Source organism: Streptomyces sp. NPDC047117 (assembly GCF_040643545.1).
GTDB lineage: Bacteria > Actinomycetota > Actinomycetes > Streptomycetales > Streptomycetaceae > Streptomyces.
The window spans coordinates 280,041-337,551 of record NZ_JBEYUN010000001.1; the positions used below are offsets into that span (position 1 = coordinate 280,041).

47 protein-coding genes and 1 pseudogene (2 of these 48 only partly in view) are annotated in these 57,511 nt (G+C 72.1%); 28 read left to right on the forward strand and 20 right to left on the reverse strand.

All coding sequences use genetic code 11. The features are described 5' to 3' along the window. The 3 genes from ABZ840_RS01320 to ABZ840_RS01330 form a co-directional block, all read right to left on the reverse strand. On the reverse strand, positions 1-440 hold the 5' end (the start) of the coding sequence (locus ABZ840_RS01320; RefSeq protein ID WP_361551346.1) for a TauD/TfdA family dioxygenase. Its footprint begins 562 nt before the window's first position; only the first 440 of its 1,002 coding nucleotides appear in the window; it begins with the start codon at positions 438-440; its stop codon lies beyond the left edge, outside the window. Between the two features lie 26 nt (positions 441-466). Further along, a complete protein-coding gene (locus ABZ840_RS01325; protein WP_361551349.1) occupies positions 467-3,718 on the reverse strand; it encodes an amino acid adenylation domain-containing protein in 3,252 nt (1,083 codons plus the stop codon). Between the two features lie 228 nt (positions 3,719-3,946). Next, positions 3,947-6,370 carry a Pls/PosA family non-ribosomal peptide synthetase gene (locus ABZ840_RS01330; protein ID WP_361551352.1) on the reverse strand — a complete coding sequence of 808 codons (2,424 nt, stop codon included), beginning with the start codon at positions 6,368-6,370 and terminating at the stop codon, positions 3,947-3,949. Positions 6,371-8,132: 1,762 nt separating this feature from the next. Between ABZ840_RS01330 and ABZ840_RS01335 the strand changes: the two genes are divergently transcribed. The 6 genes from ABZ840_RS01335 (at position 8,133) to ABZ840_RS01360 (ending at position 17,076) form a co-directional block, all read left to right on the forward strand. After that, a complete protein-coding gene (locus tag ABZ840_RS01335; protein ID WP_361551355.1) occupies positions 8,133-9,530 on the forward strand; it encodes a tetratricopeptide repeat protein in 1,398 nt (465 codons plus the stop codon). A gap of 763 nt (positions 9,531-10,293) precedes the next feature. Next, entirely contained in the window at positions 10,294-11,190 is an 897-nt protein-coding gene (locus ABZ840_RS01340) for a 2-dehydropantoate 2-reductase N-terminal domain-containing protein (protein WP_361551358.1), read from the forward strand. Between the two features lie 77 nt (positions 11,191-11,267). Beyond that, positions 11,268-12,500, forward strand: coding sequence for a glycosyltransferase (locus ABZ840_RS01345; protein WP_361551361.1), 1,233 nt, complete (start codon positions 11,268-11,270; stop codon positions 12,498-12,500). Beyond that, positions 12,497-14,305 carry a right-handed parallel beta-helix repeat-containing protein gene (locus ABZ840_RS01350; protein ID WP_361551364.1) on the forward strand — a complete coding sequence of 603 codons (1,809 nt, stop codon included), beginning with the start codon at positions 12,497-12,499 and terminating at the stop codon, positions 14,303-14,305. Before ABZ840_RS01345 ends, ABZ840_RS01350 begins: the two co-directional genes overlap by 4 nt. Positions 14,306-14,375: 70 nt before the next feature. Then, the gene (locus ABZ840_RS01355) at positions 14,376-16,133 is read left to right on the forward strand and encodes a right-handed parallel beta-helix repeat-containing protein (RefSeq protein ID WP_361551367.1); all 1,758 of its coding nucleotides are present in this window, start codon (positions 14,376-14,378) and stop codon (positions 16,131-16,133) included. Between the two features lie 73 nt (positions 16,134-16,206). After that, the gene (locus tag ABZ840_RS01360; RefSeq protein WP_361551370.1) at positions 16,207-17,076 is read left to right on the forward strand and encodes a polysaccharide lyase; all 870 of its coding nucleotides are present in this window, start codon (positions 16,207-16,209) and stop codon (positions 17,074-17,076) included. A 28-nt stretch (positions 17,077-17,104) separates the two neighbouring features. On the opposite strand, the gene ABZ840_RS01365 is transcribed toward ABZ840_RS01360, so the two are convergent. Beyond that, positions 17,105-18,121, reverse strand: coding sequence for a LacI family DNA-binding transcriptional regulator (locus ABZ840_RS01365; protein WP_361552331.1), 1,017 nt, complete (start codon positions 18,119-18,121; stop codon positions 17,105-17,107). A gap of 264 nt (positions 18,122-18,385) precedes the next feature. Here ABZ840_RS01365 and ABZ840_RS01370 point away from each other — a divergent pair, with 264 nt between their 5' ends. The 5 genes from ABZ840_RS01370 (at position 18,386) to ABZ840_RS01390 (ending at position 25,436) form a co-directional block, all read left to right on the forward strand. After that, positions 18,386-19,675: an extracellular solute-binding protein gene (locus tag ABZ840_RS01370; RefSeq protein WP_361551373.1), complete on the forward strand. Its 1,290-nt coding sequence runs from the start codon at positions 18,386-18,388 to the stop codon at positions 19,673-19,675. Positions 19,676-19,703: 28 nt separating this feature from the next. Then, a complete protein-coding gene (locus ABZ840_RS01375) occupies positions 19,704-20,675 on the forward strand; it encodes a sugar ABC transporter permease (protein ID WP_361552334.1) in 972 nt (323 codons plus the stop codon). Then, positions 20,672-21,604, forward strand: a complete 933-nt coding sequence (locus ABZ840_RS01380; protein WP_361551376.1) for a carbohydrate ABC transporter permease — start codon at positions 20,672-20,674, stop codon at positions 21,602-21,604. Before ABZ840_RS01375 ends, ABZ840_RS01380 begins: the two co-directional genes overlap by 4 nt. 59 nt (positions 21,605-21,663) lie before the next feature. After that, complete coding sequence (locus ABZ840_RS01385; protein ID WP_361551379.1) at positions 21,664-23,124, forward strand: GH1 family beta-glucosidase; 1,461 nt, start codon at positions 21,664-21,666, stop codon at positions 23,122-23,124. 206 nt (positions 23,125-23,330) lie between these two features. Further along, a complete protein-coding gene (locus tag ABZ840_RS01390; protein WP_361551382.1) occupies positions 23,331-25,436 on the forward strand; it encodes a hypothetical protein in 2,106 nt (701 codons plus the stop codon). On the opposite strand, the gene ABZ840_RS01395 is transcribed toward ABZ840_RS01390, so the two are convergent. From ABZ840_RS01395 to ABZ840_RS01410, 4 genes are all read right to left on the reverse strand, one after another. Further along, positions 25,378-25,611 (reverse strand): hypothetical protein, encoded by a 234-nt coding sequence (locus ABZ840_RS01395; protein ID WP_361551385.1) that lies wholly within the window; start codon positions 25,609-25,611, stop codon positions 25,378-25,380. The genes ABZ840_RS01390 and ABZ840_RS01395 overlap by 59 nt on opposite strands. Before the next feature lie 26 nt (positions 25,612-25,637). Next, positions 25,638-26,318, reverse strand: a complete 681-nt coding sequence (locus ABZ840_RS01400) for a TNT domain-containing protein (RefSeq protein WP_361551388.1) — start codon at positions 26,316-26,318, stop codon at positions 25,638-25,640. Between the two features lie 275 nt (positions 26,319-26,593). Further along, positions 26,594-26,938, reverse strand: a complete 345-nt coding sequence (locus ABZ840_RS01405; protein WP_361551391.1) for a hypothetical protein — start codon at positions 26,936-26,938, stop codon at positions 26,594-26,596. Positions 26,939-27,415: 477 nt separating this feature from the next. Next, complete coding sequence (locus ABZ840_RS01410; RefSeq protein WP_361551394.1) at positions 27,416-27,823, reverse strand: DUF3224 domain-containing protein; 408 nt, start codon at positions 27,821-27,823, stop codon at positions 27,416-27,418. Between the two features lie 103 nt (positions 27,824-27,926). Between ABZ840_RS01410 and ABZ840_RS01415 the strand changes: the two genes are divergently transcribed. Further along, positions 27,927-28,901: a WYL domain-containing protein gene (locus ABZ840_RS01415; protein WP_361551397.1), complete on the forward strand. Its 975-nt coding sequence runs from the start codon at positions 27,927-27,929 to the stop codon at positions 28,899-28,901. A gap of 20 nt (positions 28,902-28,921) precedes the next feature. Here ABZ840_RS01415 and ABZ840_RS01420 read toward each other — a convergent pair whose 3' ends face one another. Beyond that, the gene (locus ABZ840_RS01420) at positions 28,922-29,491 is read right to left on the reverse strand and encodes a helix-turn-helix domain-containing protein (RefSeq protein WP_361551400.1); all 570 of its coding nucleotides are present in this window, start codon (positions 29,489-29,491) and stop codon (positions 28,922-28,924) included. 92 nt (positions 29,492-29,583) lie between these two features. Here ABZ840_RS01420 and ABZ840_RS01425 point away from each other — a divergent pair, with 92 nt between their 5' ends. Continuing rightward, a complete protein-coding gene (locus tag ABZ840_RS01425) occupies positions 29,584-30,801 on the forward strand; it encodes an FAD-dependent monooxygenase (RefSeq protein ID WP_361551403.1) in 1,218 nt (405 codons plus the stop codon). Positions 30,802-30,914: 113 nt separating this feature from the next. Here ABZ840_RS01425 and ABZ840_RS01430 read toward each other — a convergent pair whose 3' ends face one another. Together ABZ840_RS01430 and ABZ840_RS01435 are read right to left on the reverse strand one after the other, a co-directional pair. Beyond that, on the reverse strand, positions 30,915-31,136 hold the full coding sequence (locus tag ABZ840_RS01430) for a hypothetical protein (RefSeq protein ID WP_361551406.1): 222 nt from the start codon (positions 31,134-31,136) through the stop codon (positions 30,915-30,917). A 113-nt stretch (positions 31,137-31,249) separates the two neighbouring features. Then, positions 31,250-32,152, reverse strand: a complete 903-nt coding sequence (locus ABZ840_RS01435) for an AraC family transcriptional regulator (RefSeq protein ID WP_361551409.1) — start codon at positions 32,150-32,152, stop codon at positions 31,250-31,252. A gap of 99 nt (positions 32,153-32,251) precedes the next feature. Between ABZ840_RS01435 and ABZ840_RS01440 the strand changes: the two genes are divergently transcribed. The 3 genes from ABZ840_RS01440 (at position 32,252) to ABZ840_RS01450 (ending at position 34,606) form a co-directional block, all read left to right on the forward strand. Further along, a complete protein-coding gene (locus ABZ840_RS01440) occupies positions 32,252-32,830 on the forward strand; it encodes a non-oxidative hydroxyarylic acid decarboxylases subunit B (protein WP_030607277.1) in 579 nt (192 codons plus the stop codon). 43 nt (positions 32,831-32,873) lie between these two features. Further along, positions 32,874-34,298 (forward strand): non-oxidative hydroxyarylic acid decarboxylases subunit C, encoded by a 1,425-nt coding sequence (locus ABZ840_RS01445; RefSeq protein WP_361551413.1) that lies wholly within the window; start codon positions 32,874-32,876, stop codon positions 34,296-34,298. 80 nt (positions 34,299-34,378) lie between these two features. Beyond that, positions 34,379-34,606 (forward strand): non-oxidative hydroxyarylic acid decarboxylases subunit D, encoded by a 228-nt coding sequence (locus tag ABZ840_RS01450; RefSeq protein ID WP_361551416.1) that lies wholly within the window; start codon positions 34,379-34,381, stop codon positions 34,604-34,606. 70 nt (positions 34,607-34,676) lie between these two features. Here ABZ840_RS01450 and ABZ840_RS01455 read toward each other — a convergent pair whose 3' ends face one another. Both ABZ840_RS01455 and ABZ840_RS01460 read right to left on the reverse strand, forming a co-directional pair. Continuing rightward, the gene (locus ABZ840_RS01455; protein ID WP_361551419.1) at positions 34,677-34,922 is read right to left on the reverse strand and encodes a hypothetical protein; all 246 of its coding nucleotides are present in this window, start codon (positions 34,920-34,922) and stop codon (positions 34,677-34,679) included. 134 nt (positions 34,923-35,056) lie between these two features. Continuing rightward, a complete protein-coding gene (locus ABZ840_RS01460) occupies positions 35,057-35,449 on the reverse strand; it encodes a hypothetical protein (RefSeq protein ID WP_361551422.1) in 393 nt (130 codons plus the stop codon). A 276-nt stretch (positions 35,450-35,725) separates the two neighbouring features. On the opposite strand from ABZ840_RS01460, the gene ABZ840_RS01465 reads away from it, so the two are divergent. The 5 genes and pseudogenes from ABZ840_RS01465 to ABZ840_RS01485 form a co-directional block, all read left to right on the forward strand. Then, positions 35,726-36,541 carry an SDR family NAD(P)-dependent oxidoreductase gene (locus ABZ840_RS01465; protein WP_361551425.1) on the forward strand — a complete coding sequence of 272 codons (816 nt, stop codon included), beginning with the start codon at positions 35,726-35,728 and terminating at the stop codon, positions 36,539-36,541. A gap of 143 nt (positions 36,542-36,684) precedes the next feature. Next, on the forward strand, positions 36,685-37,089 hold the full coding sequence (locus ABZ840_RS01470) for a nitroreductase family deazaflavin-dependent oxidoreductase (protein ID WP_361551428.1): 405 nt from the start codon (positions 36,685-36,687) through the stop codon (positions 37,087-37,089). A gap of 127 nt (positions 37,090-37,216) precedes the next feature. Next, positions 37,217-37,549, forward strand: coding sequence for a DUF3140 domain-containing protein (locus ABZ840_RS01475; RefSeq protein WP_361551431.1), 333 nt, complete (start codon positions 37,217-37,219; stop codon positions 37,547-37,549). Between the two features lie 178 nt (positions 37,550-37,727). Next, positions 37,728-38,981, forward strand: coding sequence for an alginate lyase family protein (locus tag ABZ840_RS01480; protein ID WP_361551434.1), 1,254 nt, complete (start codon positions 37,728-37,730; stop codon positions 38,979-38,981). Positions 38,982-38,998: 17 nt separating this feature from the next. Then, positions 38,999-39,307 (forward strand): annotated as a pseudogene (locus ABZ840_RS01485) (chitinase); the annotation flags it as partial. Positions 39,308-39,382: 75 nt separating this feature from the next. Here ABZ840_RS01485 and ABZ840_RS01490 read toward each other — a convergent pair. Further along, positions 39,383-40,327 (reverse strand): LysR family transcriptional regulator, encoded by a 945-nt coding sequence (locus ABZ840_RS01490; RefSeq protein ID WP_361551437.1) that lies wholly within the window; start codon positions 40,325-40,327, stop codon positions 39,383-39,385. Between the two features lie 149 nt (positions 40,328-40,476). On the opposite strand from ABZ840_RS01490, the gene ABZ840_RS01495 reads away from it, so the two are divergent. From ABZ840_RS01495 to ABZ840_RS01510, 4 genes are all read left to right on the forward strand, one after another. Beyond that, entirely contained in the window at positions 40,477-41,193 is a 717-nt protein-coding gene (locus ABZ840_RS01495) for a CatB-related O-acetyltransferase (protein WP_361551440.1), read from the forward strand. 303 nt (positions 41,194-41,496) lie between these two features. Next, positions 41,497-42,990: an amino acid permease gene (locus ABZ840_RS01500; RefSeq protein ID WP_361551443.1), complete on the forward strand. Its 1,494-nt coding sequence runs from the start codon at positions 41,497-41,499 to the stop codon at positions 42,988-42,990. Positions 42,991-43,038: 48 nt separating this feature from the next. Continuing rightward, a complete protein-coding gene (locus tag ABZ840_RS01505) occupies positions 43,039-44,751 on the forward strand; it encodes a DUF885 domain-containing protein (RefSeq protein WP_361551446.1) in 1,713 nt (570 codons plus the stop codon). Positions 44,752-44,858: 107 nt separating this feature from the next. Continuing rightward, entirely contained in the window at positions 44,859-46,073 is a 1,215-nt protein-coding gene (locus ABZ840_RS01510; protein ID WP_361551449.1) for a GNAT family N-acetyltransferase, read from the forward strand. On the opposite strand, the gene ABZ840_RS01515 is transcribed toward ABZ840_RS01510, so the two are convergent. After that, on the reverse strand, positions 46,045-46,914 hold the full coding sequence (locus ABZ840_RS01515) for an SDR family oxidoreductase (protein ID WP_361551452.1): 870 nt from the start codon (positions 46,912-46,914) through the stop codon (positions 46,045-46,047). The two genes, ABZ840_RS01510 and ABZ840_RS01515, sit on opposite strands and share 29 nt — an antisense overlap. Before the next feature lie 108 nt (positions 46,915-47,022). Here ABZ840_RS01515 and ABZ840_RS01520 point away from each other — a divergent pair, with 108 nt between their 5' ends. Next, positions 47,023-47,679: a CatB-related O-acetyltransferase gene (locus tag ABZ840_RS01520; RefSeq protein WP_361551455.1), complete on the forward strand. Its 657-nt coding sequence runs from the start codon at positions 47,023-47,025 to the stop codon at positions 47,677-47,679. Positions 47,680-47,738: 59 nt separating this feature from the next. After that, entirely contained in the window at positions 47,739-48,194 is a 456-nt protein-coding gene (locus tag ABZ840_RS01525) for an Lrp/AsnC family transcriptional regulator (protein ID WP_361551458.1), read from the forward strand. Positions 48,195-48,218: 24 nt separating this feature from the next. On the opposite strand, the gene ABZ840_RS01530 is transcribed toward ABZ840_RS01525, so the two are convergent. From ABZ840_RS01530 to ABZ840_RS01545, 4 genes are all read right to left on the reverse strand, one after another. Then, positions 48,219-51,314, reverse strand: a complete 3,096-nt coding sequence (locus tag ABZ840_RS01530) for an SMC family ATPase (protein WP_361551461.1) — start codon at positions 51,312-51,314, stop codon at positions 48,219-48,221. Then, entirely contained in the window at positions 51,311-52,474 is a 1,164-nt protein-coding gene (locus ABZ840_RS01535) for an exonuclease SbcCD subunit D (RefSeq protein ID WP_361551463.1), read from the reverse strand. The genes ABZ840_RS01530 and ABZ840_RS01535 overlap by 4 nt, the downstream gene beginning before the upstream one ends. Before the next feature lie 166 nt (positions 52,475-52,640). Further along, on the reverse strand, positions 52,641-54,014 hold the full coding sequence (locus tag ABZ840_RS01540) for a protein kinase (protein WP_361551466.1): 1,374 nt from the start codon (positions 54,012-54,014) through the stop codon (positions 52,641-52,643). A 162-nt stretch (positions 54,015-54,176) separates the two neighbouring features. After that, positions 54,177-55,571 carry an FAD-linked oxidase C-terminal domain-containing protein gene (locus ABZ840_RS01545; RefSeq protein WP_361551469.1) on the reverse strand — a complete coding sequence of 465 codons (1,395 nt, stop codon included), beginning with the start codon at positions 55,569-55,571 and terminating at the stop codon, positions 54,177-54,179. A 169-nt stretch (positions 55,572-55,740) separates the two neighbouring features. Here ABZ840_RS01545 and ABZ840_RS01550 point away from each other — a divergent pair, with 169 nt between their 5' ends. Beyond that, entirely contained in the window at positions 55,741-55,968 is a 228-nt protein-coding gene (locus ABZ840_RS01550) for a hypothetical protein (protein WP_361551472.1), read from the forward strand. A 78-nt stretch (positions 55,969-56,046) separates the two neighbouring features. Here the strand turns inward: ABZ840_RS01550 and ABZ840_RS01555 are convergent, their stop codons facing one another. Then, positions 56,047-57,511: the 3' portion of a hypothetical protein gene (locus tag ABZ840_RS01555; RefSeq protein ID WP_361551475.1), read on the reverse strand. 710 nt of this gene lie beyond the right edge of the window; the window shows 1,465 of its 2,175 coding nt (coding positions 711-2,175); its start codon lies off the right edge, out of view; it ends in the stop codon at positions 56,047-56,049.

The following is a 57,511-nucleotide window of genomic DNA, read 5'->3' on the forward strand; positions in this document are numbered from 1 at the left end:
CGGGGCAGCGCCTTGAGCACGGCGGCCGCGTCGGCCACGCCGGTTGCCCCGCCCTTCTCGGGCGCGGTGAGGCAGGCGAACATCATCAGGCCGGGGAAGGTGAGGGTGTAACTGAGCTCGTGGTGCATGCACATCTGCTGGTGCGGCGGCCATTTGGTGGAGGAGTACACCCCGTCGGCGTACTTCCGCCGCGGCGCGAACGCCTCCCGCTCGCTCAGCAGGCCGTCGGCCAGCCGGTGAAAGACGGCTCCGGCCCCGGGGGCATCCCGTAAGCCCAGACCGCGGACGAGCAGGGAGCCGTGCTGGGCAACGGCGGCGCGCAGCGCCTCGCGGTGCTCGGCCACCCAGTTGGTCGCGTCACCTTTGGTCTCGGCCCACAGCATCGGGGGCCCTCCTGGCTGCCGCTCCACGTCGAGCAGGGACGCCGGGAATGACGACATTTCAGGTTTTCCCTTCGTTACGGTTCTCAAGAAGAAGCCAACAAAGCGGCGGCGGCCTGTACGGCCTCTGCCGCCCGGTCCGGGCGGGTGCGCAGGAAATAGTGGCCCCCCTCGGTCAGTTCGTGCAGCTGGACGTCGTCGGCCAGCAGCTGCCAGTCGAGGTGGCGGTCCCGGGCGTCGGCCGTGACCGGGTCGTCGGCGGCCACCACCACGGTGACCGGTGCGGCCAGCTTCTCCGCGGGCGGTTCGGTCAGCAGGCCGGCGAAGTACCGGTGCGCGGCGAGGCAGTCGTGCCGGTAGGCGGCGCCGACGTGTTCGGCGCGCCGTTCGTCCAGCTCCTCCAGTTCGGTGTAGCCGCCCTCCGCGCTCAGCCGTGCGGCGATCTCCGCATCGCCGAGCGCCGTCAGTTCGGCCATGGCGGCCTGCCGGACGGCGGCGTCGCCGGGCAGCTGCGCCGCGAGGAAGAGCCGCTGTACGGTCACTCCGCGCCGCTCCAGCCGACGCGCCGTCTCGGCGGCGAAGGCGGTGCCCGAGGAGTGGCCCCACAGCAGTACGTCGCTCAGGCCGCGCCGGACGATCTCGCCGACGGTCTGCTCGACCACCTCTTCCAGCGGTACGAACGGCTCGGTGGTCGCGGTCAGGTCGTGTCCGGGCAGCTCCACGGCGTACACCGCGCGTCCGCTGTCCCGCAGCGCGCGGGCCAGCGGCTGGAAGTTCACCGCGTTGCCGCCGGCGTACGGGAAGCAGACCAGCGCCCCGGCCGTACCGTCGCCCGGCTGGGCGAGGGCGTGCAGCAGTCCGTCGCGGCGTACGGAGCGGCCGTCGACCACGTCGGCCAGGTCGGCCAGGACGGGGTGCCGGGTGACGTCCTTCAGGGAGACGGCGCGCTTGAGGGTGACCGCCAGCTTCACCGCCGACAGGCTGGTGCCGCCCCGGTCGAAGAAGTGGTCGCGGCGGCCGATCCGGTCCTGCGGGATGCCCAGGACCGCCGACCAGGCGGCAGCCAGCTTGTGTTCGGTCGCGGTGCGCGGCGCGTGGTACTCCTCCTCGACCGCGCCCAGCCGACCGGCCAGCGCGGTGAGCGCCTTCCGGTCGATCTTGCTGTTGGCGGTCAGCGGAAGGGTCTCCAGCCAGTGGAACGCTGCGGGCACCATGTAGCCGGGCAGCGACTCCCCCAGCGCCCGGCGCAGCGTCGTGACCGCCAGCTCGCGCCCGGAGTAGAACGCGACCAGGTGCTTGCTGCGATCGGCCCGCTCGGCGACCACCACGGCTCCGTCGCGTACGCCGTCCGTGCGCAGCAGGGTGTTCTCGATCTCGCCGATCTCGATGCGGAAGCCGCGGATCTTCACCTGGGTGTCCCGGCGGCCGAGGAACTCCAGCTTGCCCTCGGCCTGCCAGCGGCCCCGGTCGCCGCTGCGGTAGAGCCGTTCGCCGGCGCGGTGCGGGTCGGGCAGGAACGCCTTGCGGGTCCGTTCCGGGTCGTTGATGTAGCCGCGGCCGACGCAGACGCCGGAGAAGACGATCTCGCCGGGGGCGCCGAGCGGCACCGGGGCGAGGTGGTCATCGACGACGTACACGTGGACGTTGTGCACGGCCGGGCCGAGCGGCACCCGGTCGCCCTCGGGCGCCTCGACCATCACCTCGTGGTTGGTGTCGTCGGAGGTCTCGGTGAGGCCGTAGGCGTTGACCAGCTTGATTCCGGGCTGGGCGGTGAACCAGCGCTGGGCCAGCTCCTTCTTCAGCGCCTCGCCGGTGACCGACACGCACCGCAGGTCCGGCAGGTCGCGGGGCGCCGCCTCCAACGCGGAGAGCACCACTTCGAGGTAGGACGGGACGACCTGGAGAACGCCCACCCGGCCCTCGACGACGGTCTCCACGAACCGCTGGACGTCCAGCACCGCGTCCTGCCCGATCAGCAGGGTGCGGCCGCCGACCAGCAGCGCGGAGACCAGCTGCCACAGTGAGATGTCGAAGCACTGGGGCGCGGTCTGGGCGACCACCTGGCCTTCTTCGACGCCCAGGTCATGGATCTTGGCGTAGAGGTGGTTGAGCATGCCGGCGTGCTCGCACATCGCGCCCTTGGGCTCGCCGGTGGAACCCGAGGTGAAGTAGATGTACGCGAGCTGATCGGGCGTCACGGCGATGCCGAGATCGTCCTCGGCGTGGCCCTCCTCGTACGCGGCGGCGATGAAGACCTTGCGGGCGCCGGGTACGGAGGTCAGGGCCTCGTCGAGGGTGCCGGTGCTGGCCTGCTCGGTCAGCACCAGGCCGCACTCGGCGCGGGTGAGTGTGGTGGCGATGCGGTCCGCCGGGAAGTGCGGCTCGATGGGCAGGTAGACGCCGCCGGCCTTGAAGACCGCCAGGACGGCGGCCATCCAGTCCAGGTTGCGTTCGGTGACCACCGCGACGACGTCCTCGCGGCGCAGCCCGCGGGCCAGCAGTGCGCGGCCGAGCCGGTTGGCGTGGGCGTTCAGCTCGCGGTACGTCCACTGCCGGGTGCCCTGTACGGCGGCGACGGCGTCCGGGTGGGCGCGCACTCGCTGCTCGAACAGCTCGTGGAAGCGGGCGTCGGGCAGCTCGCGGTGCGGGCCGGCGAGCCCTTCGAGCTGGTGGCGGAGTTCGTCGGCCGACAGCAGGCTCTGCCGCTCGTGCTCGGCGTCGGGCCCTGCGGCCAGCAGCGCCAGCGCGCGGCGGTGGTAGCCGGCGATCCGCGCGGCGCACTCCGCGTCCAGCGCCTCGGTGCGGTACCGCAGCCGCAGTACCAGTTGCTCGCCGCGGGCCTCGGCGCCCAGCCGCAGCACGGTGTTCCCGGCCGGCTCGCCGTCCCCGCCGGTAGGGTCCCACACCGTCTCGTACTCCGGGCCCACCACGTCCAGTTCGCGCCGGAGGCCCTCGACCGGGAACTCACGGTGCGTCAGGACGGCGGCGGCGACGCGGTCAGTGTCGTGCACGACGGCCCGCCAGGTGGCGGCGTCGGTCGTCAGCGGGCAGGGCAACGGTTGGCCACCCCGTTCGGTGACCAGACCGGTCACCACCTCCCGCTCTCCCGCCAGTGCCGCGAGGGCCTTGGCGTGCGCGGTCAGCAGCAGGGTGTCGAACGGCACCGCCAGCTCCTCCGCCAGCCGGCGCAACGCCGTGACCACCTCGGCCGGAACGCTCGCCACGTGCTCGGCGACGCCCGGTACCGGTCGCCGGGTCCACCGCGGGACTGCGGTGACGCCACCTCCCGCGAGCACTCCCCGCCAGAAGTCACGACCGGTCTCTGCTGGCTGTGTCATGGAAACTTCCCCCTCCGTTCACCGTTGCCACGGTGCTGCGCGCCACTGTCCGGCGCGGCGCGGTAGTAGTTCTCGATGTGGTGGCCGCTGTTCCGGCCGGCCGTGGTGACCGGGCCGTGCCGGGTGCCGGCGGCGGCCCTGCCGCCCTCTCCGCGTCCAAGGGCCGCTTCCCGGTCCCGTGCGGTGTGTGGCGTTGCGGGGCGTACGGCATGCTCGGTGACCCCCGCGTCACGCGCTCCGGTGCGGTACGGCGCGCATCTCGGTGGCCGGGTTGCCGGCCCACCGGACCCGTTGCGGGACCTCCTCCCCCTTCATGAGGAAGGAGTCGGCTCCGATCACCGCCCCGTCGCCCACGGTCACGCCGTAATGGACCATGGCACCGACGCCCAGCGTGCTCCCGGCGCCGATCGTGCTGTGGTCGGATTTGAAGGTGCCGTCCTCCTGCGAGTGGCACTGGACCTTGCTGCCGGTGTTGAGCGTGGCGTCGTCGCCGATCGTGGTGAGCGTCCGTTCCGTGAGGTAGCAGCCGTCGTCGAAGACCCGCTTGCCGAGCCGGACGCCCATCAGGCGCCAGAGCAGGTTCTTGAACGGCGTGCCGTTGTACACCATGAAGTGGGTGTCGGGCACCTTCCACAGGCGCTCGTGCCACCAGAAGTACGGCTCGTAGATGGAGCACAGCTGCGGCCGCAGCGGCCGGAACCGCAGGATGACCCGTTCCACCAGGGCGAAGTAGACGCCGGTGAAGGCGATGCTGAGGCCCATGTAGGCGGCGACGAGCAACTGCTCCGCCACGCCGTACAGTTCGATGCCCGCGACGGCCAGCACGGTGAGTACGTAGACGTGGACCCACCGCAGGAAGAGGAAGATGCCCATCGTCGTGATGTTGTGCCGGTTCTTCGCGGCGAGGCGCCGGCGGAACTCGCGTCCGGTGCGGAAGTGGTCGAAGCGGGTGTCGCGCTCCACCGTGCGGGGGATCTCGAAGCTCGGCGAGCCGAGCAGACCCACGTTCTCGCGGAGCTTTCCGTCCAGCGGGACCATCACCTTGGTCGCGAGGAGGCAGTTCTCCCCGGTCCGGCCGCCGGCCGGGTAGGCGATGAAGTTGCCGAGGAAGTTCTGCGCGCCGATCTCGGTCCGGGAGACCCGGAAGGAGGTGCTGGAGAAGTCGGCGTTGATCATCGACAGCCCGTCGGCGACCATCGTTCCGCTGCCGACCTTGCTCAGGAACGGGGTCTCGTGGTTGATGCCCGTGCCGAAGTTGGAGCCGGTCTGCTCGACCTTGGACAGGTCGTACCCGAGGCAGCGCAGGTAGTGGACGATGTAGGAGCTGTCACCGAAGAGCCACTTGAAGAACTTGATGTTGGTCATCCGCGCGATCGCCCGGTGCACGGAGTAGTGGAAGCCGTACAGCGGATAGACCCGGTCCGGCCGGATCAGCAGGTTCAGCAGGCGCGGGACGGTGAACAGCCAGACCATGCCCAGCAGGGTGAAGCCGAAGAACACCACGACGGAGATGAGCAGCGCGTCGGTGTACAGCTCCGCCGAGGTGAGCCCTTCGGTACCCGGGCCCAGCCATTTGCCGAGCGCGGGGATCTCGGTCAGCACCATGTACACGACGCCGACGGCCAGCGGCAGCGCGATCAGGAACAACTGCAACAGCGTGAGGAAGCCGTAGCCGAAGCGCCGCAGGGCGCCGCAGTCGGTCGGCGCGACACGTACGTAGTTCAGCTCGGTGCGCTCGGCGGGCGAGCCGTGCCAGCGCTGCCCGGCGGGCACGGCCTCGCCGGTCTGCAGCGCCGACGCGTGGCCGAGCTGGGCGCCGTCCCCCATCGACGTCTTGATGTCCAGCACGGTGCGCTCGCCGATGAAGACGTCCCGGCCGAGGGTGACGGGGCCCGTCTGGATCCGCCCGGCGTGCGCCCGGTAGCAGAGGAAGAACGCCTCCTTGCGGATCACCGTGCCGGCGCCGATCGTGAGGAGGTCGGTGCAGACGGGCACGGCGTGCGAAAGGATGGTGACGTTCTTTCCGATGCGCGCGCCGAGCGCCCGCAGGTACAGCACGTACAGCGGGTTGCCGATGAAGAGCCGCATCGGATTGGCGTTGATCAGTACCCGGACCGTCCAGAAGCGCAGATAGCCCAGGCTCCACACGGGGAATTCCGTGGCCCGCCACCGGCCGACGAGAATCCACTTCGCCGCCACCGGGAAGAGGCACATGGCGACGAATCCGGCGCTGCCGAAGAAAGCCGACCGCAGGTAGACATCGACCAGGCCGGAGCCGGCGGAGACCCAGGTGTAGCCCCGGATCATGACCATTCCGGCGAGGTAGGAGTAACCGAGGAAGATCAGCAGTTGCAGCGCTCCGCACAGGATGTACCGCGGTGTGCTGCCGACGGGCGCGCCTTCCTCGGGGACGGCCGGCACCTGCGATCCGACGGCGGCGGTCGGCGCGGCCGGCAGGGCCGTCGCCAGGCCGCGGACGGTGGGGTGCCGGTAGACGTCCTTCATGGAGACCGACGGCAGGTCGTCGCGCTTCCTGACCCGCGCGCAGAACTGGGCCATGAGCAGGGAATTGGCGCCGAGGTCGTCAAAGAAATGGCTGTCGGCCGAGACCCGGTCGGTGTTCAGCACACCGGCCAGTACCTCGGCGAACATCCGCTCGGTGGTGCGTGCCGGTACGGTGCCCCCATTTTGAACAGTTGAAGATTCAACCAGATCCGCTGTCGAAACCTCGACAGGTTTTCCCACCACGTGAGCTCCTAGTAAGTCAATGTCGATAGCCGTGCGCGAATTCAACGCATGCGTTCCGCGCGGTGGGGGGACTGGTGCGACGCCCGCTGCGGCCGCCTCCCGGGGCAGGGAAAGGCAGCATCGCGCGGCACGAGAAGAAAGGGCTCACGACAGGCACACACTGCGCCGCCCGCCGCGAAGGCGGGCACGCTGCGCGGCCCGGTGCACTCGTGGTGATCGCTTTCGCCGTCGTCCTCGGCGTGACCCGGGTCCTCTGTGGGGTGACCCGGCTCCTCGGTGCGGTGGTTCAGAGCCGGAGCGCCGTCCGGGGTCTGAGGTGCGTCCGGATCCGCCGCCCGGCCGGTGAGTCCGGCCCTGAGCGCTGCCCGGTCGAGATATCCGCACGTCCGGAGGGATCTGCTGCGCACCGGCGCGGGCCCGCGGGCACACCGGCCCGCCGCACCCGTACGCCCGGCGGGCGCGAGGGCGCAGGTCCGTCGGTACCGGACACGATTCGGCGGCGCGATCGTCGTGCACGCCCCCGCGGCGCGCACGGCCGGGGCCGGCCGTTCTTGTGCCGAGTGATGGAGGAACACCCCCCGTTCCCTGTGTGCGCCCGGGCCCCCCGACCCTGACGCTTCCCCCCTACCGACCAGCTTGTCGTAACCCTGCATCGACGTCATGAGCACGGCTCCCCCTCGAGACGCGCATAGGTGGTGACAGCAGGTTAAGCACGCCCCGACTCGGGAACCATCCGGTGGCCGAACTCGGCGAGAACGGGTTCACCCACAGGTGTTCGTGCAGGTAGCAGGACGAAACAACGGAACCGCGAGACACCGCGCGCCACGGTCCGAAGAGGGCGGACGGGCACTTCTGGAGTACACACCCGCGTGCGCCGCTCGCTGTCAACCCCGGAGTGCGCCCTACCGCCCGCCGTCAGGAGTGCCGTACGGGGTGGGGGGCATGTCCCGGTGCTGGATCCCTCTGAGTGCCGGCTTCGGACGGTGTGTGATTTAGCCGACTCCCCGCCCCGTGGAACCGGTCCGGCCCAGCAGGACTCGGTTCGCCCCGGCCGGAGCCCGCCGGCCCCGGTGCGGTTCCGGCCGTCTTCCGCGCCGGTACCGGCCCGCACCACGTGCCGAAGTTTCCGTGGCCGATGCAGGTGTTCCTCGTCGTGGGCGCGGGTTGTGCCGCGCAGAAGGTTGTACTGCCGCACGCACTCGGCCGGATCCTGCCGAGTGCTTACCCTTTCCCGCCGATTCCCACGCACTTCGGAGATGCGGCAGCGTGGGACATCGCCTGCCCCGGAGCACAAAACAGCTGGTCACATCAGATGTCATGCAGTGTTGCGGTGTGGCGGGTTACGCACTCCGCGCACGGCTCCATCCGGCCGTAGCGTGCGTGGCCAGGTCCGCGCGGGGCCACGCATTCAGGCCCCTGCCCGGCTGGCCGGATCGACTGTTGCGGGCCGCTGCCGGGTTGCCGCCGCCCGCCGTGCGACCTCCGGCGGCGGTGCCACCCCGGCGTCGCGGCGGCGGTCCGGCGATGACTGGATCGTGTCCCGCCGGGGCATGCATCGTTGGCCTGGTACGGGTGGTGGCACTCCGGGGACCGGATTCCGCTCCCGGCGGCCGCCGGTCGTCCACCATCGCTGAGGGCAGGCGGACCGGCTACACAGGAGGGACCTATGACAGCGGACCGGCACGGGTACCGGATGAGCCACACCGGCGCCGATGCCCTCGTCCACTACGAACAGGCCCTGGATCACCTGCTGTTCTTCCGGCCGGACGTGGCCGGCTCGGCCCGCGCCGCGCTCGACGCGGCACCGCAGTCGGTGATGGCGCAGGTGCTGGCCGCGTACCTCGGCGTCCTGGGCACCGAGGAGAAGGACGCGGCCGCGGCCCGCGACGCCTTCCTCCGCTTCCGCGCCGGCCTGGACGAGGCGGACCTGACCTCCCGCGAGCGGATGCACCTGGCCGCCGCCGAGGCCTGGCTGGGCGGGGAGATCCACCGCGCGGGGCGCCTGCTCGGCGACCTCACCGTCGCCCATCCCCGCGATGTGCTGGCGCTGTTCGCAGGGCACCAGCACGACTTCCTCACCGGGGACGCCCAGCGCCTGCGCGACCGCGTCGGCGGGGCGCTGGGCGCCTGGGAGCCGGACGACCCGCACCGCGGGCCGCTGCTGGGCATGTACGCCTTCGGCCTGGAGGAGTCGGGGCACTACGAGCGCGCGGAGGAGGTGGGCCGCGAAGCCCTCGCCCGCCATCCGCGCGACGTGTGGGCGATCCACGGCGTGGTGCACACGTACGAGATGCGCGGCCGCTTCACCGACGGCCTCCGCTTCCTCGACGCCCGCACCGACGACTGGTCGGACGGCACCCTGCTCACGGTGCACAACTGGTGGCACTACGGGCTCTACGCCATGGAGCTGGGCGACTCGGCGCGCGTACTGGAGATCTACGACGCGGCGCTGCACCACGAAGAGTCGGCGGGCGTCGCGATGCAACTGCTGGACGCCGCGGCGATGTTGTGGCGGCTGTACCTGACCGGTGCGGACCAGGGCACGCGGTGGGCGCGGCTCGCCGACGCCTGGGAGCGCCGCGACGACGGTGCGCACTACGCCTTCAACGACGCGCACGCGGTGATGGCGTATGTGGGCGCGGGCCGCATCGCGCTGGCCGAGCGGCTGGTGGCGGACCGGGAGCGCTGGCTGGCGGGGGCGGCGCCGGCGGTGTCCAACCGGGCGATGACCGCCGACATCGGCCTGCCGGTGTGCCGGGCGCTGATCGCCTACGGGCGGCAGGAGTACGACCGGGCCGCCGACCTGTTGCTGCCGGTCAGGCACCGGCTGCACGAGTTCGGCGGCAGCCACGCCCAGCGGGACGCCGTCCAGCGCACCCTCGTGGAGGCGGCGCTGCGGGCGGAACGGACGGACCTGGCCCGCACCCTGCTGAGCGAGCGCATTCAGCTGCGCCCGGTCTGCCCGTACAACTGGTCGGCGCAGGCCCGGCTGGAGGAGCAGCTCGGCGATCCGGCGCGGGCCGCGGCGGCGCGCGAAAAGGCCGCCGCGCAGGCCGGGTTGTGATCGACGGCCGACGGCGAGGGTTCCGGCCAGTGGCGGAGACCCGGCAGTAGCCCGCCGGCGCCGGGCAGGGTTGATCCCCGGCCCTGGTCAGCGCGGCGGAGCCGGCCTCCGCAGCGCGCTGCCGAGGAGTCGGCAGAGACGGGCGTGACAAGGGACTCCGGCCGGTACTCCGGAATACATATTTCCACGCGTCTCATTACTGATCCCGGCGCGCGCGCCGGCGCTTGCATATTCAGGACAACCTGCTGAATTCACTGGCCGGGACCCGTTGGCGGCGAAAACGCTTGTCATGCCTTGGCGCCGGGTCCGGCGCCGCGGTGTGCGCCCGGCTCGCGTACCGGAGTTCCGGCCTGCCGGTTTTCCGCTCCGAGCAGCGCTTTTCCGCAGGACAATGACGCTCTCCGGCCCGGAGCGGAACCGGGCATGCGGAATTCAGGGCTCACGGCAATTTCCTGCCCTCTCAGTAAGTCGGCTTCTGTACTGTCCGTCCCGATGAGTGCAGAGTGCGACAGGGCACTCACATCGTCACGCGGTCGTACCGGGGCAGTTCCGGCGGAGGATGCATAGATGCTGATCAGGCAGGGGGGCCTGACACACCCGGGAACACCGCCCCGTACGGGCGTACCGGAATGCGCGGGCCCGACCCGAGCGCCATCGCTCCGACGGCCGTGACAGCGGACCGGTTCCCTCCGGCCCGCAATCTCTTCGTTACTACTTTTCGCGTCGCGCAGCGCACGCACATCCACCAGGAGGGGACAGCACCATGGCACGTATTTTCATCGTGGGTTCCGGTGTCGTCGGCACAGCCACCGGTAAGGGCTTTTTACACGCGGGGCACGAGGTGACCTTCGTCGACATCTCGCCCCAGCGGATCGAATACCTGCGTTCGCAGGGCCTGGATGCGCGCGACGTGCTCGACCTGCGTAATGAACCGGACGGTTTCATTTTCCTGACGCTGCCCACGCCCAACGTCGGGCACCGCTACGATCTGTCCGCTTTCGAGGACGGTACCGCGTCGGTGGGCGCGGCCCTGGCCGAGGCCACCGGGGACCACACCGTGGTCGTCCGGTCCACCGTGCCGCCGGGCACCACCGAGGGGCTCGTCCTGACGCTGCTGGAGAAGCACTCGGGGAAGTGCGTCGGCGAGGGCTTCTCGCTCGCGGGCAACCCCGAGTTCCTGCGCGCGGCCACCGCGCTGGAGGACTTCCGGCACCCGTGGATGACGGTGATCGCCTCGCGCAGCCAGCGCACGGTGGAGCGGCTGACCGAGTTGCTGGCACCGTTCGGCGGGGAGCTGCGTACCTTCTCCAACCCGGCGGCGGCCGAGCTGGTGAAGTGCGCGCACAACATCTACAACGCGACGAAGATCAGCTTCTGGAACGAGATGTGGCTGGTCAGCCAGACCCTCGGGCTGGACCTCGACCCCGTCGCGCAGACCGTGGCGCGCTCCGCCGAGGGTTCGTACAACCCGCTCTACGGCATTCGCGGCGGCGCGCCGTACGGCGGTGTGTGCCTGCCCAAGGACACTCAGGGCTTCCTGGGCCTCGCCAACACGCTGGGCCTGGACATGCCGCTGCTCAAGGCCGTGGTCCAGGTCAACGACACGCTGATCGAGCGGGCCGACCGCGAAGCGGACGAGCTGGCCGCCGAACTCGCCTGACCCACCGCGGACACCCCCCTCCGAGCCCCACTCCCCCCTTGCCCGGCCTCGGCACACCCGTGAACGAGAACGGAACCATGAGTGCCCTACTAGACACCACGCTCTATGACTTCCGGTATTACCTGGTCTACCTGCCTCTGGGCATCCTGGGTCTGGTGCGCTGGAGCTGCTGGCTCGTGCGCCGCGCGCCGGCCGCCCTGTACCGCCCGGTGCGGAACGACTTCCGGCTGCCGATGAGCATCGTCGTCCCGGTGTACCAGGAAGACCCCGAGATCTTCGCGCACGCGATCGAGTCCTGGCTGGCCAACGACGTCGAGGAGGTCGTCCTCGTCATCGACGTCACCGACCACGCCTGCCAGGAGGTCGCGGCCCGCTATCCGGTGACCGTCGTCATCACCGACGTACCCGGCAAGCGCGACGCGCTGCGGCGCGGTTGGGAGGTGTGCAGCACGGACCTGGTCGCGCTGGTGGACTCCGACACCATCTGGGCGGAGGACGTGGCGGCCGAGGTGTGCAAGCCGTTCGCCGACCCGAAGGTCGGCGGGGTCGGCACCCGGCAGAACGTCTACAACCCGCGCGGCTTCCTCCAGCGGGTGAACGACATGTACCTGGACTACCGGTACTTCGACGAGAACGCGGCCCAGACCGCGGTGGGCCGGGCGGTCTCCTGTCTGTCCGGCCGGACGGCGGTCTACCGGCGTGAGCTGCTGCTGGAGATATCCGACGACTTCATGCACGAGACGTTCATGGGCGTGCCCTGCATGTCCGGTGACGACAAGCGGCTGACCACGCTGGTCCTGGCGCGCGGCCACCGCACGTACATGCAGCGCTCGGCCCGCGTGTGGTCGACGTTCCCCGGCACCTGGCGGATCTTCCTCAAGCAGCGGCTGCGCTGGTCCCGCAACACCTGGAGATCAGATCTCAGAGCGCTGTCGTCCCGCTGGATCCGGCGGCACCCGTTCCTGGCCTTCACCATGGCCGACAAGGCGGTGAGCAGCTTCACCCTGCTGGTCGCACCGTTCTTCATGACGTACGCGATCATCCGCCAGGACTGGTTCTTCGTGGCGTGCCTGGCCGCCTGGTGGTGGGTCAGCCGGGCGATGAAGATGCTCCCGCACCTGGTGCGCAGGCCGTCGTCGTTCTTCCTCGTGCCCGGCTTCGTGCTGGTGTCGTTCGTGATGGCCGGCGTGAAGATCTGCGCTCTGCTGACCATCCGCAGGCAGCGCTGGCTGACCCGGCAGGTGTCCGTCGTCAACGGTGTCGCGGTGCGGACCTCGCCGCAGGCCGCCGGTTCGGAGGCAGGAGCATGAAAACCGCATACCGCTTCGGGGCGGCCACGGCCGCCCTCTCGGCCGTCCTGGGGCTCGGCATCGCATCCGCGCCGCCTGCCGCGGCCGTCGGCGCTCCGGAGGACGTGGCCGCCTGGGAGCGCACCGGGCGGCCCGACCGGCTGATGGTGCTGCGGCCGCGCAGCATCAGCCTGATGAACGGCGGCACGCTGGTGCGCCGGCTGTACCCGGGGACGCCGTCCGTCTCGCTGAGCTGGCTGGCCGCCAACGCGGGCCGGGAGTGGATATCCCAGGAGCCCGGTGCGGCGTCCACGGTGCGGGTGCGTACGGCGATCCTGCTCGCCCCCGGCACCATTCTGCGTATCGACGACCGCACCAAGAAGGTGCTGCTGAGCGCGGGGCGCGACGCCCGGTCGGGGACGTGGATCACCGGCAGCCGGGCCTCGCTCGACGTCGACAGCACCACACTGGCGTCGGTGGGAGCGGAGGGCTCCGGCCCCGCGCCCGCCGACGCACCGGGCCGGCCGTACGTGTCGATGGGCGCGGGCGGCCGGATGGACTTCCGCAACGCCACCGTCAGCGGGCTCGGCCGCATCGGTGACACCACCACGGCCGATCAGTCGGGGGTCACCTGGGCGCGGGGCAGCACCGGTTCGGCCACCGGCTCGACGTTCGAGGGGAACTACACCGGGCTGCGGCTGGCCGGTTCCCAGGACGTCACGCTGAAGAACGTCACGGCGTCCGGGGCCACCGAGGACGGCATCGTGCTGAAGGGGGACCGCGGCACCAAGGCCTCCGGGCTGGCCGCCGACTCCAACGGCCGTACCGGCATCGCGCTCGGCGGTACCGACGACCGTACGCTGGCCGGCCTGACCACACGTGACAACGACGGTGCCGGGATCAAGGCGACCCTCCAGCACGGCCTGACGCTGAACTCGCCCAACTCACACTTCGATCAGGGCGGCGGCATCGACCTGACCTCCTGCCGGCAGTGCGTCGTACGCAAGGCCACGGTGGAGAGTTCGTCGCGGGCCGCGGTACGCGTCTCCGGCGGCGACAGCACGGTCTCCGTGGTGGACTCCGAGCTGACCGGGCACAACGGCAGCGAGCCGGGGATCCTGCTGGGCGAGGGCATCGAGAGCGCCACGGTCTCCGGCGGTACGGTCGGCGGCTTCGACCGCGGCATCGGCATCACCGGCTCCCGGGTCCGCGTCGAACACACCTCGCTGTCCGGGAACCGCACCGGCATCGCCATCGGCGGCGAAGCCGACCGTGTAGCGCTGCGCGACGTGCGCGTGGACGGCGGCGAGACCGGCGTGCTGGCCTCCCCCACGACCAGCCACATCACGCTCGACGACGTCCGGGTCACCGAGGCCAGCCGCAAGGGACTGGCCTCCAGCTCGCCCGGCCTGCGGGTCACCGGCGGTTCGCTGTCCGGCGGGACGACCGCCGTCGACCTCGGCGCCCCGGCCCACCTGGAGAAGGTGGCGGTCGGCAGCTCCCACCGCGGCATGCACCTGGCCCACAACGTCCGCGCCTCCGGCAGGTCCGTGGACGTGCTGGCCGAACGGCAGGGTGTCGTGGCCGACGCCGGGTCCCGGCTGGACCTCACCGATTCCCGTGTCCGGGCACCGGTCGCGCTCGACGGGGACGGCGAGGTCAAGCGGCACGGCAAGACGGAGATCACGATGCCGCCGTTCCCGTGGCTGGGCTTCGCTGCGCTGGTGGCGCTCGCCCTGGCCGTCGTCCTGCAGACCCTCCATCACGTCCGGCACCGAGGCACCCCACGGCCGAAGGTCGCCGGGCACGTCGAGAACACGGCCTGACCCCACATCAGCCGTTCCACCGATACCGGCCGCCGCCCCTCGGGGCGGCGGCCGGAGAAGGAGTGCACACATGACCCACCGTTCAACCGGCGCCGGTCGCCGGCCCGAACCCCCGGCCGGCGGCGAACCGGTCTCGCCCGGCGGACGCGCGGTACGCGGCTCCGCCAGAGCCCTGCGTGCCGGCACCGTCCTGCTGTCGGCGGGAGCGCTGGTCACCGGCCTGACCGGCGTGTTCGCCCCGCCCGCGCAGGCCGCCGCGTGCAGCGGCCAGGTGCGGTACGCGTCCAGCACCAACACGGTCTACCTGACGTCCGGTACGGCCACGCTCCCCGACCTCGCCCGGCTGTGCACCAGCGCACCGCTGTACGAGGTCGACGGCTCGCCCGGTACCTGGCAGCTGGACGCCAACCTGGTGGTCCAGAACGGCGCCACCCTGAACGTGCACGGCAGCGACGCGGGCGGTGCCGTGGACACCCTGCGGCTGAACAGCCCGGCGAGCAACAAGCCCACCGAGGTCGTCTCCGTCACCGCGCAGTACGGCAAGCTCGACATCGACGACGTGGACATCACCTCCTGGGACGCGGAGAAGAACGGCCCGGACACCGACACCTCGGCCGGCACCGGGGAGCGTGGCCGGGCCTTCATCCGGGTGCTGTCCTACCTCGACACCGACGGCACGCCCCGCCAGTCCACGATGAACATCTACAACAGCGACATCGGCTACCTCGGCTACTACGCGGCCGAGAGCTACGGCGTGGCGTACAAGGCCCGGGGCTGCGACATCGACCACCAGGACGTCTGCGACAAGCTGGACGTGCTCGGCGACCAGATCGGCAGCCGCTTCCACCACAACTACATGGGCACCTACACCTTCGGTGCCTACGGGATGACGTTCGACCGCAACGAGTACGACAACAACATCACGTACGGGCTCGACCCGCACGACGACTCCGACCACCTGACGATCACCAACAACCACGCGCACCACAACGGCAATCACGGGATCATCTGCTCCCAGCGGTGCGACAACCTGGAGATCGTCGGCAACGAGAGCGACCACAACGGCATACCGCCGTACGTACCGCCGGGCGACGACGACCCCTCGGACAACCAGGTGCACGGCATCATGCTGCACCGCGGCGTCACCGACTCCGTCGTACGCGAGAACAACGTCCACGACCAGCCCAACGGCGCCGGCATCGCGGTCTTCGACAGCAGCGACGACGTCATCGAGAACAACACCATCACGCGCGCGAAGTACGGGCTGCGCTACAGCGTCGGTTCCCAGGACATCAAGGCCTCGGGCAACACCGTCACCGACAGCGGGCTGTACGCCGTCTTCACGTACCAGGGCTCGGACAAGCCCATGTACACCAACGACACCGGCCGGCCCGCCCGGCTGGAGTTCACCGGCAACACCTTCGACGGCTCCGCGGGCAATGTCGCCAAGCTCAACCAGAGCGACGACCTGAGCTTCTCGGAGAACACCTTCACGGGCGCCCTCGCGTCCGGTGTGCTCACCCAGTCGACCGCCGGAACGGTCTTCGCGAAGAACACCGCGCCGGCCGACCTGACGCACTCCGTCAAGAGTGACGCCGGGACCTCCGGGACGATCGCCTTCCGCGACCAGAACCCCGTCAAGGTGCAGCTGGACCCGGCCAGTTCAGCGGCGTTCACCGCGAATGGCCTGAAAGCGGGCGCTTCGTACAAACTCGTCGCCGACGGCCGTACTGTGGCCACCGGCAAGGCGGACGCCCAGGGCAGTGTGACCCTGCACGCCAGGCCGACCAGCACCGCGGCAATGACGTACCGCATCAGCGCCGCCTGATCCAGACCGCCCCGCCGCAGGCCTCGCGGCGGGGCGGCCGACGCCCCCGGGCGCAGGAGAGGAGCAACGGCTCATGGACCGGAGGAAATTCGTTGCCGCGGGAGCGGCCGCCCTCGCCGCACTCCTCGCCTCGTGCTCCGGATCGGACGACAAGCCACCGCCCCCGCACCACACGGACGAGCCCTCCTCCCCCGGCTCCACCCTGGACTGGGACACCGCCGCCGTGGCCCGCTTCTTCGGCTCCGGGCTGCGGCCGCGCGAGGAAGGCTCCTTCGGCCTGGACCGCACCGTGCTGCGGCACCACCCGGTGTACGGCCCCGTGCTGCGGGTCCGCTATCCGGCCCGGTCCGCCAGCCCCACCGTCGCCCGCCGCTTCGGCCGCCCGGAAGGCGGCGCGCAGCTGTACCTGCCGCTGCGCTCGGGACCCACCGACACCCTCCATCTGCGCTACTACCTGCGGTTTCCGCACGGCTTCGACTTCGTCAAGGGCGGCAAGCTGCCCGGTCTGTACGGCGGTTCGGTCACCGGCGGCCGGCACATTCCCGACGGCAAGAACGGCCTGTCCACCCGGTACATGTGGCGGAGCAAGGGCCGCGGCGAGGTCTATGCGTACCTGCCGACCTCCGTGGAGCACGGCACCTCGCTCGGGCGCGGCAAGTGGAAGTGGCCGGTCGGCCGCTGGACCTGCGTGGAGCAGTCCGTACGGCTCAACACCCCGGGGGAGGACGACGGTTCGGTGGAGGTGTTCCTCGACGGCCGCCGAGTGCTGCGCGAGGACGACCTGGAGTTCCGCACCTCGAAGAAGCTGCGGATCGAGGGGGTGTTCTTCTCGACCTTCTTCGGCGGCTCCGACCCGAGCTGGGCCACGCCCGAGTCGGACTACGCGGACTTCGCGGCGTTCGCGGTCTCACGCGAACGCATCGGGCCCCTCCGCCGCGACTGAGCACCGCTCCGGGGCCGCGTACCGGTGGTCAGGAGGACTCGCGCACGACCAGCTCCGTCGGCAGGGTGATCCGCTGCCGCGGCGCGTCGGGATCGACGATCTCGCCCAGCAGGACGCGGGCGATGGTGGTGCCCAGCTCCTCGACGGGCTGGCGTACGGTCGTCAGCGGCGGGCTGGTGTGCCGGGCGATGAAGGAGTCGTCGAAGCCGACCACCGCCACGTCCTCCGGGATCCGCCGCCCGTGCGCCCGCAGCTCGGCCAGCGCGCCCACCGCCATCACGTCGGAGGCCACGAAGAGGGCGTCCAGCTCCGGGGCCCGCTCCAGGAGCGACCGCACGGCGGTCCGGCCGCCCTCCTCCGTGAAATCCGAGCGGGCGATCAGCCGTTCGTCGGGCCGCGCGCCGGCCTCGCGCAGGGCCTCCTGATAGCCCTGGAGCCGGCCGCGGCCGACGTCCATGTCCATCGGCCCGGTGACCGTGGCGATGGCCGTGCGGCCCCGTTCCAGCAGGTGCCGCACGGCCGCGCGGGCGCCTCCGACATTGTCGGCGTGGGCATGGCTCAGCGACTCCTCGGGCGAGCGGCGCCCGGCGAGGACGGTGGGCAGGCCCATGCCCTCCAGCAGCGCCGGCAGCGGATCGTGTTCGTGCACCGAGGCCACGAGCACGCCGTCCACCCGCCGCTCCGCCACCGATTCGGTGAGCCGGTCGCGTTCGCCCTGGTCACGGACGAGGATCAGCTGAAGCTGGGTACGGGTGTCGGCGAGTCCGGTGCTGACGCCGCGGATGACGGCGGCGAAGTACGGCTCGGCACCCAGCCGGGACTCCGATTCCGGGATCACCAGGGCGATGGAGTTGGTCCTGCTGGTGACCAGGCCGCGGGCGACGGAGTTCGGGACGTACTTCAGCTCGTCGATCGCGGCGAGGACGGCGGCCCTGGCCTCGTCACTGACGAGCGTCGAACCATTGATGACACGGGAGACCGTGGTGCGGCCGACTCCGGCGCGCGCCGCCACGGTCTTTATGGTCGGCCGCTGTCCGCCCGCCATCGCGCCTCCCCCGCCGTTGCCCGTCCCCGCGCCCGTCACCAGCGCATTGTGCCAGACCCTACGGGATGCCCGGACGAACTTCGGGCTTCCCGCGAGCGGAGGGCCAACTGCCGTATGCGTTCAAGTCATTGACACGGGCCTCGACTGCGGCCACTCTTCCGGAACACCGGTGGGTACGTTCCCAGTCACTGGTTGCCGCGAGTGGGAACGTACCCACCTCCATATGAACCCGGGAGGGGACGGACAGTGAGCGTTCGGAAAGCGATGACAAGGAGATCCCTGGCCGCGGTCGCGGCCACCGCCGCGCTCGGCCTGGTGGCGGGCTGCGGGAGCAGTGACGGGGGCACCGGCGGCGGCGTGAAGGACGGCAAGGTCACCATCACCATGGGCCTGTACGGCGTCATGGGCTTCAAGGAGACCGGCCTGCTGGAGCGCTACGAGCAGGAGCACCCGAACGTCACCATCAAGGCCGAGATAGCCGGCGACGAGCAGACGTACTACACCGCCCTGCAGACCCACCTCGCCGCGGGCAGCGGCCTCAAGGACATCCAGGGCGTCGAGGTCCTGCGCGCCAAGGAGATCGTGGACACCCGGGCGGACAAGTTCGCCGACCTCTCCAAGGTGCCCGGAACCGGCCATTTCCTGCCGTGGAAGCAGAACCAGGTCACCGCCGCGGACAAGAAGGTCATCGGCCTGGGCACCGACATCGGCCCGATGGCCGTCTGCTACCGCAAGGACATGTTCGCCAAGGCGGGGCTGCCCACCGACCGCGAGAAGGTCGCCGCGCTGTGGGCGGGCGACTGGTCGAAGTATGTCGATGTCGGACGGAAGTTCAAGTCCGGCTACAAGGGCGGCAAGGTGGCCTTCACCGACAGCTCCAGCGGTCTGTTCAACGCCATGATCTACGGCAGCTCCCAGCAGTTCTACGACACCAAGGGCAAGCTGATTTACCAGGACAACCCGGTCGTCACCGACGCCTGGAAGCTGGCCTCCGAAGCCGGCTCCTCGGGGCTGACCGCCAAGCTCCGGCAGTTCCAGCCGGGCTGGGACCCGGGCCTGGCCAACAGCACCTTCGCCACCACGGTGTGCCCGGCCTGGATGCTGGCCCACATCAGCGAGAAGGCCGGCCCGCAGAACAAGGGCAAGTGGGACGTGGCCAAGGCCCCCAAGGGCGCCAACTGGGGCGGTTCCTTCCTCGGCGTCATGGAGCAGAGCCCGGTGAAGGAGGAGGCGAAGAAGCTGGTCGCCTGGCTCACTGCCCCGGAGCAGCAGGCGCGCGTCTTCGAGAAGCTCGGCAATTTCCCGTCGTCGGAGAAGGCCCTGAAGGCGCCCGAGGTGGCCGACGCGAAGTCGGAGTACTTCAGCGGCGCGCCCATCGGCCAGATCTTCGGTGACGCGGCCCGGGAGATCCCCGACGAGCAGGTGCTGGGCCGCAAGGACGGCACGATCAAGGACATCTTCTCGCAGGGCCTGTCGCTCATCGAGGGCCAGGGCAAGAGCCCGGACGCGGCCTGGAAGGACACCGAAGAGCGCATCAAGAAGGCCACCGGCTGACCGCCGGGCACCCGACCGACACAGGAGGATCCCGGTGGCCCTGCAGACCTTCCGGCGGAGTACGTTCTGGCACCGGCTGGACGTGCGCGGCGCTCCGTACGCCTTCGTCGCCCCGTTCTTCGTCGTCTTCGCCGCCTTCAGCTTCTATCCCCTGCTCTACACCGCGTGGATCTCGCTGCACCGGGTGGAGCTGTCCTCCATGGACCTCATGGAGTGGGTGGGGTTCGACAACTACGTGGCGCTGTGGGAGGACGACCGCTTCTGGAACGCGCTCGCCAACACCTTCACGCTCGGCGTGGTCTCCACCGTCCCGCAGCTGCTGATGGCGCTGGGGCTGGCGCATCTGCTCCACTACCGGCTGCGCGGCTCGGTCTTCTTCCGGGTCGCGGCGCTGACGCCGTACGCGACGTCGGTGGGCGCCGCGGCGCTGGTCTTCACCATGCTCTTCGAGCGCGACTTCGGGATGATCAACTGGCTGCTGGGGCTGGTCAGTCTCGACCCGGTCAACTGGGAGAACGACAAGTGGGCAGCGCAGCTCGCGATCTCCGCGATCGTCATCTGGCGGTGGACGGGATACAACGCGCTGCTGTACCTGGCGGCGATGCAGGCCGTACCGGGAGAACGGTACGAGGCGGCAGCCCTGGACGGCGCCTCGCGCTGGCAGCAGTTCCGTATGGTCACGATCCCCGGCATCCGGTCCACCGTCGTCTTCACCATCGTGCTGTCCACGATCGGCGCGACGCAGCTGTTCGGTGAACCGCTGATCTTCGGCCAGGGGCCGAACGGCATCACGGGCGGCGCCGACAACCAGTACCAGACCCTGGGGCTGCTGCTGTACGAGGAGGGCTGGAAGAACTACCAGATGGGGCGCGCCGCGACCATCGCCTGGGCGATGTTCCTGCTGCTGATCCTGATCTTCGTCGTCCAGCGCGTCGTCCGGCGCCTCACCCAACGCCCGGCCGGTGCCCGGCGCGTCCTGCCCAGGAGCGGCCAGTCATGACCACCGACAGTCTCCAGGTCCCGGCGGCGGACCGGCGTCCGGCCGCACCATCGGACCGTACGCGTCGTCCGTCCGCCCGCCGCCGGCTGTCCCTGCGGCCGGGCGCCGGGCGCCAGCACCACGCCGGGCCCGTCGCCTACGTACTGCTCGGCCTGGCCACCGTGGCGTCGCTGTTCCCGCTGTACTGGACGATGGTGGCGGCGTCCAGCGACAACAGCCGGGTCTCCCGTACCCCGCCGCCGTTCCTGCCGGGCCCGCACCTCTTCGAGAACCTGGGCAAGGCGTGGCAGGACGCGGCGCTGGGCAAGGCCATGACGAACAGTCTGATCGTGGCGGGTGTCATCGCGCTGTCGACCGTGCTGTTCGCGACCCTCGCCGGCTTCGCGTTCGCCAAGCTCCGCTTCCGGGGCCGCAACATCCTGCTCATGCTCGTCATCGGCACGATGATGGTGCCGCCGCAGCTGGGCGTGGTGCCGCTGTTCATGATGATGAGCGAGCTGGGCTGGGGACAGCGGCTTCCCGCGGTCATCTTCCCCACCCTGGTCAGCGCGGTCGGCGTGTTCTTCATGCGGCAGTACCTGGCCGAGGCGCTGCCCGACGAACTGGTCGAGGCGGGCCGGGTGGACGGCGCGCACTCGCTCCGCATCTTCTGGAGCGTCGTACTGCCGATCGCCCGCCCCGCCATGGCGGTCCTCTTCATGATCACTTTCGTGCACGCGTGGAACGACTTCTTCTGGCCGTTCATCGCGCTGGACATGACCAACCCGACGGTCCCGGTCGCCCTGACCCAGCTGAGCGCGGGTTACGTCCGCGACCAGTCGCTGATCATGGCGGGCGCGCTGCTCGGGACGCTGCCCCTGCTGGCCATGTTCGTCGTCTTCGGCCGCCAGATCGTGGGCGGCATCATGCAGGGCGCGGTGAAGGGATGACCGCCGGCCCGCTCACCACTTCCCGCGCCTCCTCCGCTCCGTCTCCGGAAAGGACTCCCTTGACCACCGCATCGCACACCGTGGCCACCGCCCCGCAGCCCACTGCCGCCCGCACGTTCCCGCCCGGCTTCCTCTGGGGCACGGCCACCGCCGCGTACCAGATCGAAGGGGCGGCGGCCGAGGACGGCCGGACGCCCTCCATCTGGGACACCTTCGCGCGCACCCCGGGCAAGGTGCGCAACGGTGACACCGGTGACATCGCCACGGACCACTACCACCGCTGGCGCGAGGACGTCGCCCTCATGGCCGACCTGGGCGTGGGCGCGTACCGCTTCTCGCTGGCCTGGCCCCGCGTCCAGCCCACCGGGCGCGGCCCGGCCGTGCAGAAGGGCCTGGACTTCTACCGCCGGCTGACCGACGAGCTGCTGGAGAAGGGCATCCAGCCGGTCGCCACGCTGTACCACTGGGACCTGCCGCAGGAGCTGGAGGACGCGGGCGGCTGGCCGGAGCGGGCCACCACCGACCGGTTCGCGGAGTACGCGGCGCTGGCCGTCGAGGCGCTCGGCGACCGGGTCCGCACCTGGACCACGCTCAACGAGCCGTGGTGCAGCGCCTTCCTCGGCCACGCCTCCGGGGTGCACGCGCCCGGCCGTACCGACCCCGTGGCCGCGCTGCGCGCCGCGCACCACCTCAACCTCGCGCACGGCAAGGCGGTCCAAGCGCTGCGCGCGGGGCTGCCGACCGAGGCGGACGTCTCGATCACGCTCAACATCCACCAGGTACGGGCCCGCACCGACAGCCCGGGGGACGTGGACGCGGCGCGCCGCATCGACGCCCTCGCCAACCGGGTGTTCATGGGCCCGCTGCTGACCGGCGCCTACCCCGCCGACCTGCTGGACGACACGGCGCGGCTCACCGACTGGTCCTTCGTGCGGGACGGCGACACCGCGACGATCCGCCGGCCGCTGGACTTCCTGGGCGTCAACTACTACACACCGACGCTGGTGTCCGCGGCGGACGCCGAGGCTCCCGACCACTCCTTCGACGGCCACGGCGCCAGCGGGCACAGCCCGTGGCCGGCCGCCGACGACGTGGTCTTCCACCGGCCGCCGGGGCGTACGACGCCGATGGGCTGGGCCGTCGATCCCAGCGGCCTGTACGACCTGCTGCTGCGGCTGAAGGCGGACGTGCCGGACCTGCCGCTGATGATCACCGAGAACGGCACGGCGGGCGACGACTACCTCGACCCCAGCGGCGCGGTGCACGACCCGGACCGGATCGCGTACCTGCACGGCCACCTGTCGGCCGTGCACCGCGCGATCGCGGACGGCGTGGACGTCCGCGGCTACTTCCTGTGGTCGCTGCTGGACAACTTCGAGTGGGGCTACGGCTACAGCAAGCGCTTCGGCGCGGTGTACGTGGACTACCCGACCGGGCGGCGCATCCCGAAGGCCAGCGCACACTGGTACGCGGACGTGGCCCGCACCAACGCCCTGCCGGAGCCCGACCCCCAGCCGTAGCCCGCACCCCCGGAAAGGCCGTAGCCCGGCACCCCGGAAAGAGAGTGGAGCGCAGACCATCCTTCCACGTCGGAGCGGCGGGCCGCGGCCGAAGTGACCAAACTCCCCGTAGGTGACACGGTGTGCTGCTAACACCGAGTCACCTATGGGCGGGGGACGCGGCAGGACCTGGAAGGGGATGGCCGAAAGTGAGGGAAGAGCGGCGGGTGGGGAACCTGCCTGCGGAGCGGGACCGGCTGGTCGGCCGACGGGCGGAGCTGGCCCGGCTGGGACGGTGGATCGGGCGGTCGCGGCTGGTGACCGTGACAGGGGTGGGCGGGGTCGGCAAGACCCGGCTGGCGCGGCGGGCCGCGGGTGAGGTGCAGCTGCGCTTCCCGGACGGGGCGTGGTGGGTGGAGCTGTCCCCGCTCAGCGAGGGCCGGCGCCTGCCGTACGCGATCGCCGAGTCGCTGCCGCTGGTCGATCAGTCCACCCGCCCGATGCTGGACGTGGTCGCCGAGTACCTGGCCGGCCGGGAGACCCTGCTGGTGTGGGACACCTGTGAACACCTCGTCGAGGAGTGCCGGGACGCGGCGGCGACGCTGCTGACCGTCGCGCCGGGCCTGCGGATCCTGACGACCGGCCGCCGCCCGCTCGGCCTGCCCGCCGAGGAGGTGCTCACCCTCGATCCGCTGCCGGTCCCGGGGGACGACGACGAGGCGGCGGACGCGGTCGTCCTGCTGGCCGACCGGGCCGCCGAGGCGGTACCGGGCTTCACCGTCAGCGACGCCAACCGGTCCGGGCTCGCGGCGTTGTGCCGCCGCCTGGAGGGACTGCCCCTCGCCCTGGAACTGGCCGCCGCCCGCCTGCGCGAGATGCCACTGGCCGAACTGAACCAGCGGCTGGACGACCGCTACGCACTCCTCGGCGACACCGAGGGCGCGACGCACCCGGCGACTCCCCCGTGGCACCAGGCGCTGCGCACCGCGATCGGCTGGAGCCACCAGCTGTGCACCCCGGCCGAGCGGCTGGCGTGGGCGCGGCTGTCGGTGTTCGCGGGGACCTTCGACGCCGAGGCGGCGGCCCGGGTGCTGGCCGACGAGCGGCTGTCGGCCAAGGAGGTTCCCCGCCTCCTCGCGGCGCTGGTGGAGGGCTCGATCGTGGAGTGGGTCCCCACCGGGGACGGGGAGCGGTACCGGATGCTGGACACGATCCGCGAGTTCGGTGCCCACTGGCTGCACGAGCTCGGCGAGGAGCGGACGGTGCGCCGCCGCCACCGCGACCACTTCCTGGACCTGAGCCGGGCCGCCGACGCCGGCTGGATCGGGCCCGACCAGCTCGTCTGGCGCGACCGGGCGGTCACCGAGCACACCAACCTGCGCGCCGCCCTCGACTTCTGCCTCGCCGAACGGGACGCGGAGGGCGCGCTGGAGCTCGGCGGGGCGCTGTGGTTCCTCTGGTCGGCCTGCGGGTTCGCCAAGGAGGGACGGCACTATCTGGACCGGGCGCTGGCCCTGAGCACCTCCCCCGGACCGGTGCGGGCCAAGGCCCTGTGGTCCTGCGGCCGCGCGGCGATCATCCTGGGCGAGGCGGAGACCGGCCTCCGGCTCGCCGAGGCCTTCCGCGAGGCCGTGGCCGGGGACCCCGACGAGACGCATGTGTTCGCCGCCGCCTTCCTGGAGGGCGGCAGCCTCACAATGCTGGGCAGGCAGCGGCAGGCCGCCGAGGTGCTGGACGCGGTGCCGCGTGCCCGGCCCGGCACCGGGCAGTACGACGCGGAGTGGTTCGCGGTGCGGATCGCCCGGGCTTTCGTCCATGTGCACGACGGGCAGTTCGCCGAGGCGATGGCGGTCGCCGAGGAGATGGGCGCCGAGTGCGTCCGATGCGGCGACACCTGGGCGCTGGCGTACGCCGACTACGTGCGTGCCCTGGCCGCGCTGGGGCTGGGGCGGCCGGAGGAGGCCGCGGCACACGCGCGTACCGCCCTCGACGGCAAGCGGCGGCTCCGGGACAGCCTCGGCATCGCGCTGATCGTCGACGTGCTCGCCGGTGCGGCCGTCGCTTCCGGGCTCGCGGAGACCGCCGCCCGGTTCCTCGGCATCGCCGAGCAGGTCTGGCACTCGCTCGGCAGCCCCCGGATGGGTTCGCCCGAGCTCGTCGCCGCTCGCGAGGCGTGCGAGGACCGCGCCCGCAGCCTCCTCGGGGACGACGCCTACCGGGCGGCCTTCCACTCCGGCCACGACAGCGACCTGGACACCGGCATCACCTACGCCCTCACGTCAGGAGGGCCAGCAGGTGGGCACAGGCGGCCGCTTCGTCCGGGTGGCGGGTGAGGGGCTCGTACGTGCCCCGCTCGTAGCCGCCGGTCTCCCACGCCCCGTCCGGCGTCCTGCGCAGGTACAGGAAATCGGGGGGCGTGGGGGCCGGCTCGTGGACGCCCTCGATGCGGTAGTGGCCGTCGGCGACGCCGGCCGCGCGCAGCGCGGACCGCAGCTCCTGCCGGTCCATGGCGTCCTCCTTGCCGTCCGCGCAGGTCAGGCGTCGGCGCGCGTGAGGTACTTGTGGTCCACCAGCCACTTCACGTTGAGCCGCTGGCCCTCACCCGGGTTCAGGAACACCGCGTCCAGCTTGATCTGCTGGCCGCCGCCCGGCTGCTCGAACCAGGGTGCGATGCTGCCCTGCCACACCCAGAACGGCTTGATCACCTTGTACGTGTGGTAGTCGCACGGCGAGGCCGGCTCGCGGGTGTTGAGGTTCTGCGGGGGCAGCGCACGCTCGGCGTAGGCATCGCCGGCCGGTGCCAGGTAGCCGCCGAACTCCGATCCGAAGCGGTCCAGCCGCTGGCCGGTGCGCAGCTTCGCGGGTTCCTTGTCCACCTCACCGTTGACCTCGGCGAACCCGTCGTTGGGCGGGTACTTCCAGCTGCCCGAGTCCGCCGGGCCCTCCCAGTACTTCTTCAGGAAGGCACTGGGCGAGAGGGAGCCGGTCCGCTGGTAGCCCTTCAGCAGCGGGCCGACCGGCGCCAGCCGCTTGTTCGGCAGCCACTGGGGGCCGAGCCGCGCATCCCCCTGGAACTTCCCGGTGCAGGGCTGTGGCCGGGCGGCAGCGGCCGCGGGACGCTCCTCCTGCTGCTGCGGAGCGGCGCTCGCGGCAGGGGCCGCCGCCAGCCCGGCGGCCAGGCCGAGTGCGGCGAGCACGGTACGAAGACGGTTCACTGCGGGCTCTCCTTGTGCGGACCTCGTGCGTACTGAGGGCATGCCGCGCCGCCGGTGTGCCGGGTCGCACACCGCCGTACGCAGCTGATATGCCATCAGCTCTGGGCGTTCCGCACGGTAACCGGTCACTCACACAGGGCGGTAGCGGGCCGCACCGATTTCCGGCCACCGCAGGTGGGCACAGGTGTGCGGCAGGGGGCCGCCGTCCGGTCGGCCCCCTGCCGCGGGTGTTCTTCAGTTCGTACGGGCGTTCCCCGGCCGGAGCCGGAGGGCCGTCAGAGACCCAGCAGGCCCAGACCCAGGAGGCCGCCCTTGCCGCCGCCTCCGAGGAGACCGCCCTTCTGCGGCGTCTCGCCCTTGGCCGCGCCACCCTGCGGCGGCTGGCCCGGCTGGAGGCCCGGCTCCGCGGGCTGCTCCTCGCCCGGGAAGGCACCCTGTGGCTGGGGCTGCGGGTCACCCGGAACGCTCGCCGGGCCGTTGACGGGGTCCTCGTCTCCGGGGTCGGCGGCCTGGACGGCGCCGGCGGCGGACGCCGGCGCGTAGGCGGCGGCCACGGGGGCGCCGAAGAGGACGATCATGGAGGCGGCGGCTGCCGCACCTGCCGCGAGTCGGGTACGCACGGTGCTCTCTCCCTCGCATCATGGATGTGACGTGACCGTCCTTCCGCGCGACGGCCCGGTGCTAACGGAGCTTCACCCGACTACCGGGGCAGGGTCACTGAATCGCACGGTGTCCGAGGTGACGGCCGGTCGTTGAGCCACGCGGGTGCGTGAGGTGGCTCACGGGAAAGAGGGTGCGTCGCGCGAGCGGGGCTGGGTACGAGGCCCCGAGATCGCCGAGCGGGATACCGGTATGAAAGGGTGGAATCTCGGCGAAAGCAACGCGAGAAAGGAGCCGTCATGTCGTCCAAGCGCCGCCGCAAGAAGAAGGCACGTCGCAAGAACGGTGCCAACCACGGCAGCCGTCCCCAGTCCTGAAGGACCGGACGTCTACAGGAAGGCCGGCGGTGCCCATGGCCCGCCGGCCTCCTGCCCCCTCAGAGCTTCGAGCTTCCCCTCAGGCCACACTCACACGAGTGAATTCCGTGGCTGCCGGTGTCAGTCCAGCTCGTAGTCGAAGGTGTACGGAACGGCCGGCTCGCCGCGCACGGCGGTGAAGGCCCCGGTCCCCCGCAGCCCGGCCAGCTCACCGGTGCCGGTGTCCGGCACCACCTCGAACGTGCAGTGCACGGTCCCGTCGGCACCGAAGAATCCGCGCTCCTCCACAACGAAGGTACCCGCGCGACCGTCGAGACTTCCCGTCAGCAGTTCCATGCCGGTGAACGTCCCGGTCTTCTCCGTTCCGTAGACGATGGTGTATTCGCAGGTCGTCCCGGCCGCTTCGATGCCGCCGGTGAAGGAGTTGGCGACGGAGGCGTGCGCGAGTTTCGGGTGGGCCTCGCCCGGACCGACGGTGCGCTCCGTCCAGTCGGCGTAGGTGAAGTGGCCGGAGGTCTGTACGGGCATGGCCGCCCTCTCGATCGGTCGCACGGCTCGTCCCGCGCGGTGTGCGATCAGCCTGGCGGCAGTACCTGACATCTTCTGTCAGGTACGTACGACAATGAGGTCCATGCGTGCCGACCGCCTGCTCTCGCTGCTCCTGCTGCTCCAGAACCGCGGGCGGATGACGGCGCCCGAGCTCGCCGCCGAGCTGGAGGTCTCCGTCCGTACCGTCTACCGGGACATCGAGGCGCTCGGCGCGTCGGGCGTCCCGGTGTGCGCCGAGCGCGGACCGGCCGGGGGCTACCGCCTGGTGGACGGTTACCGCACGCGGCTGACCGGGCTCACCGACGCCGAGGCCGACTCGCTCTTCCTCGCCGGGGCGCCCGGCCCCGCACGCGAGCTGGGGCTCGGCGCCGTGCTGGCCACCGCCCAGCTGAAGCTGCGGGCGGCCCTGCCGGCCGGCCCCGCCGATCGCGCGCGGCGCGTCCAGGAGCGGTTCCATCTCGACGCGCCCGCCTGGTTCCGGGACGCCGACCCCGTCCCGCACCTGACCGAGGTGGCACGCGCGGTGTGGGAACAGCGGGTGCTGCGCGTGCACTACCGGCGGTGGGGCGGCGAGGACCGCCGGGTGGTGCTGCACCCGCTGGGCCTCGTACTCAAGAGCGGGATCTGGTACTTGGTGGCACTGGCGGACGGCACGCCGCGGACCTACCGGATCGCGCGGCTCCTCGCGGCGGACGTCACCGACGAGCCCTTCGAGCGGCCCGACGGGTTCGACCTGGCCGCCCACTGGGCGGAGTCCTCCCGCCGGCTGGAGAGTGCGCTGCACAAGGGCACCGCCCGGCTGCGGATCTCGCCCCGCGCCCAGCGGCTGCTTCCCATGCAGTTCGGCGCGGCGGGCACCCGCGCGCTGGAGACGGCAGGGCCGCCCGACGCCGCGGGGTGGGTGCGGGTGGAGATGCCGGTCGAGACGGAGGCCGTCGCGGTCGCCGACCTGTTGCGGCTCGGCACGGAGGCGGAGGTGCTCGGCCCGCCCGAACTGCGCGCCGCCGTCGCCCGCACCGTCACCGAACTGGCGCGGCGGTACGCGGCCACACCCTGACCTCGGCCCCGCCGACGGGGTCAGCGGGGCGGACTCGTGGCGTCCTCGATGAGACGGTGCGCCGCGGCGTCGATACGGGCGGTGTCGCCGGTGACCAGGCGGTCCTGGCACAGGCCGCGCAGGCCGGAGACCAGGAGGGTGGCCCGGACCCTGGCGTCCCGCTCGTCGTAACCGAGCCGGGCGTACGCGGCGGCGATCGGGCCGACCATGACCTCGACGGCGTCGGCGGCCAGCGCGCCGTACGGCTCCGGCTGCGTGGTGGCCAGGCTGAGCAGCTGGAGCAGCATGCGGACCAGCCCGCGCTGCCTGCCGACCGTGATGGCTTCCCACAGCTCGCGGGCGGCGGTGTGCAGCCCGGCCGCGTCGTGGACCGGGCCGAACATGGCCTCGGCGTCGGGCCGGCTGGCCGCGAGGGCCTGCGCGAGGAGGTTCTCGCGGCTGCCGAAGTAGTAGAGCAGCATGCGTTTGCTGGTGCCCACCGCCTCGGCGAGCGGGCTCAGGGAGAGGCCCGCCAGCCCATGGTGTTCGAGGTGGCGGACCACCTTGTCCAGCAGTTCGGTCCGTTTTCCGGGATCAGTCGCACGAGGCACCCCTTGACCGTACCGATCGGTACATCTAAGGTCCAACGCATTCCGTTGATGTACCGATCGGTACATCAAAAAGGCGAGACGAGGAGGCAGGGATGGGCGCAAGCGGCCCGAACATCGCGATCGTGGGTGCCGGAATCGGCGGGCTCACCCTGGCTCTCGCCCTGCGGGCCCGCGGCATCGACGCCGAAATCCATGAGCAGGCAACGGAGTTGCGGGAAGTGGGCGCGGCGGTGGCACTCTCGGCCAACGCCACCCGGCTGCTCGCCCGGCTCGGCCTGGACGCGCAGTTGACCGCGGCGGGGGCCGAGCCGACCGAGCTGATCCACCGGCACTGGAAGGACGGCCGCCGTATCGCCGCGCACCCGGTCGGCGCCGCGTACCGCGACCGGTTCGGCGGGCCCTACCTGGGCGTGCACCGCGCGGCGTTCCAGCGCGTCCTGGGCGACGCCTGGGGCAGCGACCGGCTGCACCTCGGCACTGCGGTCAGCGGCGTGACCGAGGACCCCGAAGGCGGGGACGGGGTACGCCTGGAGTTCGCCGACGGCCGCAGCACCCGGGCCGACCTGGTCGTCGGCGCGGACGGCGTGCACTCCGCCGTGCGGCGCCGGGTCACGGACGAGGACGTGACCGCGTACTCCGGCACCAGCGGCTTCCGTGGCCTCGTACCGGCCGGGGCGATGCCGTCGCTGCCCGACCCCGGCGCCATCCAGTTCTGGATGGGTCCCGGCGCGCACGTGCTGCACTACCCCATCGACAGCGCGGGCACGGTCAACTTCCTCGCGGTGGTGGAAGGTCCGGACCGGTGGACCGAGGACACCTGGCGGGCCGAGGCCGCGCCCGGAGAGCTGCTGGCCGTGTTCGAGGGCTGGCACCCGGGGATCATCGAGATGCTGTCGGGCGCGCCGCAGAGCGCCCGGTGGGGGCTGTTCGGGCAGACGCCGCTGCGGCGGTGGAGCCGCGGGCGGGCGGTGCTGCTCGGGGACGCGGCGCACGCGATGCTGCCGCACCACGGACAGGGCGCCAACCAGACCATCGAGGACGCGGTGACGCTGGCGGACTGCCTGGCCGACGCGCGGACGGCCGGCGGGCCCGACGCGTACGACGCGGCGCTGCGGCGGTACGAGCGGCTCCGCCGGGTGCGCACCCGGCAGGTGCAGCGCAGCTCCTGGGTCACCTCCGGCCTTTTGCACCTGAACGACGGGCCCGCGGCCGAGCGGCGGGACCGGAAGCTGGCCACGGTCCCGGCGGACTTCGGGTGGATCCATGCCCATGACGCCCAGCGGGCGGCGGCGGACGCCGCGGCGTCCTGACGCACTGTCACCACACGGGCCGAGGGGCCCTGAACGCACAAGCGGCGGTGCCGCACCCGCGTCGGTGCGGCACCGCCACCGGTCGGCGACGGCTCAGCCGTCGCGCGGGCCGGTCAGTGCATGGACAGGGCGTGGTCCATCCAGTAGGCGGCGGCCTCGGAGTTGCCCACAGTGGTGACGCCGTCGTGTCCACCGACGTTGGTGTAGCTGCCCGCGGAACCGCTCATCATGCCGCCGCCGTCACCGTTGTGCGCGGAGGCGACGCCGCTCATCGGAACGATGGCGGCCGAGGCGATGGCGAGGGCCGCGGCGGTGCGAGCGAAGGTCTTGCGCATGTCATACCTCTTCAGGTAGGTGGGTTGATCGCCCCCATGGTTCACCTCCGGCCCGCCTCAGGAAGGACGACGCTCGGACGATTGCCCCTGATGGCCGACGGAGGTCCATCAGGTCACCGAGTCGTCGGATTTTCACCCGATACCACCGACGGGGTCGTACCGCGTGCCACTGCCCGGAAGTGCTGCGGCGTGCGGCCGTCCCGCTTGCGGAAGAACTTGGAGAAATCGCCGGGCTCCCGGAAGCCCAGCCGACGGGAGATGTCGGCCCCCGAGGCGTCGGAGTGCACCAGCAGGCGCTTGGCCTCCAGGAGGATCCGCGCGTCGAGGTACTGCTTGGCGGTCAGCCCGGTGGCGGCCAGCGTGGCGCGGGTCAGGGTGCGGGTGTTGTAGCCCAGCGCGTCGGCGTAGTCGGCCACGCGGTGGGTGTCGGCGAAGTCGCGCTCCACGGCGGCGTGGAAGTGCGCGAAGGTGCCGCCGGGCCGGTGGCTGGCGGGGGGCTCCGGGCGGGCGTGGGCGAGCCGCAGCAGCAGCACCGTCAGCAGGAGGCGCAGCGCCTCGATGTGCGCCGGCAGGGGGATGGACGCCAGGTCGGCGTACTCGTGGGTGAGATGGCGCAGGGCGAGCTGGGTGGCGCGGACGTGCGGCCCTTCCGGGACGAACGGCGCCTGCTCGAAGGGGGCCTCGGCGTCGGCGAAGCCGGGCTGCCAGATGACGATGGTGCCGCGCGCCGCCACCAGGTCCTCGGCGACATACTGGTGGACCTGGCCCGGCCGGATCCACAGCCAGCTGCCGGGACCCAGCGCGTACTCCGAGAAGTCCACGGTGTGCCGCAGGGTGCCGGAGCCGACGTGGATCAGGTGGTGGAAGCCGGGTCGCTGGGGCGTCGCGAGATCGATGCCGCGACGGTTGCCGCGCGCCCGCAGTTCGGCGAAGTCGAGGACGTCCATACCCAGAGGAGCACCGAGAGAGGGCCGGTAGGCGACGTCCGTGATCGAGAGCTGTCCGTTTTTCCCCATACCGAGTCCGTAGCGTGCCGCTGCTTTCCGTTTACCTCCTCCTACGGTCGCAGAAGAGGCAGCGATGAGCCGGAAGCTGCCGGAGAGCAGAGGTGTGACGTGCGGCTGATCGTCGGAATGACGGGTGCGACCGGGGCGGTCTTCGGGATCCGGGTGCTGGAGCACCTGGCCGAGCTGCCGGAGGTGGAGACCCATCTCGTACTGAGCCGCTGGGCCCGGTCCACGATCGAGCTGGAGACCGGGCGGAGCGCCCGGGAGGTCGCCGGGCTGGCCGATGTGGTGCACAGCCCCGAGGACCAGGGCGCGTCGATCTCCTCCGGTTCGTTCCGGACCGACGGCATGATCATCGTGCCCTGCTCGATGAAGACGCTCGCCGGGATCCGGGCCGGTTACGCCGACGGGCTGGTCGGCCGCGCCGCGGACGTCGTGCTCAAGGAGCGCCGCAAGCTGGTGGTCGTCCCGCGGGAGACGCCGCTCAGCGAGATCCATCTGGAGAACATGCTGGCGCTGGCCCGGATGGGCGTGCAGATCGTGCCGCCGATGCCCGCCTTCTACAACCACCCCGCCTCGGTCGACGACATCGTCGACCACATCACGGCCCGTGTGATCGACCAGTTCGACCTGCCGGCGCCGGCCGCGAAGCGGTGGGAGGGCATGCGCGCAGCCCGCGCCGCCTGACACCCACGCCCCGCCCTCGCCCCCCTCATCCACAGGAGTACCCATGCCCTACGACGACCTGCGCAGTTTCCTGACGACCCTCGACAAGGAGGGCCAGCTGCTGCACATCACCGACGAGGTGCTGCCCGAGCCGGATCTGGCCGCTGCCGCGAACGCGGCGGGCCGCATCGGCGAAGGCGCGCCCGCCCTGTACTTCGACAACGTCACGGGCTTCACCGACGCCCGCATCGCCCTGAACGTGCACGGTTCCTGGCGCAACCACGCCCTCGCGCTCGGCCTGCCCGCCGCCACCTCGGTCAAGGACCAGGTCGAGGAGTTCGCGCGCCGCTGGGACGCGTTCCCCGTACCCCCCGAGCGCCGCGAGGACGCCCCCTGGCGCGAGAACACGCGGGAGGGCGCGGACGTCGACCTCTTCGAGGTGCTGCCGCTCTTCCGCCTCAACGACGGGGACGGCGGCTTCTACCTCGACAAGGCCGCGGTCGTCTCGCGCGACCCCGACGACCCGGACCACTTCGGCAAGCAGAACGTCGGCACGTACCGCCTGGAGGTCATCGGCCGCGACCGGCTCGCCATCCAGCCGGTGCCGGTGCACGACGTGGCGCTGCACCTCAAGGCCGCGGAGAGTCGCGACGAGGACCTGCCCATCGCGATCACGCTGGGGAACGACCCGGTGACGACCATCGTGGCCGGCATGCCGATGGGGTACGACCGTTCCGAGTACGAGATGGCCGGCGCGCTGCGCGGCGCGCCCGCGCCCATCGCCACCGCGCCGCTCACCGGCTTCGACGTCCCCTGGGGCTCGGAGGTCGTCATCGAGGGCGTGATCGAGGGCCGCAAGCGGCAGATCGAGGGGCCGTTCGGCGAGTTCACCGGCCACTACTCCGGCGGCCGCCGGATGCCCGTGGTCCGCATCGACCGCATCTCGTACCGTACGAACCCGGTCTTCGAGTCGCTGTACCTGGGCATGCCGTGGACCGAGGTGGACTACCTCGTCGGGCCCAACACCTGCGTACCGCTGCTGAAGCAGCTGCGCGCGGAGTTCCCGGAGGTGCAGGCGGTCAACGCCATGTACACGCACGGCCTTGCCGTGATCATCTCCACGAAGAAGCGGTACGGCGGCTTCGCCAAGGCGGTCGGCATGCGGGCGATGACGACGCCGCACGGCCTCGGCTACGTCGCCCAGGTCATCCTCGTCGACGAGGACGTGGACCCCTTCAACCTCCCGCAGGTGATGTGGGCGATGTCGGCCAAGGTGAACCCCAAGGACGACGTCGTCGTCATCCCGAACCTGTCCGTCCTGGAGCTGGCCCCGGCCGCCACCCCGGCCGGCATCACCAGCAAGATGATCATTGACGCGACGACGCCGGTCTCCCCCGACAACCGCGGCAACTTCAGCACCCCGGTCCGCGACCTGCCGGAGACCAAGGAGTGGATCGGCCGGCTGACCTCGATGCTGGCGAAGCGCTGACGCGCGGCGCGCCCCTCACCGACGTCGCTTCATCGACTTACCCACTCATTGCCATAGAGATCTACAGACCTGGAATCCGCATGATCTGCCCCCGCTGTGCGCACGACGCGCTCGACACCCTCGCCCACTCCCCCGTCCCCGGTGTCTGGGACGTGCTCCAGTGCACCCGCTGCCTCTACACCTGGCGCACCACCGAACCCGACCGTCGCACCCGGCGCGAGTCCTATCCGGCGCAGTTCCGCCTCACCCAGGAGGACATCGACAACGCCATCGAGGTCCCGGCGGTGCCGCCGCTGAACGCCGGCTGAGCCTCACCGGCACGCGTCCGGGCCCCGCTCTCCTCGTGAGGAGCGGGGCCCGGTCCGCGGCGGCGCCCGGTCAGTCGCCGTCGAAGGCGAGGTCCTCGCCCATGCCGGTCTCGATGTAGATCGAGTGCGTCCACTCGTGGCTGGCGTGCGACCCGTGGTGCCCGGAGCCGCTCTTGTCGTGGTGCGTCTTCGTGACGATGATCCTGCTCTTCAGGAAGTCGTTGTCATCGTGCGCGGACGCGGCGCCGCCGGCGACCAGGACCAGCGCCGTTGCGGGGACTGCGACCGCTGCCAGGCGCAGCGCGGTGCGGATCATCCATACCTCCATCGGTTGCCACGGAAAGAGGCGGTGTGTTCCCACCACCCCACGGGTCGATCAGTAGCCGAGTCGCCGGAGCGACACACGTGCTGCCACCCGAACGGCAGGCCCCCGCCCGTGGCTCCGCGGTGCTACGGCCGTACCTGGATCTCGCCGATGCCGGTGCCGATGCGGCCGCAGTGGGCCGTCGACCGGCCGGACCGCCCGGGGTCGAGGGTGACGTGCTCGCCGTCCACGTCGGGCGCCCAGCCGCAGACCAGGTGCACCCAGAAGGTCTGCCGCGCGCTGCCGTTGTTCCGGCAGAGGGCGTAACCGGGGTACGCGTCGTTGGCGTGCTTGCCGGTGTCGCAGGACAGGCCGGGCGGGACCGCGGCGGCCGGTGCGGCGGCACGGGCAGGTGCGGGCTGCGAGGCGGACGCGTACGCGATGGCGGACCGGGAAGCGGTGGCGGCCGGGACGGCGAGCGCGGCCACCATGACGGCGGCGGCCGCCGTGGTCTTCATCCCTGTGGGCGTCAGCTTCATGGTCTCTCCTGGACGTTCTCGGGCCGGCCCCCGGATGCCCGGAGCGGTGCGGGGTGCCGGTCGCATGCCGGCTATGACTCCCACCCGGCCGCCGGCCGAAAACCAGGGAGACCGTGACGCTGCGTGAGTGACGGCGGGGCGCGCGCACCGTGGTGACGGGCCACGGACAGGCCGCGGAGTAGTGTGTTCCGGTTGCTCGCCGGGCGCCGCCCTGAGCGCACGTCAGCACACCGGGCGGGCGCCGGGCCGGATGCCGATCAGTGAAGGAGTGCCGAGATGGGGACGACCGGAGCAGGCAGCGCGGCGCCGGGAACGGCGGTGGTGACCGGGGCCTCCTCGGGTATCGGCACCCGGTACGCCGAGCGGCTGGCCGAGGCCGGCCGGGACCTGGTGCTCGTGGCGCGGCGGGCGGAGCGGCTGGACGAGATCGCCGGCCGGCTGCGGGAGTCGGCCGGGGTCGCCGTCGAGACGTTCGTCGCCGACCTGGCGGAACCGGAGGACCTGGCGCGGACGGCCGAGCGGGTCGCGCGGGAGGACGTGGCGCTACTGGTGAACAACGCGGGCATCAACGGCTACGGGTACTTCACCGAGGTCGACCCGGCGCTGCTGACGCGGGTGCTGAGCGTCAATGTCACGGCGCTGACGGTGCTCGCCAGGGCGGCCGTGCCCGGCATGCTGGCGCGCGGCCGGGGCGCGGTGGTCAACGTCGCCTCCCGGCTGGCCTTCGCCGGTTCGCTGCCGCCGGACCCGCTCCCCCGGCGCGCCGTCTACGGCGGCACGAAGGGGTATGTCGTCACCTTCACCCGCACCCTCGCGGCCGAGCTGGCGGACTCGCCGCTGCGCATTCAGGTGCTGTGTCCCGGACTCACCGCCACCGAGTTCCACCTGACGACGGGTGAGGAGTCGGTCGGGGGCCTTGCGCAGCAGGTTCACGCGGAGGGCGGAATGCCCGTGGACGAGGTGGTGACCGCCTCGCTGTCCGCACTGGAGCGCGGCGACGTGGTGTGCGTACCGGGTCTGGAGGACTCCGACGAGGCGCTGGAACGGCTGGTCGCCGCGGAGGTGGGGATGCGCGGCATCCCCCGGCGCTGAACCGCCCCCGCCCGGACCCGGCCGCCCGGTGCGGGCGGGGGGACGGGATGCCGGCCCGGCGCGCCGCCCGACGGAGGTGTGCCGCGGGCCCGGCGATGGCAGGTTTGCCCTGTCCCTTTTCGTCCGTACGAAGGAGCCGGCCGATGCTGTTCGGCAAGGAGCACGTGAAGCGGTACGTCGAGACCGATGGCGCGGAAGGACACGACTGGCAGGGCACCACGACGCTGATCCTCACCACCACCGGGCGGCGGAGCGGTGAGCGGCGCAGCACGCCGCTGATCTACCAGCGGTTCGGTGACGATCTGCTGGTGGTCGCGTCCAAGGGCGGCGCGGACACACCACCCCTGTGGTACCTGAACCTCCAGGCGGACCCCGAGGTCGGGGTGCAGGTGAAGGGCGACCGCTTCACCGCCCGCGCCCGCACGGCGACGGCGGAGGAGAAGCCGGGGATGTGGCGGACGATGGCGGCGGCCTGGCCGCAGTACAACGAGTACCAGCAGAAGACCGACCGGGAGATCCCGGTGGTGGTCCTGGAACGCACCTCCTGAGCGGCTGCCTCCAAGGCGGCACGCCGTCCGGGTGCAGCGGGTTTGCCCCGATCCGTCGTGGGATACCTGTGCGCGGACGTTCCGGGCGATCGTGCGCCCGGCGACCGGGAATCCGAGGAGGCATGTCGTGACAGCACAGGTCAGCAACGAGTTGTGGGACACGTTCCACTCCGTCGTCAACATGACGTCGCGTGAGCTGCACGAGTGGCTGAGCGTCCAGGCCGCGGGGCAGGACGCCGAGGTGGTCCCCGACCAGGCCGGTGCGCCCATCGGCAGGCACGTGGCGGAGATCCTCGGCAAGCGCCGCACCGACCTCACGGAGAAGGACGCGCAGGTCATGCGGCGGGTGTGCGAGATCGTGGAGAGCCAGCGCGCCGACCACCGCGACCCGCAGGCAGGCGGCTCCGACTGGCGGCACGGGCTGATGAACATCGGGCACGATCCGCTCAAGCCCGCCTGAGACCGGTGCCCGGGCCGGCGTTCGGCCGGCCCGGGCACCGGCTGCGCGTGGGGCGCGGCGTGTGCGGGCGGTTCCGGTTCCCAGTGTTGACATGCATGGTTCAGACCTTTAGGTTCACCGACCATCGCGCCTGTCCATAGAGGCGACCACCGTTCACATACAAGGACGGAACCCCCACATGCCTGTGCAGAGACGCCCCCGCCACGCGGCACGTACCACCGGTACCGCGCTCCTCGCCGCCACCGCACTGGCGGCCACCCTCGCCACCGCCCTGGCCGCCGGCCCCGCCGCCGGCGCGCCCCGGCCCGTGTCCGCCGACCGCGCCGAGGCCGCCGCGCCGGCCGCCTTCACGCACCCCGGCGTCCTGGTCTCCAGCGGCCAGCTCGACTTCGTACGGGAGAAGGTCAACGCCGGGGCCCAGCCCTGGAAGAGCGCCTACGACCAAATGAAGGCGAGCAAGTACGCCTCGCTGGACCGCACGCCCAAGCCCCGCGCCATCGTGGAGTGCGGCTCCTACTCCGATCCCAACTACGGCTGCACCGACGAGCGCGAGGACGCGCTCGCCGCGTACACCGACGCGCTGATCTGGTACATCAGCCGGGACGAGCGGTACGCCAAGAAGGCGATCGAGCTCATGGACGCCTGGTCCGGCACCATCAAGGACCACACCAACTCCAACGCCCCGCTGCAGACGGGGTGGGCGGGCTCCTCTTGGCCGCGGGCCGCCGAGATCATCCGGTACAGCTACCGGGGCTGGGCGCAGGACAGGGTCGACCGCTTCAGGACCATGCTGCGCGACGTCTACCTGCCGAAGGTCATCAAGGGCTCGAACTCCAACGGCAACTGGGAACTGAGCATGATGGAGGCAGCCGTCGGCATCTCCGTCTTCCTCGACGACAAGGCCTCGTACGACAAGGCGATGGCGAAGTTCCGCGGGCGGGTTCCGGCGTATGTGTACCTCAGCAGCGACGGCGATCTGCCGAAGGCCGCGCCCGGCAGCGGGCTCGACACCCGGGACAAGATCATCAAGTACTGGCAGGGCCAGTCCACGTTCGTGAACGGCCTCACCCAGGAGACCTGCCGCGACTTCACCCACACCGGGTACGGCATCTCCGCGATCTCGCACATCGCCGAGACCAGCCGCATCCAGGGCCAGGACCTCTACGGCACGGACGTCGGCGAACGGCTGCGGTACGCGCTGGGCTTCCAGGCCAAGTACGAGCTGGGCGAGGCGCCGCCGAGCCGGCTGTGCGGCGGCAGCATCAAGCGCGGCATGGGCCCGGTCACCGAAGTCGGCTTCAACGCGCTGCACGGCCGGCTCGGCCAGGCCATGAGCAACACGCAGAAGCTCACCGAGCAGGGACGCCCGGCCGGCTCCAACAACCTCTTCGTCGCCTGGGAGACCCTCACGCACGCGGAGAACCCCCGATGAGGCGGGAGCCGCGGGTCGCGGCCGGGCGCAGCGTGGACAGCCGGACCATCATGCCGTTCGACTTCGGCGGCACGGGCCAGAACATGGGCGGCCTCACCGTACGCGCCGCCGACAGCCTGAACGGCATCACCGACGACAAGGAGACCGTCACCCCCGACGGCTTCCGCACCGTCCTGGGCCACGCCCGGCAGCACCACCTGGCCCGGCTGACGTTCTGGTCGGTCAACCGGGACCGCCCGTGCACCGGCGGCGGCGCCGGCTCCTGCTCCTGCGTCTCCCAGCAGCCGTGGGAGTTCACGAAGGTCTTCGCGCAGTACGAGGGCTGAGCCGCACGGGCGGCGACGGGGCCGCCGGCCGGCGTGACCGGCCGGCGGTTCCCATTGCGCTCGGCGCGTGCCGCGCTATGCGCCGCGGCCCAGGACCGTGCGCACCGCGCGGCGCAGTGCGGCCACTATCGGCCGGTCACGGTCCCGGGCCCGCCAGGCGAGCGCGGCGTGGCACGGCGCGAGATCCGTGACTTCGGTGTACGCGACGCCGTGCCGCTGGTAGAGCCAGCGGGCCGGCTCCGGCGGGAGCTGAATGCCCTCGCCGAGCGCGATGGCCGTGAGCGCGGGCTCGAACTCGCCGACCTGGTGGGCGGTGTAGCGGGCCGGTGTGCCGTCGGGCCGCGGATCGACCGACCAGAAGTCCCGCCAGACCTTGGGGATCTCCGGTGACCACCCGATGTGCCGGTGCCCGTCCAGCTGCTTGAGCATGAGCGGGCCCGCGTCCGCCAGCGGGTCGGAGGCGGCCAGGCACGCCACGCGGGGCATCTCGGCGAGCCGGTGGAGCTGGATGCCGGGCGGCACCGGCGGGAAGAGGAACGCCGCGTCCACCCCGCCCGAGAGGACGGCGGCCGCGGAGTCGGCGAAGCTCGTCCGCGCGATCTCGACCTCAATGCCGGGGTGCCGCGCCTTCAGCTCCTCCAGCACGTCCGGGATGGGGTGGATGGAGGTGATGGCCTCGAAGGACCCGATGACCACCCGGCCCGAGAGCGTACGGACGCGCTCTCCGGCGACCCGCCGCAGCCGGTCGGCGGCGGCCACCATCGCCCGGATCTCCGGGAGCAGTTCGAGTCCGGAGGGGGTCAGGCCCGCGGTGCGCGTGGTGCGGTCCACCAGGGTCAGGCCGAGGCGGCGTTCCAGCGAGCGGATCTGCTGCGAGAAGGCGGGCTGGGTCATGAAGACACGCTTCGCCGCGCGTCCGAAGTGCATCTCCTCGGCCAGCATCAGGAAGAGTCTCAGCTGATGTGTGCTCGGATCCGTCGGTGCACTGCCCTGGGCCCGCGGGCCGGTGTCCCCCGCCATGGCGGGATCGTAACAATGCGCATCGCACTGACTACTGAGTAACGCCGAGGCCCGGAGCACCGGGTGCAAAAACCCCACACTCCGTCCACCCCCACCCCACAACAAAATTCGAAAGCTCCGGTGCGGCCGCGCTGTTAGCGTCCGCGACCATGACCGACATCTTCGAAGACTTCACCCAAGTACAGCGCATCGACACCGATCCCGGCGTGGCGGCACACCCGCTCATCGCACTGGAGGACGGCCGGCACAGCTGGTACAGCGGCTACCACCACGGGGACGGCTTCGCCGGACGGCTGCGCTACGCGTTCGACGACCGTACGGAGTACGGCGCGAGCGGCGTTCCCCTCGACCGGCTGCGGATCGGGAACTTCTGCCAGTTCGCCTCCGGCACCGCCTTCCTGCTGGGCGGCAATCACGGGCACGACACCCACCCCGACGCGGTCACCCCGTACGGCTTCAACTTCTTCCCGCACGAGCACGACGCCTGGGCGCCGGCCGGTGACACCGTCATCGGGCACGAGGTGTGGACCGGTTACGAGGCGGTCGTCCTGCCCGGCGTACGCATCGGGACCGGCGCGATCATCGGAGCGCGCGCCACCGTCTCCAAGGACGTCGCCCCCTACTCCGTCGTGGTGGGCGACAACAGGGTCGTGCGGCACCGCTTCGACCCGCTGCGCCGCAAGCTGCTGTGGCGGACCGGCTGGTGGAACTGGAGCGACGAGCGGATCGCGGAAGCGCTCCCACTGACCCAGGGACGGGACGTCGAGGCCCTCGCCCGATACGCCGGAATCGCCCCGGAGGATGTCGCCGAGGACGCCGATCCGGCCGCCCCGACCGGCGAGGAGATCCGTTCACACCGCCTCTGACCTGCACGTTTGTGCACGTGTCAAAACGGCCGGCGCGGATGGTGTGACATCTGTACATGGTGAGCGGGGCGAATTCTTCCTAGCGTCTGCGTAACGCAAGATCGAACCCTCGTGGCCACCGGGTGACCCCCGGTGGTCCGGGGCCATCCCGGACGGCGGGCCCCGCACGCCGGGCGTCCGTCCGCAGCGCGCCGCCGGCTCTCCGCCTCCCCACGCGACGCACCCTCATCGCGAACCGCCGCACCCGCGGCGTTGCGCCCTGCCCCGCGCAGGGATGGAATCCCACCGAATGCCGAGGACCGTATGAGCACGCAACCGACGACCGACGTGGCTCCGCCGCCCCCCGCCCCCGGTGACGGCGGACGACCTTCGGACGGCCTGCAGGCCGGGCTCAAGAACCGCCATCTGTCCATGATCGCGATCGGCGGAGTGATCGGCGCCGGTCTCTTCGTCGGCTCCGGCTCCGGCATCGCCGCCGCGGGCCCCGCCATCCTCCTGTCGTACGCGCTGGTCGGCGCGCTCGTGGTGTGCGTGATGCGGATGCTGGGCGAGATGGCCGCCGCCTATCCCAGCTCCGGCTCGTTCTCCGCGTACGCGGACCGGGCGCTCGGCCGCTGGGCCGGCTTCTCGATCGGCTGGCTCTACTGGTTCTTCTGGGTCGTGGTGCTGGCCGTCGAGGCGACGGCCGGCGCCAAGATCCTGGAGGGCTGGATACCGGCCGTGCCGCAGTGGGGCTGGGCCCTGATCGTGATGGTGGTGCTCACCGCGACGAACCTGGCGTCGGTCGCCTCGTACGGTGAGTTCGAGTTCTGGTTCGCCGGGATCAAGGTCGTCGCCATCGGTGCCTTCGTCGTGATCGGCATGCTGGCCGTCTTCGGCGTGCTGCCCGGCGCGCACAGCGAGACCGCGGGCATCGCGAACCTCACCGAACACGGCGGATTCCTGCCGAACGGGCCGGGCTCGATCCTCACCGGCGTCCTGATGGTGGTCTTCTCCTTCATGGGCAGCGAGATCGTCACCCTGGCCGCCGGCGAATCGGAGAACCCGCAGCGCGCGGTCACCAAGGCGACCAACAGCGTCATCTGGCGCATCGGTGTCTTCTACCTCGGCTCGATCTTCGTCGTGGTCAGCCTGCTGCCGTGGAACGACCCCTCGATCACCAAGGACGGCAGCTACGTCGCCGCCCTGAACTCGATCGGCATCCCGCACGCCGGTGAGGTCATGAACGTCATCGTGCTGACGGCGGTGCTCTCCTGTCTCAACTCCGGTCTCTACACCGCCTCCCGCATGGCCTTCTCGCTCGGCCGGCGGGGTGACGCGCCGAAGGCGTTCGCGCGGACCAGCGCCCGCGGCGTGCCGCGTGCCGCGATCCTCTCCTCCGTCCTCTTCGGCTTCGTCGCGGTGTTCTTCAACTACGAGTGGCCGGACACCGTCTTCGCCTTCCTGCTGAACTCCTCCGGCGCCGTCGCGCTCTTCGTGTGGCTCGTCATCTGCTTCGCGCAGCTCCGGATGCGCGGGATGATCCTGCGGGACGACCCGTCGAAGCTGGTCGTACGGATGTGGCTGTTCCCGTACCTGACCTGGGCGACGATCGGGATGATCTCCTTCGTGCTGGTCTACATGCTGACCGACCCGGACGGCCGGCAGCAGGTCACCCTGTCGCTGCTGGCCGCCGCCGTGGTGGTGGGCATCGCCCTGGTGCGGGACCGACTGCGGGCGCGCAACGCGGACGCACTGCCCGCCGACGGGGTGCGCGATTCAGCGGAGGGCGAAGAAAGCCTTCCGACAGGCTCGTAACCAATATTGCTGGTGACGCGGTGGGCCCATCCGTACCAGGATGGGCCCATGTCCGAACCCAACGCTTCCACCGGTCGGGCCGGCTCCGAAGCCGAGCCGCTGCCCCGCCGGGTCGCCGACGAGTACGTCGACGCCCTCATCGCCCTCGACCCCATCACCGGCACGTTCCTCGGCGTACCGGAGAGCTCCGGCAAGCTGCCCGACTTCTCCCCCACCGGGCAGGAGGCGCTGGCCCAGCTGGCCCGCACCACGCTCGACCGGCTGGCCGCCGCCGAGGCCCGGCCGGGCGCCGACAGCGACAACGAGCGGCGCTGCGCCCGGCTGCTGCGCGAGCGGCTGACCGCCGAGCTGGCCGTCCACGACGCCGGCGAGGGCCTGCGAGCCGTCAGCAACCTCAGCTCGCCGCTGCACTCCGTGCGCCAGGTCTTCACCATCATGCCGACCGAGACGGACGAGGACTGGGCGGCCGTCGAGCAGCGGCTGCGCGCCGTCCCCGCCGCCCTGGAGGGGTACCGGGCCGCGCTCGGCGAGGGTCTGCGGCGCGGGCTGCCGGCCGGGCCGCGGCAGGTGCGGACGGTGCTCGGGCAGCTCGCCGAGTGGATCGGTGAGGACGGTGGCTGGTTCGCGGACTTCGCCGCCGCCGGGCCGGAGAGCCTGCGCAAGGAGCTGGACGAGGCCGCCCGGTTCGCCACCGCCGCGCTGAGCGAGCTGCGCGACTGGCTGCGCGACACCTACGCGCCGGCCGTCGAGGGCTCCCCCGACGTGGTGGGCCGCGAACGGTACGCCCGCCTCGCCCGCTACTACAACGGCAGCGACCTCGACCTCGACGAGGCGTACGCGTACGGCTGGTCCGAGTTCCACCGGCTGCTCGCCGAGATGGAGAAGGAGGCCGCGAAGGTCCTGCCGGGCGCGAAGACCCCCTGGGAGGCGCTGGCCTGGCTCGACGAGCACGGCGAGAAGATCGAGGGCGTCGACGAGGTCCAGCGGTGGCTGCAGTCCCTGATGGACGAGGCCATCGAGACGCTGGACGGCACCCACTTCGAACTGGCCGAGCGGGTCAAGCGTGTCGAGTCGCGGATCGCGCCCGCGGGCTCCGCCGCCGCGCCGTACTACACCAGCCCCTCGCTGGACTTCTCCCGCCCGGGCCGCACCTGGCTGCCGACCATGGGCGATACCAGCTTCCCGGTGTACGACCTGGTCTCCACCTGGTACCACGAGGGCGTGCCGGGCCACCACCTCCAGCTCGCGCAGTGGGCGCACGTCGCCGACCAGCTCTCCCGCTACCAGACCACGGTCGGCATGGTCAGCGCCAACGCCGAGGGCTGGGCGCTGTATGCCGAGCGGCTGATGGACGAGCTGGGCTACCTCAGCAACGCGGAACGCCGGCTCGGGTACCTCGACGCGCAGATGATGCGCGCGGTCCGCGTGATCATCGACATCGGCATGCACCTGGAGCTGGAGATCCCGGAGGACTCGCCGTTCCACCCGGGCGAGCGCTGGACACCGGAGCTGGCGCAGGAGTTCATGGACGCGCACTGCGGCCGGCCGTCCGACTTCGTGGAGAGCGAGATCATCCGGTACCAGGGCATGGCAGGGCAGGCGATCGGCTACAAGCTGGGCGAGCGCGCCTGGCTGAACGGCCGCGCGGCCGCCCGCCGCCGCCACGGCGACGCCTTCGACCCCAAGAAGTGGCACATGGCAGCCCTCTCCCAGGGCTCCCTCGGCCTCGACGACCTCGAAAGCGAGCTGTCGGCGCTGTAGACCGCACGTGGACAGAGGGGCGGCGGCCCGGCCGGGGCGCCGCCCCTCTGCCGCTGCCGGAGTAAATCCGTGGCGGCCGGGGCCGGTGGTCCGTAGGGTCCGTGCTCATGACCCTCCTCTTCCTGCTTCCCGGCGATCCGTCGCGGCCCGGCCTTCCGGCTCCGGAATCCGACCGGGAGGCGCGAGCCGCCCGCGCGGCGGGGGCGCAGGTCGCCGTCACCGACGACGAAGCGCTGCGGGCGGGCGACGCGGCGCGGGCGGTCGCCGATGTGCCCGCCGGGCCCGGGCCCGTCTGGTACCGCGGCCGGCCGCTGACCGGCGCGTCGTACACCGCGCTGGCGGCGGCGCTCGCGGACCGGGACCGCACGCTGCTCACCGGCCCGGAGCAGTACCTCGCCGCCCCTGAAGGCCCGGCGGACGGCACCCCGTCGGCCGCCGCTGCGGTACGGGTGTGGTGGGTGGACGGCGTGCCGGTGCTGACGACCGCGCACCCGGACGCGACGTCCGACGCGACGCCCCTCCCCACCGCTCTGCCGGCCGAAGTGACCACTCCGGTAAGCCACTTGGGGAGCCGCTTCGTCACGACCGACCTCGCGCCCGACACTGCCGGGGCGTGGCGGACGCTCGCCGTGGGCGACGGGCAGACCACCGGTCTCGGCCCGGCCACGGACGGAGAGACGGCACGGCTGTTCGAGGCACTGACCGCCGCCGGGTCCGGCTTCCCGCTCGCGCTCACGGCCGGCCGGCTGACGCTGCGGGCGCTGCCGCCGACCGAGTGCGCCCGGCTCGCCGACGGCGGCACGGCCGGGCTGCGCTGGGTGGACGGCGCGCCGCCGGAGGGCACGGTGGAGGGTGCCGGCATCATGGTGCAGCTCGCGGCGGCCGGGCTCTACCGGCCCGGCTGGGGCACGTACGCCATCACCCGCACCGGGGACGGCGTGGCCCTGGGCGGCATCGGCTTCCACGGTCCGCCCGACGAGACCGGCACGGCCGAGCTGGGGTACGACCTGTCCCCCTCGGCCCGCGGCGCAGGCTGGGCGACGGACGCGGTGCGGCTGCTCGCCTCGTGGGCGTGGTCCCGCCCCGAGGTCCGCACGCTGCGGGCCGCCACGGAGCCGGCCAACCTGCCCTCGCAGCGCGTGCTGGAGCGGTCCGGCTTCGTGCGCACGGGCGAGGAGGCGGAGATGCACGTCTTTGAGTACGGGGGGAACGGGAACGGTGCTGCGGCCGGTACGGCGGAAGCGGTCGGGGCGGGGGAACGGGCCGATGACGGCCGGGCGCAGGCGCGACCGCTCAGTGCCGGAAACCGCCCTCCGAGTTGATGACCTGGCCCGTGATCCAGCCCGCCTCGTCCGTGGCGAGCCAGGCGATGAGCCGGGCCGGATCGTCGGGCGCGCCCCACGCGCCGCCGGGGAAGCGCCCGGCGACCCACTCGCGCAGCTCCCCGACGGCGTAACCGGTGTCGACCGGGCCGGGATTGACGGTGTTCACCGTGACGCCGAGCGGCGCGAAGGCGGTGGCGAGCGTCCGGGTCGCCGAGGCCAGTGCGCCCTTGGCCAGGCCGTAGGCCACCTCCCCCGGCATGCCGCCGCCCTGGTCCTGGCCGGACGTCATCATCACGAGACGGCCGCCGGGCTGTTCGGGGGTGCGGTGCCGGGCGAACGCCTGCGCCAGCAGGACCACCGACCGCACATCGGTCGCCCAGTGCGCGTCCAGCAGGGCCGCGTCGATGGTGTCGAGGGTGCCGTCGCTGCCGTTGAGCGCGTGGTTGGCGACGAGGATGTCCAGGCGGCCGCCGAGCGCGCCCGCGGCTGTGCCGAGGAGGCGGGCCGACGCATCGGGATCGGCGAGGTCGGCCGGGCCGTGCGCCACCACCGCACCGGCCACGGCCACCTCCCGTACGCCCGCCGCGACCGCTTCGGGTCCTCCCGGGTCGGCGCCCCACGGCTGCCGCGCGTCGTGCGGAACGTGGTGGTGCAGGTACACACTCGCACCGTAGGCGGCCAGTCGGCGGGCGACGGCGTAGCCGATGCCACCGCGCCGGCTGGCTCCGGTGACCAGTGCCGTACGCCCGCGCAGCGGGTACTGCTCGCGGCGCAGCGCGTCGGCGGACGGGGAGGGTTCAGGTGCGTCGGCGGACCGGTCGTGGTCGTGGGTGGTCATGGCCGACCACCCTGGCCGCTGTGACGACCGTTGTCACCCCGTTTTCCGCACCCATGACACATCGTCAGTCCCATGCTGACGCCCACACCAGCAGAAAGAGGCCCGCTCATGCCCCCGCTCCTGCCCGCCGATCCGACCGTGCTGCACCCGGTGCCCGGCCAGCCGCGCGTCGTGCTGCTCAAGCCGCTGGTCACCTCGCCCCTGATCGAGGTGGGCGAGTTCTCCTACTACGACGATCCGGACGACCCGACCGCGTTCGAGACCCGCAACGTGCTGTACCACTACGGGCCCGAGCGGCTGGTCATCGGGAAGTTCTGCGCGCTGGGCGAGGGCGTGCGGTTCCTGATGAACGGCGCCAACCACCGTATGGACGGCCCCTCCACCTTCCCCTTCCCCATCATGGGCGGCTCGTGGGCCGACCACTTCGACCTGATCAGCGGCCTGCCGGGGCGCGGGGACACCGTGGTCGGGAACGACGTGTGGTTCGGCTACCGCTCGACGGTGATGCCCGGCGTGCGCATCGGCCACGGCGCGGTCATCGCCTCGGGTTCGGTGGTCGTGGACGACGTGCCCGACTACGGCATCGTGGGCGGCAATCCGGCCCGCCTCCTCCGTCTCCGGTACGACGAGGCGGACATCGCCCGCCTGCTGGACCTCGCCTGGTGGGACTGGCCCCTCGACCACCTCACCCGGCACCTCCGCACGGTCATGTCCGGAACAGTGGCCGACCTGGCGGCGGCAGCCCCGGAACGGAAGGAGCCCTGAACCCAAATTCCCCGGTGAAACCATTGATCCACCGGGGATTCCACTGCTAGACAGCGCTCATGACAAGTTCTCCCCCGTACTCCCCCGATGCCACCGACTGGCGGATACTGCGTGCCCTTCAGGAGGACGGGCGCGCGGGGTATGCCGTGCTGGCGCGGGAGGTGAACATGTCCGCCAGCGCCGTCACCGAGCGGGTGCGGCGGCTGGAGGAGGCCGGGGTGATTCGCGGTTACGCGGCCGTGGTGGATCCCGAGCGGGTCGGGCTGCCGGTGCTGGCCTTCGTACGGCTGCGGTATCCGAACGGCAGCGACGAGCCGTTCCACGATCTCCTGGACACCACCCCGGAGATCCTGGAGGCGCACCACGTCACCGGCGACGACTGCTTCATCATCAAGGTCGCGGCGCGGTCGATGCGGCACCTGGAGGAGGTGGCGGGGCGGATCGGCGCACTGGGCGCCGTGACGACCAACGTCGTGTACTCCTCCCCGCTCGCCGGCCGCCCCGTCAGTCCCTGAGGCCCCGCGTCGGTGCCACCGGTGTCAGCCGGTGCCGCCGGCGACGCGGAGCCGTACGGACGAACCCGACCGGTTCTTGAGGACCTCCAGCTGGGCCGGGATGCGCCGGCGCAGGTCGGCGACGTGGCTGACGATGCCGACACTGCGGTCCCGTTCGCGGAGGGAGTCCAGTACGTCCAGCACCTCGTCGAGGGTCTGTTCGTCGAGGCTGCCGAAGCCCTCGTCGATGAAGAGGGTGTCCAGGCGGGTGCCGCCGGCCTCGTCCGTGACCACGTCGGCGAGGCCCAGCGCCAGGGAGAGCGAGGCGAAGAACGTCTCGCCGCCGGAGAGGCCGGCGGTGTCGCGCTCCTGCCCCGTCCACGCGTCGACGACATGCAGGCCGAGGCCGGAACGGCGGGCGCCGCCGGCCCGTTCGTCGGAGTGCACGAGGGTGTAGCGGCCCGCCGACATCTTCGTCAGGCGGGCGCTGGCAGCGGCCGCGACCTGTTCGAGGCGGGCGGCGAGGACGTAGGACTCCAGCCGCATCTTGCGTTCGTTCTCCGCCGAGGTGCCCGCGGTGAGGGAGGCGAGTCGTGCGACGCGGTCGAACTCCTCGCGCAGCGGGGCCAGTTCGCGGGCGTCGGACTCGGCACGGGCCGACAGCCGGTCCAGCTCGGCGCAGCGCTCGTGCGCCGTGGCGCGGTCGGTGGCGGCCTCGCGCAGCCGGCGGGCCGCGGTCTCCGAGACGGCGCGGGCTCGCTCGGTGTCGGCGGGCGGCAGGGCCGCGGCGTCGGCGATGCGCGGGTCGGCGAGCTCGGCCGCGACCGCGGTCTCCTCGGCCTGCCAGGCGTCCAGTTGGCCCTGGACGTGCCGCCAGTCGTCATCACCGAGCATGGCGGCGGCGGCCTCCCGCGGGGTGTCGAAGCCGGCCTTGTACGCGGCGTCGGCCAGGGCCGCGTCGGCTTCCTTCAGGCGTTCGGCGGCGGTCTCGGCGGCCCGTACCGCGGTGACCGCCTCGGAGAGCAGGGCGACCTGCCGCTCCAGGCGGTGGGCGCGGTCGGCGACGCTCGCGCTGTCCCCGCGCGCCCGGCGCAGCCCCTCGGCCAGGGCCTGCTCCTCGCGGTCCAGCGCGTCGCGGCGGGAGTCACGCGCCGCGGTGCGCTGCTGGGCGGCCTGCTGCTCGGCCCGGCGCTGCTCGTACTCGCGCTCGGCCCGGGCGAGGGCTTCGCGCGCTGCGTGCAGCCCGGCGCCGGTGGCGTGCGCCTCGGTGTACTCCGTACGCAGCTCCGCCAGTTCCCGGGCGAGGTCGGCGACCGGCGCGTCACCGGCGCCCGCGGTCGCGGCGGCCAGCTCCTCCTTGACGGTCCCCCGCGTCTGCTCGGCCCGGTCCCGGGCGGTCACGGCGCGCTCGTACTCGGCGAACGCGCCCTCCTCCCGCTCGCGGTCCACGTGGCCGGCCGTCGTGCGGGCGGGGGCCGGATGGCCGGTCGCACCGCAGACGGCGCACGGCTCGCCGTCCTTGAGGTCCTTGGCCAGCTCGGCGGCGATGCCGTGCAGCCGGGCTTCCTTGAGCTTCAGCCACTCCTCGTGCGCCTGGTTCGCCGCCTCCTGCGCGCGGAGCACCGCCCGCTCGGCGTCGGCCAGTTCGGCGGTGGCCCGGTCGCGGCGGCGCGCTGCGGCCAGCCGGGCCTCGGCGGGTTCGACGCGGGCGCCGAGCTGTTCGGCGCGGGCAGCCGCCTCCTGGGCGGTGTCGATGCGGTGCTGGTGGGCGGCGCGGGTGGCGTCCCAGCCGGCCAGCCAGTCCGCGGCGTCCAGCAGGGTCTGCTCGTCGTCGCGGGCCTCGCGCTCCAGGGCGGTGCGTTCGGTGACGATGTCGGCGGCGCGCCGCTCGTCGCGGCGGGCCGCTTCCAGGGAGCCCAGTTCGCCTCTGAGGTGGTGTTCGAGATCCGACAGCTGGTCGCCGCCGGCGTCCACGAGGTCGGGGCGCAGCAGCCCGCGGCAGCGGTGTTCCGTGGCGTGCGCGGTCTCATGGTCGCGCCAGGCGGCGTCGCGCAGCGCGAGGCCGGGGGCGACGCGCTGGGCCTTGCGTGCGCGGTCCAGCCGCTGCCGGGCCCGGTCGCGGTCGTCGGCCTGCGCGTCGAGGGCTTCGGCCCGGCGGCGGGCCTCGGCGTGGCGCTGCTGGAGCCGGGCGCGTTCGAGGGTGTCCTCCAGTGCGCGGGCGGCATCGTCGGCGGCGCCCTCGGCGGTGGCGGCCGCCGCCGAAGCGATCTCCAGCCGTTCGCGGGCTCCGGACCTGGCGACCGCCGCCCAGGCCAGCACGGTGGCGGCGAAGCCGGGCTCGCCGGGCGCGGGCGTGGTATGCGTACGCGCCGCGGTCTTCTTCGTACGGGTACGGGAGCCCTTGCCGGTGGCGGGCTCCTCCGCGCGGCCCGGCGCCGGTACGGAGTCGTCGGTGAGGTCCGGGGTGTCGCCGGCCGCCTGTGCCATCCGGTGGGCGAGCGCGAGGAGCCGGTCGTCGGCGGCGGTGACCCGGTCGGCGGCCGCCTTGCGCACCGTCGCGAGCCGTTCCTCCAGCGCGGCGAACCGGCGGGTGTCGAAGAGCCGGCCGAGCAGCTTGGCGCGGGCCTCGGCGTCCGCCCGCAGGAACTTCGCGAACTCGCCCTGCGGCAACAGCACGACCTGGCAGAACTGCTCCTTGCTCATGCCGAGCAGCTGCTGGATCTCCTCACCGATCTCCTGATGGGAACGGCTGAGCGCCTTCCACTCCCCCGCCACCGGGTCGTACTCGCGCAGCGCGCTGTACGCCTTCTCCATCGTCGTGCCCGTGCCGCGCTTCTTCGGGCGGGGCTGTTCGGGCCGCCGGGTGATCTCCAGCCGGCGGCCGCCGACGGTGAGGTCCAGGACGACCTGGGTGGCCGTGCCGGCCGCGGCGAGCGCGCTGCGCAGGGACGGGCCGCCGGGGCGGGCGCCGGGGACGGAGCCGTACAGCGCGAAGCAGACCGCGTCCAGGACGGAGGTCTTGCCGGCGCCGGTCGGGCCGTGCAGCAGGAACAGCCCGGCGCCGGAGAGGGCGTCGAAGTCGACGGTCTGGGCGCCGCCGAACGGCCCGAAGGCGGCGAGCGTCAGCTTGTGCAGTTTCACGCCGACTCCTTGGCCGCTTCGTCCGTCCGTACCTCGTCGATCGCGGCGCGCAGCACCGACCGCTCGGCGGCGTCGGCGGCCCGGCCCGGCCGCACGTGGGCCACGAAGTCCTCGGCGATCTCCTGGTCGGAACGGCCGCGCAGCCGCTGCGCGTAGGAGACCCCGGAGCCGCCGTCGCGCGCTTCGGGCTCGAAGGCGAGGGCGAGGATGTGCGGGAAGCGCTCGGCGAGCCGGGCCATCGGCTCGTGCGGGCGCGCCGTGTCGGTGAGGGTCGCCTCGACCCAGGACTCCTCGTGCCGGTCGAGGTCCGGGTCGGCCAGCAGGTCTTCCAGCCGGCCGCGGAGCCGGGCGAGCGGACGCGGCACGGGGCACGGCAGCCGCTGTGCCTCCGGCGTGCCGTCCGGGCCCAGGTCGACGAGCCACATCGACTTGCGGTGGTGGACCTCGGAGAAGGAGTACGCGAGCGGGGAGCCGGAGTACCGCACCCGGTCGGTGATCCGCTGGCAGCCGTGCAGATGGCCCAGGGCCGCGTAGTCCACGCCGTCGAAGACCTCGGCCGGTACGGAGGCGACGCCGCCGATGGTGATGTCGCGCTCGCTGTCGCTGGAGGCGCCGCCGGTGACGAAGGCGTGCGCGAGGACGACGGAGCGGGTGCCGGCGGGGCGCTCCGCGAGGTCGGCCCGTACCCGGTCCATGGCCGCGCGCAGCACCTGGGTGTGGCGCGCCTTCTCGGCGCCGAGGGTGTCGCGCACCAGTGCAGGTTCGAGGTACGGCAGACCGTAGAAGGCCACGTCGCCGTGGTCGTCGGTGAGTACGACGGGCGTGCCGCAGCCGGCCGGGTCGGTGCGCAGGTGGATGCCGGCCTTCGCCATGAGGCGGGCGCCGACGCCGAGCCGGCGCGCGGAGTCGTGGTTGCCGGAGATCATGACGGTGGGCACGCCGAGCTCGGCGAGGCGGTGCAGCGCGTCGTCGAACAGCTCGACGGCGGCCAGCGGCGGCACGGCACGGTCGTACACGTCACCCGCCACGGCCACGGCGTCGACCTCGTGGTCCCGGACGGTCTCGATGAGGTGGTCGAGGAAGGCACGCTGGTGGTCGAGCATGTTCACGCGGTGGAACGAGCGGCCCAGGTGCCAGTCGGAGGTGTGCAAGATTCTCAACAGACGGCTCCGACCTGCATGTTTCTCTTCCTCCCCGTGATGCGCCCGTATCCGGCCCGCGGCCGGTGGTCAACGGCAGGCACCACGCTAGCGCCCCCGGGCCCCCGGTTCCCCACGGACCTCGGTTTTCGTCGCACGGACCGGAGGCGGGGCCGGGGCAGGACGGCTAGCGGCCCTCGCGTCTCCGGCGTCGGAGGACGGCCCTGCGGATCAGGAAGCCGGCCAGGACGAACGGGGCGAACAGGGCGAGGAAGAACAGCGGTTCCCGCATCGACCGGCTGATGATCGGCGTGAGCACGAGCAGCAGCAGGATGCCGGCGACGAGCATGCGGTTCGACAGCTGCTTCCGTGCGGGCGGGGCTGCGGCCGGCCCTGTTCCGCTCACGGCGCCCGGGAACGGGGACGGCGGCGCCGCCTGCGCGGGCAGCGGCGCCGGAACGGAGTGCGGGGCCTGCACGGCGCCCGGCGGCTGCGTACCCACCGGTGCCTGCACGGAGGCCGGGGACGGGGCGGAGGGCGGCCCGAAGGAGGCAGGCGGGGCGAAGGCGGAAGGCCGGCCGGCCGGGGACATGGTCGGCGGCGGGCCGAACCCGGGCGCCCCGGCTCCCGGCGCGTGCTGCGTCGCGGTCGGCCCTTCGGCCAGCCTGCGCAGCGTCCGCTCACGGGCGGCCAGCTCCTCGGCCAGCTCGGCGGGAACCACCTGCTGCCACTGGTGTCCGTCGGCGCCGATCCGTGCCAGCCACTCGCCCAGCGCGCTCGCCGTCGGCCGCTGCTCCGCCTCCTTGACCAGGCAGGACGCCAGCAGCGGCCGGAGCGCCTCGGGCACGCCGGCGAGGTCGGGTTCCTCGTGGACGATGCGGTAGAGCAGCACGGGCGCCGAGGCGTTCTCCGCGGGCCGGGCGAAGGGGCCGCGTCCGGTGGCGGCGTGGGCCAGCACGGCGGCCAGCGAGAACACGTCGGCGGGCAGCGAGGTCCCGGTTCCGGTGGCCTGCTCGGGCGCGAGGAAGCCGGGCGAGCCGATCATGCCGCCGGTGTGGGTGTGCCGGGAGTCGTCGGCGGCGCGGGCGATGCCGAAGTCGATCAGCCGCGGATGGTCACCCGCCAGCAGGACGTTGCCGGGCTTGACGTCCCGGTGCGCCAGGCCGGTGTGGTGCACCTCGCGCAGCGCCCCGCACAGTTCGACGGCCAGGGCCAGCAGCGCCGGCTCGGGGAGCGGGCCCGCCTGCTCGACCCAGTCGCCGAGCGACGGCGCCGGTACGTACTCGGTGGCCAGCCACTGCGGCCGCTGCCCGGCGGTGCTGTGGTCGACGACGGCGACGGACCACGGGGAACGCACTCGGTCGCTGTTGCGGATCTCCCGGTCGAAGCGGGCTTCGAAGCCCAGCTCGGCGCCGAGGTCGGAGCGGACCGTCTTCAGCGCCAGTGGCAGGCCGGATGCCGTACGGGACAGGTACACCTGCCCCATGCCGCCCGCACCGAGCCTGGCCAGCAGCGGATAGCCGCCCATAGCCGGCGGATCCGCGGGTTCGAGACCCTGCATGGAAGTGTTCGTCCCCCTCGCTTCTTCTGTCATGCCCTGTGCGACGCACCGCGGCGACCAACGGTTGATCAGCAGCGTAGAGGTTGGTCCGCCGCACACGGGCACGGGGGACCGCCCCCACGCGCGAGGATGCCCGAACGGTCCGCCGTCGGGGCCTTCCGGTCAGTCCGCGTGGTCCTCTCGGGCACTTTCGGGCACGACCTTGCCGGGGTTGAGGATGCCCTGCGGGTCCAGCGCCTTCTTGATCGCATGGTGCATGTCGATGACGGGCGCGGGCAGCTCCCGGGCGAGGCCGTCGCGCTTGAGGAGGCCGACGCCGTGCTCGCCGGTGACCGTGCCGCCGAGGGCGATGGCGTCCGCGATGATCTCGTGGAAGGCGGCCTGGGCGCGCTCCCGGGCCTCGGAGTCGCCGGGCGGGGTGATGAGCAGCGGGTGGAGGTTGCCGTCCCCGGCGTGCGCGATGTTGGCGATGAGGGTGTCGTGCCGGGTGGCGGCCCGTTCGATCCGGGCGAGCATCTCGGGTACGGCAGCCTTCGGGACGCACACGTCCTCGGTGAGGACCGGGCCCAGGCGTTCCAGCGCCGGATAGGCCAGTCGCCGGGCGTCGAACAGCGCGTCGGCCTCCTCCTGGTCGGTGGACTGCGCGGCCCAGGTGGCGCCCGCCTCCTCGAAGCAGGCCAGCATGCGTGCCGCCTCCTGCTCCCCGGCCGGGCCCGGCGCGTCCGTACGGCCGAGCAGGACCACGTCCGCGTCGACGGACAGGCCCATGTTCTTCCACTTGTCGACGGCGGCCAGGCAGTGCCGGTCGATCAGCTCCAGCGCCGAGGGCGTGAGCCCGGCGGCGCCGACAGCGGCGACGGCGCGGCCCGCGTCCACGACCGAGGAGAAGTACCCGGCGACCGTGCGCTCCGGCTCGCGCAGGGGCCGCAGCCGTACGGTGATCTCGGTGATCACGCCGAGCGTGCCCTCGGAGCCGACCATCAGCCCGGCGAGGTCGTACCCGGCGACGCCCTTGGCGGTGCGCCGGCCCAGCCGGACCAGCTCGCCGGTGCCGGTGACGACCTCGAGGCCGAGGACGTAGTCCCTGGTGACGCCGTACTTCACGCAGCACAGGCCGCCGGCGTTGGTGGCGACGTTGCCGCCGATGGTCGACCAGGGGGCGCTGGCCGGGTCCGGCGGGTACCAGAGGCCGTGCTCGGCGCAGGCGGCCCGCAGGTCGTCGTTGACGACGCCGGGGCCCACGACGGCGAGCCGCTCCACGGGGTCGATCTCGTGGATCGCGTTCATGTGCTCGGTGGAGAGCACGACGCACCCCTCGACGGCGTTGGCCCCGCCGGAGAGGCCGGTGCCGGCGCCGCGCGTGACGAGCGGGACGCCGTGCCGCAGACAGGCCCGGACGATCGTGCGCACTTCCTCCGCGGTGCGCGGCCGGACCACGGCACAGGGGCTGCCGTGCGGGGCCCACTCGGCCTCGTCGTGGACGAAACCCGCGGCGACCTCGGGGTCCTCGACCAGCCGTCCGTCCGGCAGTTCCTGCCGCAGCTCGTCGATCAGCATGCGCGACCACCCGCCCCTTCTTCGAACATGTCTGCCATGTCCGCACGGTATCCACGCTTCGGGGGCAGATGATCACCGCCCCTCGGGAGCCGCCGGCCGGGCCGCCCTGGGAGGCCGGCCGGCGGAGCCCTCGGATGCGGGCCCGCTCCGCAGGCGGCACGGTGGACGCATGAGCACCACCCGCATCGTCATCCAGCCGCCCTCCCCCGCCGGCGGGCGGCATGTGCACGTCGACGGGGAGAACCTCGGCCTCGCGCAGAGCGACATGGACGTCGTGGAGTTCCTCCGGCGCAGCGGCCTCCCCGACGCCGAACCCCTCCTCGACGACCCGGCCTGGGTCGAATGGCGCGGCGGCCCGCCGCACGACTACGGCGGCCCCAGCGTCAGCAGCGTGTAGGCCGGGCATCCGCACGCCACGGGCTCACCGGCGGTACGGCTCACCACGGCGGGCCGTGAGCGGGGGCGGCCGCGGCCGTCATTCGGTGGCCTTGCGGCGCAGGGCCGAGCCGTCGCGGACGAACAGCAGCAGGATCGCCAGGGCCACCACCACGACGACGAGGATGCCGGTCGTGCCCCCGAGGAAGCCGCGGATCCGCTCCCAGGTGCCGATCTGCGGTGGCGTCGCCGAGTCGGCGAGCCAGACCGAACCGTCCGCCGCCGTCGTGGGCCGGTCGGCGGACTGCCGTACGGTCCGCGGCAGCCGGGGCACCTGCCGGCCCATCTCCGCCGAGCTGAGCTTGTCAGGCCGGAGTGTGCTGAAGTCGACCCCACCGGTCCGCATGACGTACGTGATGATCTTGTTGCCGACACGGGTCGTCCGCTGGTAGGTGAAATCCCCTTCGTTGATGGAGCGCACGTAGTCGGAGTACACCTGCTTCGGCTCCCACGATCCGTCCAGGGTGGCGGGCCCCAGGTCGCCCGAGCCGATCAGTTTGTCGAACGACGTGGTGTGGCCTGCGGCGTGCCGGTCGAGGATCCACTGCGCGACGACGCGGGCCAGGAACGCCTGCCGCAACGCCGCGTACTCGGGATCCGTATTGACCGCCTTCGCGATCTTCGGCACCACCATTTCCTGTTCCAGCCGCTCGTTGCGTGCCGTTTCCGCGGGGTCCGCGTTGCACCCGGACCGGCCCAGCCCGGCGACCTTCTCGGCCTTGGCCTTGACGTCGAGCGCGGCCTTGAGGACGTAGAGCGAGGAACCGTCCTCGCGCACCTCCACCTTCCCCGGAACGATCCACATCCGTGACGAATAGCAGCTGCGGCCTCCCGAGCCGCCGAGTTTTCTCCAGTATTCGGCGCCGAAGGAAGTCCCGGGGTCCAGCAGCTTTCCCTGCGTCCGCTTCATCCGCCAGTCCGCCTCCAGCAGCGCCCGGCCCGCGTTCGTCCGGCCGAGCGCGGAGTCGATGATGCGGTCCGGCTCGGCCGGATTGAGGTTCACCCAGAATTTGTCCGGGCTCAGCACGAGCCAGGTGCGCAGGTCCGCCATGCTGCCGATGAGCGAACTGCGGCCCGAGCGGGAATCCTGTTCCAGCCCCTTCTCGGCGGCCTTGGCGGAGAATGCGTACCGCACGCCCGAGTCGGCGTCGTCCGAGAGGTAGCGCAATTGCAGGGTGGAGAAGTCGACGCCGCCGTAGTCCGATGAGGAGAGCGCCCCGGCCAGCCCGCTCTTGCCCCCGCCACAGGGCCCGGACCTGGACAGGGCCGCGAGGTCCATCGTCTGCGCGGTGCCGCCGAGCGGGCAGGAACTCGTCAGGCCCACCTTGTTCACGGCCTCGGTCGCGGCCTTCTCGTCCTGCTTCTTGTACTCCTTCGCCAGCTTGACCGGCAGCTGCTTGAGCGTACTGTTGGCGAGCTTCGCCTGCGGAGAGCCCCGCTTGTCGAACTTGACGATGAAGAGTTCGTTCCGGAATCGGTAGCCGGCCTTGCCGACCTTGAGGGCA

Coding starts and splice junctions, on each gene's coding strand:
- ABZ840_RS01325 (WP_361551349.1), bottom strand. CDS start 3,718: ATGACACAGCCAGCAGAGACCGGTCGTGACTTCTGGCGGGGAGTGCTC.
- ABZ840_RS01330 (WP_361551352.1), bottom strand. CDS start 6,370: ATGTTCGCCGAGGTACTGGCCGGTGTGCTGAACACCGACCGGGTCTCG.
- ABZ840_RS01335 (WP_361551355.1), top strand. CDS start 8,133: ATGACAGCGGACCGGCACGGGTACCGGATGAGCCACACCGGCGCCGAT.
- ABZ840_RS01340 (WP_361551358.1), top strand. CDS start 10,294: ATGGCACGTATTTTCATCGTGGGTTCCGGTGTCGTCGGCACAGCCACC.
- ABZ840_RS01345 (WP_361551361.1), top strand. CDS start 11,268: ATGAGTGCCCTACTAGACACCACGCTCTATGACTTCCGGTATTACCTG.
- ABZ840_RS01350 (WP_361551364.1), top strand. CDS start 12,497: ATGAAAACCGCATACCGCTTCGGGGCGGCCACGGCCGCCCTCTCGGCC.
- ABZ840_RS01355 (WP_361551367.1), top strand. CDS start 14,376: ATGACCCACCGTTCAACCGGCGCCGGTCGCCGGCCCGAACCCCCGGCC.
- ABZ840_RS01360 (WP_361551370.1), top strand. CDS start 16,207: ATGGACCGGAGGAAATTCGTTGCCGCGGGAGCGGCCGCCCTCGCCGCA.
- ABZ840_RS01365 (WP_361552331.1), bottom strand. CDS start 18,121: ATGGCGGGCGGACAGCGGCCGACCATAAAGACCGTGGCGGCGCGCGCC.
- ABZ840_RS01370 (WP_361551373.1), top strand. CDS start 18,386: ATGACAAGGAGATCCCTGGCCGCGGTCGCGGCCACCGCCGCGCTCGGC.
- ABZ840_RS01380 (WP_361551376.1), top strand. CDS start 20,672: ATGACCACCGACAGTCTCCAGGTCCCGGCGGCGGACCGGCGTCCGGCC.
- ABZ840_RS01395 (WP_361551385.1), bottom strand. CDS start 25,611: ATGGACCGGCAGGAGCTGCGGTCCGCGCTGCGCGCGGCCGGCGTCGCC.
- ABZ840_RS01410 (WP_361551394.1), bottom strand. CDS start 27,823: ATGCCCGTACAGACCTCCGGCCACTTCACCTACGCCGACTGGACGGAG.
- ABZ840_RS01415 (WP_361551397.1), top strand. CDS start 27,927: ATGCGTGCCGACCGCCTGCTCTCGCTGCTCCTGCTGCTCCAGAACCGC.
- ABZ840_RS01425 (WP_361551403.1), top strand. CDS start 29,584: ATGGGCGCAAGCGGCCCGAACATCGCGATCGTGGGTGCCGGAATCGGC.
- ABZ840_RS01430 (WP_361551406.1), bottom strand. CDS start 31,136: ATGCGCAAGACCTTCGCTCGCACCGCCGCGGCCCTCGCCATCGCCTCG.
- ABZ840_RS01435 (WP_361551409.1), bottom strand. CDS start 32,152: ATGGGGAAAAACGGACAGCTCTCGATCACGGACGTCGCCTACCGGCCC.
- ABZ840_RS01445 (WP_361551413.1), top strand. CDS start 32,874: ATGCCCTACGACGACCTGCGCAGTTTCCTGACGACCCTCGACAAGGAG.
- ABZ840_RS01450 (WP_361551416.1), top strand. CDS start 34,379: ATGATCTGCCCCCGCTGTGCGCACGACGCGCTCGACACCCTCGCCCAC.
- ABZ840_RS01455 (WP_361551419.1), bottom strand. CDS start 34,922: ATGATCCGCACCGCGCTGCGCCTGGCAGCGGTCGCAGTCCCCGCAACG.
- ABZ840_RS01460 (WP_361551422.1), bottom strand. CDS start 35,449: ATGAAGCTGACGCCCACAGGGATGAAGACCACGGCGGCCGCCGCCGTC.
- ABZ840_RS01465 (WP_361551425.1), top strand. CDS start 35,726: ATGGGGACGACCGGAGCAGGCAGCGCGGCGCCGGGAACGGCGGTGGTG.
- ABZ840_RS01470 (WP_361551428.1), top strand. CDS start 36,685: ATGCTGTTCGGCAAGGAGCACGTGAAGCGGTACGTCGAGACCGATGGC.
- ABZ840_RS01480 (WP_361551434.1), top strand. CDS start 37,728: ATGCCTGTGCAGAGACGCCCCCGCCACGCGGCACGTACCACCGGTACC.
- ABZ840_RS01490 (WP_361551437.1), bottom strand. CDS start 40,327: ATGGCGGGGGACACCGGCCCGCGGGCCCAGGGCAGTGCACCGACGGAT.
- ABZ840_RS01495 (WP_361551440.1), top strand. CDS start 40,477: ATGACCGACATCTTCGAAGACTTCACCCAAGTACAGCGCATCGACACC.
- ABZ840_RS01500 (WP_361551443.1), top strand. CDS start 41,497: ATGAGCACGCAACCGACGACCGACGTGGCTCCGCCGCCCCCCGCCCCC.
- ABZ840_RS01505 (WP_361551446.1), top strand. CDS start 43,039: ATGTCCGAACCCAACGCTTCCACCGGTCGGGCCGGCTCCGAAGCCGAG.
- ABZ840_RS01510 (WP_361551449.1), top strand. CDS start 44,859: ATGACCCTCCTCTTCCTGCTTCCCGGCGATCCGTCGCGGCCCGGCCTT.
- ABZ840_RS01515 (WP_361551452.1), bottom strand. CDS start 46,914: ATGACCACCCACGACCACGACCGGTCCGCCGACGCACCTGAACCCTCC.
- ABZ840_RS01520 (WP_361551455.1), top strand. CDS start 47,023: ATGCCCCCGCTCCTGCCCGCCGATCCGACCGTGCTGCACCCGGTGCCC.
- ABZ840_RS01525 (WP_361551458.1), top strand. CDS start 47,739: ATGACAAGTTCTCCCCCGTACTCCCCCGATGCCACCGACTGGCGGATA.
- ABZ840_RS01540 (WP_361551466.1), bottom strand. CDS start 54,014: ATGCAGGGTCTCGAACCCGCGGATCCGCCGGCTATGGGCGGCTATCCG.
- ABZ840_RS01545 (WP_361551469.1), bottom strand. CDS start 55,571: ATGCTGATCGACGAGCTGCGGCAGGAACTGCCGGACGGACGGCTGGTC.
- ABZ840_RS01550 (WP_361551472.1), top strand. CDS start 55,741: ATGAGCACCACCCGCATCGTCATCCAGCCGCCCTCCCCCGCCGGCGGG.